Origin of the sequence: Streptomyces cacaoi (assembly GCF_006539165.1) — a bacterium.
GTDB classification, from domain to species: domain Bacteria; phylum Actinomycetota; class Actinomycetes; order Streptomycetales; family Streptomycetaceae; genus Streptomyces; species Streptomyces cacaoi.
The window spans coordinates 1-56,251 of record NZ_BJMM01000035.1; the positions used below are offsets into that span (position 1 = coordinate 1).

46 protein-coding genes, 1 tRNA gene and 2 pseudogenes (1 of these 49 cut by a window edge) are annotated in these 56,251 nt (G+C 71.8%); 18 read left to right on the top strand and 31 right to left on the bottom strand.

Features of this window, described 5'->3' with window-relative positions:
• Nucleotides 1-91: 91 nt before the first annotated feature.
• Entirely contained in the window at nt 92-709 is a 618-nt protein-coding gene (locus tag SCA03_RS25720; protein WP_086817795.1) for a TetR/AcrR family transcriptional regulator, read from the top strand.
• A 58-nt stretch (nt 710-767) separates the two neighbouring features.
• Here the strand turns inward: SCA03_RS25720 and SCA03_RS25725 are convergent, their stop codons facing one another.
• From SCA03_RS25725 to SCA03_RS25735, 3 genes are all read right to left on the bottom strand, one after another.
• Complete coding sequence (locus SCA03_RS25725) at nt 768-3,533, bottom strand: KGGVGR-motif variant AAA ATPase (RefSeq protein ID WP_086817796.1); 2,766 nt, start codon at nt 3,531-3,533, stop codon at nt 768-770.
• Between the two features lie 502 nt (nt 3,534-4,035).
• A complete protein-coding gene (locus SCA03_RS25730) occupies nt 4,036-4,311 on the bottom strand; it encodes a DUF3263 domain-containing protein (protein WP_030886772.1) in 276 nt (91 codons plus the stop codon).
• A gap of 62 nt (nt 4,312-4,373) precedes the next feature.
• A complete protein-coding gene (locus tag SCA03_RS25735) occupies nt 4,374-5,663 on the bottom strand; it encodes an extracellular solute-binding protein (protein WP_030886771.1) in 1,290 nt (429 codons plus the stop codon).
• A gap of 386 nt (nt 5,664-6,049) precedes the next feature.
• Here SCA03_RS25735 and SCA03_RS25740 point away from each other — a divergent pair, with 386 nt between their 5' ends.
• From SCA03_RS25740 to SCA03_RS25750, 3 genes are all read left to right on the top strand, one after another.
• A complete protein-coding gene (locus SCA03_RS25740) occupies nt 6,050-6,997 on the top strand; it encodes an ROK family protein (RefSeq protein ID WP_030890491.1) in 948 nt (315 codons plus the stop codon).
• Nucleotides 6,994-8,142, top strand: coding sequence for an N-acetylglucosamine-6-phosphate deacetylase (gene nagA, locus SCA03_RS25745; protein WP_030886767.1), 1,149 nt, complete (start codon nt 6,994-6,996; stop codon nt 8,140-8,142). Before SCA03_RS25740 ends, nagA begins: the two co-directional genes overlap by 4 nt.
• 124 nt (nt 8,143-8,266) lie before the next feature.
• Nucleotides 8,267-9,241 carry a 1-phosphofructokinase family hexose kinase gene (locus SCA03_RS25750; protein ID WP_086817797.1) on the top strand — a complete coding sequence of 325 codons (975 nt, stop codon included), beginning with the start codon at nt 8,267-8,269 and terminating at the stop codon, nt 9,239-9,241.
• 109 nt (nt 9,242-9,350) lie between these two features.
• On the opposite strand, the gene SCA03_RS25755 is transcribed toward SCA03_RS25750, so the two are convergent.
• Both SCA03_RS25755 and SCA03_RS25765 read right to left on the bottom strand, forming a co-directional pair.
• The gene (locus SCA03_RS25755; protein WP_086817798.1) at nt 9,351-10,343 is read right to left on the bottom strand and encodes a carbohydrate-binding protein; all 993 of its coding nucleotides are present in this window, start codon (nt 10,341-10,343) and stop codon (nt 9,351-9,353) included.
• 683 nt (nt 10,344-11,026) lie between these two features.
• The gene (locus tag SCA03_RS25765; RefSeq protein ID WP_030886759.1) at nt 11,027-12,883 is read right to left on the bottom strand and encodes a sensor domain-containing diguanylate cyclase; all 1,857 of its coding nucleotides are present in this window, start codon (nt 12,881-12,883) and stop codon (nt 11,027-11,029) included.
• Between the two features lie 491 nt (nt 12,884-13,374).
• Here SCA03_RS25765 and SCA03_RS25770 point away from each other — a divergent pair, with 491 nt between their 5' ends.
• On the top strand, nt 13,375-13,914 hold the full coding sequence (locus SCA03_RS25770) for a flavin reductase family protein (RefSeq protein ID WP_051846035.1): 540 nt from the start codon (nt 13,375-13,377) through the stop codon (nt 13,912-13,914).
• Nucleotides 13,915-14,023: 109 nt separating this feature from the next.
• On the opposite strand, the gene arfB is transcribed toward SCA03_RS25770, so the two are convergent.
• Nucleotides 14,024-14,464 (bottom strand): alternative ribosome rescue aminoacyl-tRNA hydrolase ArfB, encoded by a 441-nt coding sequence (gene arfB, locus SCA03_RS25775; protein ID WP_078874024.1) that lies wholly within the window; start codon nt 14,462-14,464, stop codon nt 14,024-14,026.
• A 320-nt stretch (nt 14,465-14,784) separates the two neighbouring features.
• On the opposite strand from arfB, the gene SCA03_RS25780 reads away from it, so the two are divergent.
• Together SCA03_RS25780 and SCA03_RS25785 are read left to right on the top strand one after the other, a co-directional pair.
• The gene (locus SCA03_RS25780) at nt 14,785-15,360 is read left to right on the top strand and encodes a TerD family protein (protein WP_030886747.1); all 576 of its coding nucleotides are present in this window, start codon (nt 14,785-14,787) and stop codon (nt 15,358-15,360) included.
• Nucleotides 15,361-15,519: 159 nt separating this feature from the next.
• Complete coding sequence (locus SCA03_RS25785; RefSeq protein WP_086817968.1) at nt 15,520-16,017, top strand: hypothetical protein; 498 nt, start codon at nt 15,520-15,522, stop codon at nt 16,015-16,017.
• Between the two features lie 25 nt (nt 16,018-16,042).
• Here the strand turns inward: SCA03_RS25785 and SCA03_RS25790 are convergent.
• Nucleotides 16,043-17,329: pseudogene (locus SCA03_RS25790) on the bottom strand (glycoside hydrolase family 27 protein); the annotation flags it as partial.
• A 340-nt stretch (nt 17,330-17,669) separates the two neighbouring features.
• On the bottom strand, nt 17,670-18,335 hold the full coding sequence (locus tag SCA03_RS25795; RefSeq protein WP_086817967.1) for a pentapeptide repeat-containing protein: 666 nt from the start codon (nt 18,333-18,335) through the stop codon (nt 17,670-17,672).
• A gap of 175 nt (nt 18,336-18,510) precedes the next feature.
• Here SCA03_RS25795 and mltG point away from each other — a divergent pair, with 175 nt between their 5' ends.
• The gene (mltG, locus tag SCA03_RS25800) at nt 18,511-19,290 is read left to right on the top strand and encodes an endolytic transglycosylase MltG (RefSeq protein ID WP_030886736.1); all 780 of its coding nucleotides are present in this window, start codon (nt 18,511-18,513) and stop codon (nt 19,288-19,290) included.
• A gap of 68 nt (nt 19,291-19,358) precedes the next feature.
• Here mltG and SCA03_RS25805 read toward each other — a convergent pair whose 3' ends face one another.
• Nucleotides 19,359-20,198: a hypothetical protein gene (locus SCA03_RS25805; RefSeq protein ID WP_141275687.1), complete on the bottom strand. Its 840-nt coding sequence runs from the start codon at nt 20,196-20,198 to the stop codon at nt 19,359-19,361.
• 962 nt (nt 20,199-21,160) lie between these two features.
• Here SCA03_RS25805 and SCA03_RS25810 point away from each other — a divergent pair.
• Together SCA03_RS25810 and SCA03_RS25820 are read left to right on the top strand one after the other, a co-directional pair.
• Complete coding sequence (locus SCA03_RS25810; protein ID WP_141275688.1) at nt 21,161-22,528, top strand: hypothetical protein; 1,368 nt, start codon at nt 21,161-21,163, stop codon at nt 22,526-22,528.
• 858 nt (nt 22,529-23,386) lie between these two features.
• A pseudogene (locus SCA03_RS25820) lies at nt 23,387-23,914 on the top strand (site-specific integrase); the annotation flags it as partial.
• 92 nt (nt 23,915-24,006) lie between these two features.
• Here SCA03_RS25820 and SCA03_RS25825 read toward each other — a convergent pair.
• Nucleotides 24,007-24,080: transfer RNA gene (locus tag SCA03_RS25825), tRNA-Thr, on the bottom strand.
• A 661-nt stretch (nt 24,081-24,741) separates the two neighbouring features.
• On the opposite strand from SCA03_RS25825, the gene SCA03_RS25830 reads away from it, so the two are divergent.
• The 3 genes from SCA03_RS25830 (at nt 24,742) to SCA03_RS25840 (ending at nt 27,372) form a co-directional block, all read left to right on the top strand.
• On the top strand, nt 24,742-25,869 hold the full coding sequence (locus tag SCA03_RS25830; RefSeq protein WP_030882899.1) for an ABC transporter ATP-binding protein: 1,128 nt from the start codon (nt 24,742-24,744) through the stop codon (nt 25,867-25,869).
• A gap of 337 nt (nt 25,870-26,206) precedes the next feature.
• Nucleotides 26,207-26,620, top strand: coding sequence for a hypothetical protein (locus SCA03_RS25835; protein WP_086817977.1), 414 nt, complete (start codon nt 26,207-26,209; stop codon nt 26,618-26,620).
• A 35-nt stretch (nt 26,621-26,655) separates the two neighbouring features.
• Nucleotides 26,656-27,372: a nucleotidyltransferase family protein gene (locus SCA03_RS25840; RefSeq protein WP_030882905.1), complete on the top strand. Its 717-nt coding sequence runs from the start codon at nt 26,656-26,658 to the stop codon at nt 27,370-27,372.
• Between the two features lie 555 nt (nt 27,373-27,927).
• Here SCA03_RS25840 and SCA03_RS25845 read toward each other — a convergent pair.
• The 11 genes from SCA03_RS25845 to SCA03_RS25895 form a co-directional block, all read right to left on the bottom strand.
• Nucleotides 27,928-29,709, bottom strand: a complete 1,782-nt coding sequence (locus SCA03_RS25845) for a DoxX family protein (RefSeq protein ID WP_086818118.1) — start codon at nt 29,707-29,709, stop codon at nt 27,928-27,930.
• A 99-nt stretch (nt 29,710-29,808) separates the two neighbouring features.
• The gene (gene rlmB / locus SCA03_RS25850) at nt 29,809-30,720 is read right to left on the bottom strand and encodes a 23S rRNA (guanosine(2251)-2'-O)-methyltransferase RlmB (protein WP_030882910.1); all 912 of its coding nucleotides are present in this window, start codon (nt 30,718-30,720) and stop codon (nt 29,809-29,811) included.
• A 197-nt stretch (nt 30,721-30,917) separates the two neighbouring features.
• Nucleotides 30,918-32,321, bottom strand: a complete 1,404-nt coding sequence (gene cysS / locus SCA03_RS25855) for a cysteine--tRNA ligase (protein WP_086818119.1) — start codon at nt 32,319-32,321, stop codon at nt 30,918-30,920.
• 90 nt (nt 32,322-32,411) lie between these two features.
• Nucleotides 32,412-32,813, bottom strand: coding sequence for a PPOX class F420-dependent oxidoreductase (locus tag SCA03_RS25860; protein WP_030882917.1), 402 nt, complete (start codon nt 32,811-32,813; stop codon nt 32,412-32,414).
• A 121-nt stretch (nt 32,814-32,934) separates the two neighbouring features.
• Nucleotides 32,935-34,488: an MFS transporter gene (locus SCA03_RS25865; RefSeq protein WP_086818120.1), complete on the bottom strand. Its 1,554-nt coding sequence runs from the start codon at nt 34,486-34,488 to the stop codon at nt 32,935-32,937.
• Entirely contained in the window at nt 34,485-36,422 is a 1,938-nt protein-coding gene (locus tag SCA03_RS25870; protein ID WP_371863989.1) for an ABC transporter permease subunit, read from the bottom strand. The genes SCA03_RS25865 and SCA03_RS25870 overlap by 4 nt, the downstream gene beginning before the upstream one ends.
• Nucleotides 36,419-37,930, bottom strand: a complete 1,512-nt coding sequence (locus SCA03_RS25875; protein ID WP_030882925.1) for an ABC transporter substrate-binding protein — start codon at nt 37,928-37,930, stop codon at nt 36,419-36,421. The genes SCA03_RS25870 and SCA03_RS25875 overlap by 4 nt, the downstream gene beginning before the upstream one ends.
• A 28-nt stretch (nt 37,931-37,958) precedes the next feature.
• Nucleotides 37,959-38,564 carry a GNAT family N-acetyltransferase gene (locus SCA03_RS25880; protein WP_051846034.1) on the bottom strand — a complete coding sequence of 202 codons (606 nt, stop codon included), beginning with the start codon at nt 38,562-38,564 and terminating at the stop codon, nt 37,959-37,961.
• Between the two features lie 70 nt (nt 38,565-38,634).
• Entirely contained in the window at nt 38,635-39,141 is a 507-nt protein-coding gene (gene ispF, locus SCA03_RS25885) for a 2-C-methyl-D-erythritol 2,4-cyclodiphosphate synthase (protein ID WP_030882930.1), read from the bottom strand.
• On the bottom strand, nt 39,141-39,956 hold the full coding sequence (gene ispD / locus SCA03_RS25890) for a 2-C-methyl-D-erythritol 4-phosphate cytidylyltransferase (RefSeq protein WP_030882932.1): 816 nt from the start codon (nt 39,954-39,956) through the stop codon (nt 39,141-39,143). Before ispD ends, ispF begins: the two co-directional genes overlap by 1 nt.
• A gap of 372 nt (nt 39,957-40,328) precedes the next feature.
• Complete coding sequence (locus tag SCA03_RS25895) at nt 40,329-40,811, bottom strand: CarD family transcriptional regulator (RefSeq protein ID WP_016472332.1); 483 nt, start codon at nt 40,809-40,811, stop codon at nt 40,329-40,331.
• 818 nt (nt 40,812-41,629) lie between these two features.
• Between SCA03_RS25895 and SCA03_RS25905 the strand changes: the two genes are divergently transcribed.
• Nucleotides 41,630-42,358 carry a DUF461 domain-containing protein gene (locus tag SCA03_RS25905; protein WP_141275689.1) on the top strand — a complete coding sequence of 243 codons (729 nt, stop codon included), beginning with the start codon at nt 41,630-41,632 and terminating at the stop codon, nt 42,356-42,358.
• A gap of 144 nt (nt 42,359-42,502) precedes the next feature.
• Here the strand turns inward: SCA03_RS25905 and phoP are convergent, their stop codons facing one another.
• Both phoP and phoR read right to left on the bottom strand, forming a co-directional pair.
• Nucleotides 42,503-43,174 (bottom strand): two-component system response regulator PhoP, encoded by a 672-nt coding sequence (gene phoP / locus SCA03_RS25910; RefSeq protein ID WP_483409890.1) that lies wholly within the window; start codon nt 43,172-43,174, stop codon nt 42,503-42,505.
• A gap of 5 nt (nt 43,175-43,179) precedes the next feature.
• The gene (gene phoR, locus SCA03_RS25915) at nt 43,180-44,499 is read right to left on the bottom strand and encodes a two-component system sensor histidine kinase PhoR (protein WP_030882940.1); all 1,320 of its coding nucleotides are present in this window, start codon (nt 44,497-44,499) and stop codon (nt 43,180-43,182) included.
• A 237-nt stretch (nt 44,500-44,736) separates the two neighbouring features.
• Here phoR and phoU point away from each other — a divergent pair, with 237 nt between their 5' ends.
• Complete coding sequence (gene phoU, locus SCA03_RS25920; protein WP_030882941.1) at nt 44,737-45,444, top strand: phosphate signaling complex protein PhoU; 708 nt, start codon at nt 44,737-44,739, stop codon at nt 45,442-45,444.
• A 689-nt stretch (nt 45,445-46,133) separates the two neighbouring features.
• Here the strand turns inward: phoU and SCA03_RS25925 are convergent.
• From SCA03_RS25925 to SCA03_RS25935, 3 genes are all read right to left on the bottom strand, one after another.
• Complete coding sequence (locus SCA03_RS25925) at nt 46,134-46,820, bottom strand: response regulator (protein WP_030882943.1); 687 nt, start codon at nt 46,818-46,820, stop codon at nt 46,134-46,136.
• Nucleotides 46,817-48,112, bottom strand: coding sequence for a sensor histidine kinase (locus tag SCA03_RS25930; protein WP_141275690.1), 1,296 nt, complete (start codon nt 48,110-48,112; stop codon nt 46,817-46,819). Before SCA03_RS25930 ends, SCA03_RS25925 begins: the two co-directional genes overlap by 4 nt.
• Before the next feature lie 229 nt (nt 48,113-48,341).
• Nucleotides 48,342-49,103 carry a phosphoglyceromutase gene (locus SCA03_RS25935; protein WP_030882949.1) on the bottom strand — a complete coding sequence of 254 codons (762 nt, stop codon included), beginning with the start codon at nt 49,101-49,103 and terminating at the stop codon, nt 48,342-48,344.
• A 323-nt stretch (nt 49,104-49,426) separates the two neighbouring features.
• On the opposite strand from SCA03_RS25935, the gene SCA03_RS25940 reads away from it, so the two are divergent.
• Nucleotides 49,427-50,800, top strand: coding sequence for an MDR family MFS transporter (locus SCA03_RS25940; RefSeq protein ID WP_170298010.1), 1,374 nt, complete (start codon nt 49,427-49,429; stop codon nt 50,798-50,800).
• On the opposite strand, the gene SCA03_RS25945 is transcribed toward SCA03_RS25940, so the two are convergent.
• Together SCA03_RS25945 and SCA03_RS25950 are read right to left on the bottom strand one after the other, a co-directional pair.
• Complete coding sequence (locus tag SCA03_RS25945; protein WP_086818305.1) at nt 50,753-50,956, bottom strand: DUF397 domain-containing protein; 204 nt, start codon at nt 50,954-50,956, stop codon at nt 50,753-50,755. The two genes, SCA03_RS25940 and SCA03_RS25945, sit on opposite strands and share 48 nt — an antisense overlap.
• Nucleotides 50,957-51,095: 139 nt before the next feature.
• Nucleotides 51,096-51,977 (bottom strand): class I SAM-dependent methyltransferase, encoded by an 882-nt coding sequence (locus tag SCA03_RS25950; protein ID WP_141275691.1) that lies wholly within the window; start codon nt 51,975-51,977, stop codon nt 51,096-51,098.
• A 128-nt stretch (nt 51,978-52,105) separates the two neighbouring features.
• Here SCA03_RS25950 and SCA03_RS25955 point away from each other — a divergent pair, with 128 nt between their 5' ends.
• Nucleotides 52,106-52,705: a TetR family transcriptional regulator gene (locus tag SCA03_RS25955; RefSeq protein ID WP_086818495.1), complete on the top strand. Its 600-nt coding sequence runs from the start codon at nt 52,106-52,108 to the stop codon at nt 52,703-52,705.
• Between the two features lie 119 nt (nt 52,706-52,824).
• Here SCA03_RS25955 and SCA03_RS25960 read toward each other — a convergent pair whose 3' ends face one another.
• Nucleotides 52,825-53,757: a DMT family transporter gene (locus SCA03_RS25960; protein WP_170223855.1), complete on the bottom strand. Its 933-nt coding sequence runs from the start codon at nt 53,755-53,757 to the stop codon at nt 52,825-52,827.
• On the opposite strand from SCA03_RS25960, the gene SCA03_RS25965 reads away from it, so the two are divergent.
• Nucleotides 53,756-55,171: an aminotransferase-like domain-containing protein gene (locus SCA03_RS25965; protein WP_086816091.1), complete on the top strand. Its 1,416-nt coding sequence runs from the start codon at nt 53,756-53,758 to the stop codon at nt 55,169-55,171. The genes SCA03_RS25960 and SCA03_RS25965 overlap by 2 nt on opposite strands.
• Nucleotides 55,172-55,228: 57 nt before the next feature.
• On the opposite strand, the gene SCA03_RS25970 is transcribed toward SCA03_RS25965, so the two are convergent.
• Both SCA03_RS25970 and SCA03_RS25975 read right to left on the bottom strand, forming a co-directional pair.
• The gene (locus SCA03_RS25970) at nt 55,229-55,423 is read right to left on the bottom strand and encodes a DUF397 domain-containing protein (RefSeq protein WP_078873340.1); all 195 of its coding nucleotides are present in this window, start codon (nt 55,421-55,423) and stop codon (nt 55,229-55,231) included.
• A protein-coding gene (locus SCA03_RS25975; RefSeq protein ID WP_030886694.1) for a helix-turn-helix domain-containing protein crosses the window boundary here: on the bottom strand, nt 55,420-56,251 show its 3' portion. Its footprint extends 44 nt past the window's final position; only the last 832 of its 876 coding nucleotides appear in the window; its start codon lies off the right edge, out of view; its stop codon occupies nt 55,420-55,422. The genes SCA03_RS25970 and SCA03_RS25975 overlap by 4 nt, the downstream gene beginning before the upstream one ends.

Below are 56,251 nucleotides of genomic sequence, written 5' to 3' on the forward strand. Positions count from 1 at the left end.
AGGAGACCCCCGCTCCCTGGTGCCCGGGTGCGCTTGTCGTGCCTCTTGTACTTGTGTTCCGTTTCGGAGTGGAACGGAATAGGGTGCCGCCATGTCTTCGGGTGGGGTGGGGCGGCCGCGGGATCCGCGGATCGATGAGGCCGTGCGGCGGGCCGCGCTGGAGGTTCTCGACGAGTGCGGCTACGGCGGGCTCACGATGGAGGGCGTCGCCGGGCGGGCCGGCACCAGCAAGCCCGCGCTGCGGCGGCGGTGGCCCTCGCGTCGTCATCTCGTCGTCGACGCCCTGGCGCGGACGGTCGGGACGGCGCCGACGCCCGACACCGGCTGCACCCACTGCGATCTGATCCGCGGGATCGAGACCCTCAGCGAGGCGTTCACCACGACTGTCGGCCGCCGTGCGCTGCCCGCGCTCGTCGCCGATCTCGCCCAGGACCCCGAGCTGGAGCGGGAGTTCCAGGAGAGCTTCTTCCGGCCGCGCCGCGCCAGCACGGCCGAGGCGCTGCGCCGGGGCATCGAGCGGGGCGACATCCGGCCGGACACCGATGTCGATCTGCTGCTCGACATGCTGGCCTCGACGACGTACTACCGCGTGCTGTTCGGGCACCGGCCGATCACGCCGGGGCTCGCGGAGTCGGTCGTCATGATGCTCATGTCCGGCGTCGGCTCCCCGGGCTGGCGCACCCGGCACACCGCCTCCGGGCTGCTGTGAAGGTACTCAGGAGTGTTGTTGTGACGCCCTCCCCCTCCCAGCACAAGGGGGCGAATCGTCAGCGCCGCCAAAGCACCTTTGCCCGCCGCTCACTTCCATACCCAAGACCGTGACGGTAAATCTCAGCCACCCAGTAGCGCCCGTCCTTCCCGCGAGCAAAAACGCCCGACTCGACCAGAAAATCCGCGTTCTCCACGGTGAGCCCTACCTCTTCGAGCTCAAACGGAACAGTGACCGGGTGTCGCACCTGCTGCAATTTTTCGAGAAGATCACCGACTTCCTGATTTTCATCCTGGATTGCGTCGATCTTATTCCTACTGCACTCCTTCAGGGCTTTCCTCATCGCACTCGGCACGAGAACCCGATCATCCCAACTTGTCTGAGGCACAGAGAGGGAAGCCGCCTCGGAAAGGAAAACTACAACGTCGCGCGCCTGCACTTGATCTCGGAAGTCCCCCAAAGCGGCAGGTACCCACAAATGGCACCGAGCCTCCTTGGACTTTTCCGTCCCCATCTTCCATCCCCAAAGAATTTTGAGCCAGTCAACCAATTGCTCCGGATTGAGTTCTGTAATCTCCCTGGCAGGAGGTGACGTGGGCAGAGCCTCCGCGCGTGCTGCAACCCAGAGCGCCAGCCGCAGAGCTTCATCCTTGTTCCACCGAAGCGCGTACGGGTCGTAGCGGTGCAACAATTGCCCGCTGTTCTGCTGAACAGCTCGTTTCACCAAATCTTGCCGCACAAAGATGACGAGCCCCAAAGGCCGCCCCCGTAGTGAACGCAACCAACCGAGCACGTCGGTCAGGAGCACACGGAGAGCGGTTCTTTTGACTTCGCTGTCAAGCGTCTGCAGCAAGTCTTCCAGGCCATCGATCACAAAGACAGCGCGAGCGCGCCTGCCGAGTTCGGCAAGCACCTCTTCTGCATTGCCGCCTTCTGCCGAGATCCTCAAGCCAGCCGCCTCCGCCAGACATTCCAGCCAAAGGTTCCGCCAGGAGATCTCGTCCGTTCCGGCGACCCGAGAAAGGGCGACCTGCAGCTTGCCCCTCAACTCCTGGGCAGACGCCGCAGCTTCACGCCCGTTGCCATACTCCCCCGCAAAATCATCCCGCAAATCCTGCGTCGTAAGGTCGGCGTATTCTAGGTTTCCGGACTCAAGCACAGGCACAATGGGAACATTCCCCATAACACCCGACACCTGAGACTGCTCCGCGAACCTGTCCCAAGTACGCGCCGCACATGCCTTGGCATAGAGGAAAGTCTTTCCAGCGCCCTTGGCTCCCACGACCAAAGACAGGGGAGGTTCGGTTCGGTGGTCACTGAGTAGGCGTCGAAGCGGATCTGTAACCAGGAAGCCGCTGGCGGACGACAGCCCTTGGCGCTCGGCGTAGATGAGGCCTTTGGCGACCTCTGCGAGGCGCTCTCGCAACTCAGTGTAAGAAACCGCTGTAGGCTCTGCTACATCGGGAACCTCTACAGAAGCGATTGTAGGCGGCATGATCGGGTCCAGGACTTCCGCCACGTCACATTTCGTCAAGACCCGGAGAACGGAATCCCACGCGGACGGTAGCGCCAGGAGATCCTCACGGAATTTACTATACACTGGCTGCGCAAGCAGGCCGGTATCGACTCCGTACGTACCGCTCTCTCCCGCCTCCTCTTCGGAATCCGAATGACTTTCATTGTCGGCGGCCAGCATCGCCATTAGTGCTGCACTCAAATCACTTTCCGCACGGGCAATTTGAGACTCGTGGACCTCCTCCCGATACTGCGTAATGATGACGGAGCTGGCCGGGTCGATCGACTGGAGCGTCGGAGCCCGGTGCCCCAATTGGCGCATCATTTTTTCGGTACCTGCGACAGACTGATGACTCAGTGTGGTGACAAAAATCCGCTGAACTCGCGGATCCAGAAGTACGGGCGCTGCAAGCTCCGTCGCTCCGGCCCGGAGGTCAATTACCACAGTGCCGGCGCCCACTCGCGATGCGAGCGCTGCAATAGCTTCGGTGAGAAAGTAAGGTGAGCGCACAGACGACAGCAGGTCCGCAGGTTCAATGCGTGGCGGGCTCAGGGAACGACGCCGACTGGCTGGGACAATTGTAATTGATCCACCATCCGGGTAATGTCCAGCCTGCTGGTTGGGCAAATAAGCGGCGGCGACTTCGACCGCGGACGACCAGTCCCCTTCGTCCGCTCCTTGCAGGAGTGCCAAAAAATCCTCATACGAGAAGTCGAACTGCCCGCCCTGCGCCTGATGCATCCAACTGATACCAGGCGCTTCCAGATCGGCATCGATCAGGAGTACCTGATCACCCCTTCTGGCCGCGGCATCAGCCATAGCAACAGCGTGCACCGTCCGCCCCACTCCTCCCTTGAAAGAGTGAAAGGCAAGCATTTGCACATCCGCAGGATAACTGGATTGTTCCGGCCGAGGAAGTGGGTCGCTCAGCGCAGCAGTGATCTGTTTTTCGCGAAGCCTAGGAAGGCGAGTGGGGTACTGCGGCCGACCTTCCATGTAATCCAGGGAAACAGGCAGCCCAGTGAACCCCTTATCCCTCGGGGAATCCAAAGCAAGTTCCAGCAGCCCTTCCCGCGCCTCCACCGACCCGGGGCCAAACACTTCATCAAGCCATGACCGTACATGCTGCCAGGAGGTGTTCTTAGCCACGGTCAATTGGAGTCCATCCCACCACCCATCAGCAGCAAGAAGCCAGGCTGGCCAGGCATCGGAAGCCGCCAGATCGGCCAAGTGCTCATCCACATCGACCCATGTGAACAAATGCTCTGGAGGCGCGAGTTCCCGGCCCAGAGTCCCTTCGATTGCCATTCTGCGCTCCTCAGAAGTCCTGTTCGCACCACGTCATCAAGGCACACAGAGCAGCGTGCGCCTCCTTTTCGTCCTCTTCCCGAAGTGTGGCGCCATACCGCCATGCCTCGTGCAGCTGCGCGATACCCACCGTCCCGGATCCGTGCCGTAGGCGACAGCTTCCAAGGTTCCTGAGCCGAACGCTCAAATGCCCCGGCACCATGAGCTCCTTGGCCAGAGACCTCAGGTCGTGCGTGCGGTCAAGTTGCCCAGTGTCTCGCTTGCCGCGTCGCCTGAGCGCACATTCCTTGAGCGCACACTCCACTGCGTAGAACAACAGTAGGCATGACACGCTACGGTGTCCTCTGGTCTCTTCCCGGCGCGCGGCCTCCTGCAGCCTGTCCCGGCTGGCACGTAATGCCTTGAGCCCCACTTCAACCGCCATAGCAGCATGTTGGCAGCTTCGCTCGCACGTCGTGCCGTTTTCGGCCGGTCGGCCGATGACCGACGCTCAATGTGCTTACTACCGCGTCCGCTCCCGCCGCTCCTCACGGGCGCGGCGCAGGCGGTTGACCGTGACCGGGTCGGTGCGGGCGGCGCGCGGGTCGTCCAGGAGGGCGTTGAGGAGCTGGTAGTAGCGGACGGGGGACATGCCGAGACGTTCCCTTATCGCGCGCTCCTTCGCGCCGGCCGAGGGCCAGCCGCGCGCGGCGAAGGCGAGGACGGCGCGGTCCGTCTCGCTCAGCCCGGTGGGGGCCGCCTCCCGCGCCTCGCCGGTGTCCTCGTGCTCGCCGCTCATGCCTCCACGCTACCCACGGCCGCCGACGGGCGCGTCCCCGCCCGTCGGCGGCCGTGGTCGCGTCAGCCTGCCGCGGGGGTGGACTTCTCCTCGGTCTCGGCCTTGCGCTGGATGGTGCCGAGGACGGTGGCGGGGTTGCCGTTGCGGGTGACGGCGCGGCCGATGGTGCGCTTGATCTCGGCGCTGGTGCCGGCCCAGGAGACCTTGCCCGCGGGGTAGAACTGGGCGCTGTCGAGCTGGTCGAGGAACGGCCACAGCTGCCGGTGCTTCTCGTCCTTGCGCATGCGCTTGGTCGCGGAGCTGGTCACCGGCATGAGGTCGTAGCGCGCGGCGAAGGCGTAGTGGTTGTTCTCGCGGTAGACGAAGTCGAGGAACTTCCCGGCCTCCTTGCGGTGGCCGCCCGCGCGGAAGGCCATCATCCAGTCGGCCACGCCCAGGTTGGCGTCGGAGACGCCGTCGCGGCCGGGGAGTTCGCCGGTGCCGTAGCGGATCCGGCCGCGCCGTGCCTGCTGCATCAGCGTGGGGTGGCCGTGCAGCATGCCGCACTCACCCTTGCTGAAGGCGTCGAACGCCTGCTGCCTGTCGGTGTTCCGGGGGTCGGTGCCGGTGAGGCCGGGCTTGACGAGGTGGTCGCGGATCCAGGTGAAGGTCTCGACGTTCTCGTCGGAGTCGATGATGTAGTTGCCGACGGTGTCGACGTAGTTCCCGCCGCCCTCCAACATCCACATCATGGTCTCGGCGGGGGCCTCCTCGGGGCCCAGCGGCAGGCCGAACGGCATCCGCACCCCGGCCTTCTTCAGGGCGCGGGCGGCGGAGGCGACCTCCTTCCAGCTGCGCGGCGGGGAGTCCGGGTCCAGCTCGGCCTTCTCGAAGAGGTCCTTGTTGTAGAAGAGCAGCCGGGTACTGGAGACGAACGGCAGCCCGTATTGCACGCGCTGCACCTCGCCGGCCTCGGCCAGGCCGGGCAGGAAGTCGGCCTGCACGGGGATCGTGAGCAGTTCGTTGACCTTGTAGAGCTTCCCGGAGGCCGCGTAGTCGGCATAGGCGCCGATCTGGGCGATGTCCGGCTCGTTGCCGGCCTTCACCATGTCGGCGACCTTCTTGTCGACCGTGTTCCAGCTGTACACGGAGACGTCGACGGAGATTCCCGGGTTCTTCCTGGTGAACTCCCGGGCCAGTTCGTCCCAGAACTTCTGGGAGCTGTTGTCGCCGCCGGGGTCCCCGTAGTCGGCGGCGACCATCTTCAGCGTCACGTCCCCACCCGAGCCGCTGCCGCATCCGGACAGCGCCGACATCCCTGCCGCTCCCGCCATCCCGGAGGCGGCCATGCCCAGAAAGCGCCGTCGTTCCATCATTTTTCGTACCCCTCAGAACTGATGCGGACCACCGCGCGGCCCCCCGCCCGAGGCCCCGCCCCTCCCTTTCCGGGCGGGAGTCTCCTCCTGGCGTTCTCCAAGGTCTACACCAGACGTCCGGAAGACCCGGAACCGGCCAGTCCTCTTCCGGTACACAAAGCGGGCCGGGCCCGGACAAAACCGCTCTCCGCGCGTAGACATCCCCGCCCCGGTCTCCGACGATCCTTGAAGTGGACTAGACCTATTCTGGCCTCTCGCGGGAGACTGGCCCGGTGAACAACCCTGACGAGCCCACGGCCCCCCGGCCCGACAGCGCCGGCACCCCCCTCGCCGGGTCCGCCCCGGCCGACGACGCGGACAGCCCGGCCGGGACCCGCTACGTCATCGCCCTCGACGTCGGGGGCACCGGCATGAAGGCCGCACTCATCGGCCCCGGCAACGAACTGCTGCACGAGACCCGGCGCCCGACCGGGCGCGAACAGGGCACCGACGCCGTCGTGGAGAACATCCTCGGCTTCGCCGACGATCTGCGCGCCCTCGGCCTGAGCCGCTACGGGAGAGAGCCCTCGGCCGCCGGCGTCGCCGTGCCCGGCGTCATCGACGACGCACACGGCATCGCCGTCTTCTCCGCCAACCTCGGCTGGCGCGACCTGCCGCTGCGGGCGCTGCTGCGCGAACGCCTCGGCCGCGGACGGCCTCAGGGCGCGCCGCCGCTGCCGGTCGCCCTCGGGCACGACGTGCGCACCGGCGGACTGGCCGAGGGCCGCATCGGCGCGGGCGAGGGCGTCGACCGCTATCTGTTCGTCCCATTGGGCACCGGTATCGCGGGCGCGATCGGCATCGGCTCCGCCGTCGAACCGGGCGCGCACGGCAGCGCCGGGGAGATCGGCCACATCGTCGTCCGGCCGGACGGGCCCCCGTGCGGCTGCGGTCAGCGCGGCTGTCTGGAGCGGCTGGCCTCGGCGTCCGCCGTCGGCGCCGCCTGGGCCGCGGCCTGCGGCGACCCGCAGGCGACGGCGGCCGACGCGGCCAAGGCCGTGGAGTCCGGCGACCCGCGGGCGCGCGCCGTCTGGCTGGACGCCGTCGACGCGCTCGCCACCGGCCTGGTCACCGGGCTCACGCTGCTCGACCCCCGCACACTGATCATCGGCGGCGGTCTCGCCGAGGCGGGCGACACCCTCTTCGTTCCGCTCCGGGAGGCGGTACGCGAAAAGGTCACTTTCCAGCCACTCCCGACAATCGTTCCTGCGGCTCTCGGGGATGCCGCAGGCTGCCTGGGCGCGGGTCTTCTCGCCTGGGATCTTCTCTCCGCGGAGGTTGCGAGCCGATGAGCAAACGAACGGTGCTGACCGGTGCCCGGGTGGTGCGGCCCGACGGGGTGCACGAGGGCGGCCGGCTGACGATCGAGGACCGCAGGATCGTGCAGGACGCCCGCGAGGAGCCGGGCACCCTCGATCTGACGGGCCACTGGATCGTCCCCGGCTTCGTCGACATGCACGTGCACGGCGGCGGCGGTGCCTCGTTCTCCGCCGGGACCGCCGAGGAGGCGCTCACCGCCGCCGAGACCCACCGGCGGCACGGCACCACCACGATGGTCGCCTCCACCGTCACCGGCGATCTGGACGACCTGGCCCGGCAGGCCGCGGTCCTGGGCGAACTGAGCGAGCAGGGCGAGCTGGCGGGCGTCCACTTCGAGGGCCCGTTCATCTCCTGCCAACGGCGCGGCGCGCACGACGAGTCGCTGCTGCGCGACCCCGACCCGGCCGATGTCCGCAAGCTGCTGGACGCGGCACGCGGCCAGGCCCGGATGGTGACGCTCGCGCCCGAGCGCCCCGGCGGGCTGGAGTCGGTACGGCTGCTCGCCGACAACGGCGTCATCGCCGCCGTCGGGCACACCGACACCGACTACGCGGGCACCCGTGAGGCCGTCGAGGCCGGGGCCACCGTCGCCACCCACCTGTTCAACGCCATGCCGCCGCTCGGCCACCGCGAGCCGGGGCCGGTCGTCGCGCTCCTGGAGGACGAGCGGGTCACCGTCGAACTCATCAACGACGGCACCCATCTGCACCCGGCGGCCCTCCAACTCGCCTACCGCAGCGCCGGACCGGAGCGGGTCGCGTTCATCACCGACGCCATGGGCGCGGCCGGCATGAGCGACGGCCGCTACCCGCTCGGCCCGATGGAGGTCGAGGTGCGCGACGGCGTGGCCCGGCTGGTGGAGAACGGCTCCATCGCCGGTTCGACGCTCACCCTGGACAAGGCGTTCCGCCGCGCGGTCACGGTCGACGGCATCGCGGTGCCCGACGCCGTCCGTGCGCTGTCCACCACCCCGGCCCGGCTGCTGGGCGTCGACGAGCGGACGGGTTCGCTGGAGCCGGGCAAGGACGCCGATCTGGTCGTCCTGGACGAGGAGTTCGGCCTCGCCGGCGTCATGCGGCACGGCTCCTGGGTGGTACCGCCCACGGCGGCGGCCTGACCTGGAGGTCCTGTCCTGATACGGGGGTCGCCCGGTGCGCCGTCGAATGGCATGATCGCTCCGCGTCGTCCGCAAGGAAAACGGGAGTTGGCCATGGTGGCGAAGTCCGGTGAGGGGTGAGTCGATGATTCTGACCGTCACGCTCAATGCCGCCCTCGACCTGACCTACCGCGTCCCCCGGCTCACCCCGCACGCGTCGCACCGCGTGCGGGACGTGAGCGAACGGCCCGGCGGCAAGGGGCTGAACGTCGCACGTGTGCTGGCGGCGCTCGGCCACCGCACCACCGTCACGGGCTTCGCCGGCGGCGACACCGGCCGGCAGCTGCGCGCACTCCTCGCCGGGGCCGCCGCCCCGGCGGGGGACGCGGAGGGGACGACGGAGCCGGAGCCGGGCCGGGTGACGGACGCGCTGGTGACGACGGCGGGGGCCACCCGCCGCACCGTCGGCGTCGTCGACGAGCACACCGGCGACACGACACAGCTGAACGAGCCAGGACCGCACATCGCCCCGGAGGAGTGGCAGGCCTTTCTGCGCACCTACACCGGGCTGCTGCGGCAAGGTACCGAGGCCGTCGCGCTGTGCGGCAGCCTGCCGCCCGGGCTGCCGGTGGGCGCGTACGCGACCCTCGTCAAGGAGGCCCGCACGGCCGGGGTCCCGGTGCTGCTGGACACCAGCGGCGAGCCGCTGCGCCGCGGGCTCGCGGCCCGTCCGGACCTGGTCAAGCCCAACGCCGAGGAACTGGCCGGGGTGACCGGCACCACCGAGCCGCTGCGCGCCGCCCGCGCGGCCCGGCGCCGGGGCGCACGCGCGGTCGTCGCCTCGCTCGGCTCCGACGGCATGCTGCTGGTCACGGCGGACGGCGCCTGGCGCGCGGCGGTACCGCAGCGGCTGGCGGGAAATCCCACGGGCGCCGGTGACTCGGCCGTCGCCGGGCTGCTCTCCGGCCTCGTCGAGGGGCTGCCCTGGCCGGACCGGCTCGCCCGCGCCGTCGCCCTCTCGGCGGCCACCGTCCTGGCGCCCGCGGCGGGCGAGTTCGACGCCGCCGCCTACGCGCGCCTCCTGCCGTCCGTCCCCGTCGAACAGACCGGTACGGGCTGACAGAACCGACAGGACCGGCAGAACCGGCAGGGCCGACAAGGCCGACGGGGCCGGGTGCCGCCGAGCGTTCCGGTGGGCGGCCTGCGCGCGGCGGGCCGCCCGGGAGGCGTCAGCCGCCCCAGCCCTTTTTCAGCCAGACCTGATCGAGGTTGGCCTCGCACGAGTTGCCGTCCTCGCAGGAGATCTTGATGGCGTTCCGGCCCTTCTTGAGGGTGACGTTGGCCCAGGTCTTCGACCAGCCCTTGGCCCAGTCGCCCTCCTTGGCCCCGGACCAGTTCTTCATCCGCAGCGGCCGGTTCTGCTTCTCGCCGTTCACCGTCAGCGTGGCGTCCGCGTCCTTGCCGGGCACCCCGTAGCGCAGATACAGGCTGTACTGGCCCGGCGGGACGTCCTTCAGCTCCCAGGTCGCCGAGGCGCCCGGCTTGTTGAAGCCCGCCACATAAGTACCGCCACGGGACTGGGCGTTGGGCACGTCCTTCGCCGGCGCCGCGCCACCCGCGAGAGTGAGGCTGGCGGCGTCCTCCTTGGGCATCTGCGCCGGCTTGTCCTTCTTGTCGTCCTTCTCGTCCCCGGCCGGCCGGTCGTCCGTGTCGTTCTCCTGCGGCTTCCCGGCGTCCTCGGAACTGCCCGCCTGCGGCGTGCTCTTGCTGTCGTCCTTGTTGAAGACGATCGCCGCACCGATCCCGGCCACCACGGCGGCGACCACGGCTATGGCACCCACCAGCAGTCCGGTGCGGTTGCGTCCGCCCCGGCCGCCGCCCGCCGGTCCGCCGGCCTGCTGACGGCGGGCCGCGGCGCGCCCGCCCGGCATCGTCTCCGGCGCGGCGTAGTGCGGGCTCGGCTGCCCGGCCGGCGGCGCCGGCTGCTGCTGTTGCTGCTGCTGCGGGTAGCCGTAGCCGTACTGCCGCTCGCCGACCGCCCGCACCTGGTTGTACGAGCGACGGGGGACGCCGGGCTGCTGGGGCGCCGCACCGGCGGCGGAGGACTGCGCGCCACCCTCCTGCCGGTAGAGATAGGCGAACGGGTCGTCCTCGCCCTCCTGGGCCTGCGACCGGGAGGCATCCCCGGGCACGTTGCCCGCGCCGTTGTTCTCGGCGGTCATCCCCTTCACTCCCTACTGCGTCAGGTATCCGGGCGAGCCTACCTCTCCCGGGCGAACGGCAGTCTTCGGTCGCGGAGCGATCATTCCGCGCCCTCCGAGGCTCCGTTCACCTGGGGCAGCGAGCCCGTACCAGCCCTGCACAACCCCGGTACCAGCCCTGCACAACCCCGGGGTACCGCGCCTTCGCCGGCACCCGGCGGAGCCCGGTCCCGGCGGCCTCGCGTACCCGGGACCGTCCGGCCCATGTACCGGCCACGGAATGGACCGGCTCACACCGGTACACACCGCCCAGCGCCGCTCGGCACCCTCCGGCACTGCCCACTGCTGCCCACTGCTGCCCACTGCTGCTCAGCACTGCTCACTGCTGCCCAGCGCTGCCCAGCGGGCCGCCCGGTGCCGCTCAGGCGCCGGCTCGGCACCGGCCCGGCCCCGGCGGCACCGGCCCGCACAGCCCGTGCTCGTCCGATCCGTAGCCGTCGGGTCGGTGGCCGTCGGGTCCGTGGCCGTCCGGCCCGTGACCGTCGGGTCCGGCCGCACCGGTCCGCGCCCGAGACAGCGGGTCGCTTCGGGTCGCTCCGGGTGACACGTCCTCGTACTGCCCCACACGTCACACTTCCTGAAGCTGTGACCCCTGAAGACCCGTATCCGGTTCCCGGCAGCGGCCCCGCACCTGACCGCGGGGCTCAGCCGGCCCTGCGGTGGCCCTTCGCGCGGGAGCGCTTCTCGACGTACATGCGCTGGTCGGCGGATTGCAGGATCTCCTCGGCCGTCAGGCCGCAGGCCGCCCAGCCGATGCCGAAGCTGGCCCCCACCTGCACCGACCGGGCGCCCTCGATGGCGATCGGCGGGATGATCGCGTTGCGCAGCCGCACCGCGAGGTCCTCCGCCTCGGAGCGGCCGAGCCCGTCGGCGAGGACGACGAACTCGTCCCCGCCGAGCCGGGCGACGGTGTCGTCGTCCCGCACCCCGGCCGAGAGCCGCCGGGCGACCTCGACGAGGACGGCGTCGCCCGCGTTGTGCCCGTAGTGGTCGTTGATGGACTTGAACCCGTCCAAGTCGCAGAAGAGGACGGCGAGCCCCTTCTCGCCGGGCCCGTCGCCCTCGGGTGGGAACGTGTGGACGTGGTGAGCGCCGCCCTGGCCGGCCCCGTGCCCGCCGGGTACCGGAACGGCGGGGAAGCCGGGCAGACCGTTGCCCGGCGGAGCGGCCTGCCGGCCGTCGGGCGCCACGGCGGACAGCCCGGAGAACGACTCGGTGAACGGCTCTGTGAACGGCTCGGGGTACGGCTCGACGGCCTCGGTACCGGGGCCACCGGGTATGCCCCTCGCGTCGAAGTCCCCGAACTCCGCGGCGCCCGCGCCGGGTTCGGCACCGAAGCCGAATCCGTCACCGAACCGCTCGGCGCCCTCGTCGAAGGCCCCTTCGGCACCGACGGCACCACCGGGCACACCCGCGCCCGCGCGCCCCAGATCGCACAGCCGGGCCCCGAGCCGGGTCCGCAGCTCGGCGGCGTTCGGCAGGCCCGTCAGCGAGTCGTGGCTGGCGCGGTGGGCGAGCTGGAGCTCGTGCCGCTTGCGCTCCTCGATGTCCTCGACGTGCGTGAGCAGATAGCGCGGGCCGTCGGCCGCGTCGGCCACGACCGAGTTGCGCAGCGAGACCCACACATAGCTGCCGTCCCGCCGCGCGAGCCGCAGCTCGGCCCGGCCGCCCGCCGCCGAGGTGCGCAGCAGGGTCCCGATGTCGTCGGGGTGCACCAGGTCGGAGAAGGAGTAGCGGCGCATCGCGGCGGCCGGTCTGCCCAGCAGGCGGCACAGCGCGTCGTTGCTGCGCAGCAGCCGTCCGTGCTGGTCACCGCCCATCTCGGCGACGGCCATCCCGCTGGGCGCGTACTCGAACGCCTGCCGGAAGCTCTCCTCGCTCGCGCGCAGCGCCTGCTGTTCGCGCTCCAGCCGCACCAGGGCCCGCTGCATGTTCGAGCGCAGCCGTGCGTTGCTGATCGCGATCGCGGCCTGTGACGCGTACATCTGGAGGGCCTCGCAGCCCCAGGCGCCCGGCCGCCGCCCGTTGCGGGGCTTGTCCACAGAGAGCACGCCGAGCAGTTCGCCGTCGGAGGCGTGCAGGGGCGCGAAGAGCCGGTCCATCGGGTGCCAGGCGTCCGGCCGGTCGGCGATCACCGACGGGGTGTGCCACTGCGGAACGTCGTCCTCGTCGAGCACCCAGCCCTCGGTGTACGGGATGAAGCGGAGCGATCCCCACTGCTCGCCCATGGTCAGCCGACGCTCCCAGGAGGCGCGGGAGCCGACGCGGCCCGCCATCATGGCCTCGGCGGCCGGGGATCCCGCGAGGGCGGCGACGACGAGGTCACCGTCGGCGCGCACCAGGTTGACGGCGGCTATCTCGAAGCCGAGCCCCTCGACGACGCCGTCGGCCACGGTCTGGAGAGTGTCGGCGAGACTGCGGGCCGTGTTGAGCCCGGCGACGACATGGTGCAACTGGCGCAGACTGGCGAGGCGGACATACGGCTCCGACTCGGTTTCCATAGCCCTCCCCCTGAGCCTTTTACGTCAACTCCAAGGTGTTCTCGGGACTCCACCGGTCTCGCTGACTTCGCGATCCAACTGCCTCCGGCCACTGAATCACAGCGAGCTGTTCACCCGGTACACAGGGTCAACAATTCCTGCCCTCTGTGACTCAAGTCACAACAGTGTGCGACGAGTTGACTCCGCCGCGTACGCCCCACCCACCTCGCGGGCCGCACGGAACACACACCTTCCCGCGCCCGCCGGAAAGCCTCCGCCCCTCCCCCACCGGCTCCCGCGGGCCTCCCCGCCCCGTCCGCCGCGCGACTTCCCGCACCCCTCGGCGCGGACCGGCGGACCGGCTGTGACCTGTGCCTCTTCCGGCCCGGCCGGACGGCTGTGACACTGGGACGGGGCCCTCGGGTCCTAGTCCCCGCCTGGTCCCGGAGGCCGATGCGGCCCCTCCGGCCGATCGTTAGCGTATACACGTGTCCCACGCAGCGCAGCAGCAGATGACCCACGCCACCACGCCGGTACCCCATCCTGAAGGGGTGAGCGAGGAAGAGTTCCGCGCGGCCATGGCGCGGCTGGCGGCCGGAGTCGTGCTCGTCACCGCGCACGACCCCGAGGAGGGCGCACGCGGCGAGGACGTCGGCATGACGGCCACCGCGTTCATGTCCGTCTCCCTCGACCCGCCGCTCGTGCTCATCAGCCTGCGCGACGGATCCCGCATGGACGAACTCCTCGAACGCCAGGAGCTGTGGGCCGTCTCCGTCCTGACCGAGGGACAACGCCAGACCGCCGGTCGTTTCGCCATGAAGGGGCGGCTCAGCGACCGGCTCCTCTTCCAGGAACTCCCGCACACGCACGGCACATCGACGGGAGCCCCCCTGGTCGACGGCGCGCTCGCCGCCGTCGAGTGCCGCACCGAGCAGCGGATCGCCGCGGGGGACCACACCCTCCTCGTCGGCCGGGTGCTCGCCACCCGGCTCGGCGCGTCCGAGGGCGGTCCCCTGCTCTACCACAGCGGGCGCTACCGGTCCCTCGGCTGAACCCCGGTGCCGCCGACGCCTGTCGGGCACGTCGAGCCGTCACCGGACCCGGCGTTCCGGCTCCCGTCGGGGCGCACCCCGGACGATCCCGCGCGGCCTGCGGCGCCGCTCACTGCCAACCGCGCCCCGAGCGCCCCTTCTTGATCTCGCTGCGCTGCTTCTTCTGCCGCAGCCGCCGCTCGTTGACCCCGCGCGGCACCTTCTTGCGGCGGCGCTGCGGGGGCGGCGGAGCCGTCGCCTCCGCCAGCAGCGAGGCCATGCGCACCAGCGCCGTCTCCCGGTTGCGCCACTGCGAGCGGTGCTCGGCGGCCCGGACGACCAGGACGCCGCCGTCCACCAGCCGCCCCGCCAGCCGTTCCAGCGCGCGCTGCTTCCACACCTCGGGCAGCGCCTCCGTGCGCGCCAGGTCGAAGCGCAGCTCGGCCTGGCTGTCGCTGGTGTTCACATGCTGCCCGCCGGGCCCCGAGGACCGCGAGAAACGCCAGGTCAGCTCGGACTCCGGCAGGGAGACCGAGCCGCGGATGACATAGGGACCGGACATACGTTCCATGGTCCGTCGTGAACGCGCCGGCGTCATCCGGATTCGGCACTCCGGGGCACCGCGGCGGCGCGGGGCGGCACCGGGGACGGGGCCGGGCAGCGCCGGAGACGGGGCCGGGAACCGGGCCCGGAGCGGCGACCGACGGCACCCGGCGGCCTCCGAGGCGGGGCTCGGAATCGGCGCCGGAACCCCGGCGTAGGTAAAGAAAGCAAAGAACCTGGAACCCGCCCGTCCCCCGGCTGCGTTGTGGTGATTGTGAGGTCCCGACCTCGCGCCGGTCTCCCGGAGACCTCCTGCCAGCGCAGTTCACGAACAGAAGGGCATCCCCAATGGCTGTAAGCCTGTCCAAGGGCGGCAATGTTTCGCTGACCAAGGAGGCACCGGGCCTGAGCGCCGTCACGGTCGGCCTCGGCTGGGACGTCCGTACCACGACCGGCACCGACTTCGACCTGGACGCCAGCGCCATCGCGGTCAACCAGGAGGGCAAGGTCTACTCGGACCAGCACTTCATCTTCTTCAACAACAAGGCCACCCCGGACCAGTCCATCGTCCACACCGGCGACAACGTCACCGGCGAGGGCGAGGGCGACGACGAGCAGATCAACGTCAACCTGGCCGCGCTCCCGGCCGACATCGACAAGATCGTCTTCCCGGTCTCCATCTACGACGCGGAGAGCCGCAGCCAGAACTTCGGCCAGGTCCGGAACGCGTTCATCCGCATCGTCAACCAGGCCGACAGCAGCGAGATCGCCCGCTACGACCTGAGCGAGGACGCCGCCACCGAGACGGCCATGGTCTTCGGCGAGCTGTACCGCAACGGCGCCGAGTGGAAGTTCCGCGCCGTGGGCCAGGGTTACGCCTCCGGCCTGGTCGGTATCGCCCAGGACTTCGGCGTCAACGTCTGAGTTCCGGCACCGCGGCGCTGCCGCGCCGTACCGCCGGCAGGGGGCGGGGCGCCCGCCCCGCCCCCTGCGCACGCCTGCCCCCGCGCGCCCTCGCGCCCGGGCACGCCTGCCGCCGCCCGCCCCGAAAGCACCGGGCACGCCCCGTGGGACGATCGCCCCGTGCTCGACATCGGCTACTCCCTCTCCCACCGCTTCCCCGACCCGCCGCAGACGGACTACGCGACGGCGGACATCCACGCGCTGCGGCACGATCTGTTCTGCGGTGACGTCCACCTCGCCGACACCGCCGCCGACCGCGAACTGTCCACAGCCTGGGGATGGGTGCCCGTCCTGGACTTCGCCTGGGCACTGTGCGACATCACCGAACGGCTCGACCGCGACCCCCTCGGCAACAGGTCTCCCGGCCCCCAGCGCGCCGAACTGGACTTCACCGAGTCGACGGACGCGCTCCGGTTCACCCGTCGCTTCGGCTGGGTCGAGATCACCGCCGACTGGACCCCGGACGGCGAGGAACCGCTGACGTTCTCGCACACCGAACTCCGCCGCGAGGCCCGGGACTTCCTGCACGACCTGCTCGCGGACCTCACCGAACTGCACGAGGGCCTGGACGCCAATCCGGCCCTGTGGACCCTCGGCGCCCGCTACCCCCGCGTCTGACCCGCGCCCGGCCCGCTCAGCCGGCGGCCGCCACCCGCAGCAGCACCGTCCCGTGGGCGGGGACGGTCGCCGACAGCTCGCCCTCGGACGTCCCGTCCTCGTGGCTCCACAGATCCCGGACGGCGTAGGAGTCCGCCTCCGGCAGGCCCACCTCGGCCGCGTCCGTGGTGATCTCCTGCTCCTGCCCCGTCTCGTTGAAGAGCGCGACGGTCCGGCTGCCGTCGGACATCTCCTTGCTGACGACCCAGCGCCCGTCCTGCCGGGAGACGACCTCGCCCTGCCTGCCCAGCGGATCCTGGTCGACGGCGATGACCTCCTCGTTGCCGAGGATCTCCATCGTCGCGTCGTCCGCCGTCCGCAGATCCGTGCCGATGAGCAGGGGCGCGGCCATCACCGCCCACAGGGAGAAGTGGGTGCGGTACTCGGTGTCGGTCATCCCGCCGTTGCCGACCTCCAGCATGTCCGGGTCGTTCCACCCGCCCGGGCCCGCGTACGCGGCCAGTGCGAGGTTCTTCTTCGCGATGCCGAGCATGCTGTCCCAGTTGTCCGCGATGTCCCCGGTGGTACGCCACAGCTGCCCCAGCTCACCGGCCCAGGTCCACGGCTCGTTCTCGCCCCACTCGCAGATGCTGTAGACGATGTCGCGGCCGGTCGCGTCCAGCGCCTCCCGCATCGTGGTGTAGCGCTCCTGCGCGGGCACGCCCTGGTTGTTGCAGTTGTCGTACTTGAGGTAGTCGACGCCCCAGTCGGCGAACTGCTGTGCGTCGCTCTTCTCGTGGCCGAGCGCGCCCGGCATGCCCGGACTGTCGTTGCAGGTGTGGGTGCCGGCGCTGGTGTAGATGCCGAGCTTCAGCCCCTTGGCGTGCACATAGTCGGCGACGGCCTTGATCCCGTCCGGGAACCGCTCCTTGTGCGGGACGAGCTTGCCGTCGGCGGAACGCTCCGGCTCGGCCCAGCAGTCGTCCAGGTTGATGTACTCGTAGCCCGCGTCCCTGAGCCCCTTCTCCACGAAGAGATCGGCCGTCTCCTTGACCATCTCCTCGTTGAAATCGGCCCCGCAGTGCGTGGCGTTCCAGTTGTTGAAGCCCATGGGCGGGGTCAGCGCGAGCCCGTCGTCCGGGGCCGCGGGGGTGGCGGCCGCCGGTGCGGCCGTCGCGCCGGTGCTCGCGGAACCGGCACTCGCCGGGGCCGCGCCCGCCGGGGACATCAGGGCACCGCCGCACAGCAGTACGGCGGTGACGGTTCCGGCCGGCACGGTTCTCCGGGACCGGTGCGGCTTGCGGGTGGTACGGCCTGGCACGGTGGGGGTCATGCGGCGGTCCTCCTCGCACGTCATCGCGTGTCCTCACACGTGCGTCACGTGCCAGGGAAGACCGGCCGCGCCGACCCGCACCGGCCCGCTTCGGCGCGGGCCGACACACAGCAGCGCGCACGCCCTCGCACGCTTCTCGCACGTTCGTCGCACACCGTTCGCCGTCGCTCGCCGCCGCGCCCACGGGCACCGCCCGGGCACGCGCCGACGACTCAACTCGCCCACCGTAGAGTCCTGTTCGGGCATGTTGGAAGACCGCTGACAAATGTTGATTTCCGTGCGGCTTCTGTACACCCCTGCCGCACACCGGCCGACGCCCGCGCACTCACCGCCCCACGCCTCAGAACTCCACCCGCACCCCCAGATGCGCCGCGAACGCCGGTGCCAGATCCATGAGTTGACCCGTACTGATGACGGCGCCCGACAGATGCTCCACACCCGTGACGATGTCCAACTCCGTGGCGCCCCGCAGATCCACCTCCTTCATCCGCACCTGGTTCAGCTCCGCACGGCGCAGCGCACAGTCCCGGAAGGCCACCCGCTCCAGCGCCGCCCCCGAGAGATCCGGCTCCACCAGCACACACCCCTCGAACACCACGTCCGCCAGCCGCGCCTGACGCAGGTTCAGGTAATCGAACTTCCCGCCGCGCACCAGCACCCGGTTGAGCCGCGCCCCGTGCAGCTGCGTACCGCCCAGCCGCGCGTCCCGCAGCTCCACATCGCGCAGCTGCGCCCCGGCGAGCCGCACACCGACACCCCGCACCCCCTCCAGCACCGAGTCGAACAACCGGGCGCTGCCCAGCGACGCCTCGTCCAGCGTGCAGCGCCGGATGCCGCAGTCCATGAACGTCGCCCCGCTCGCCTGCGTACCGGCCAGATCCGCGTCCTCGATCAACAGCCCGTCGTAGTCCCCGTCGGGCTCCAGCCCCTGCCCGTCGTACGGCCGCAGCTCCGGCAAGGTCACCCTCGGCAACTGCGCCTCACGCACCGTGTCTCGCTTCACCATCCCCCCATGGTGCCCGTCCGCAACGACGCCCCCGCCCACCCGAACCGCACGGTTGACGCCCCACCCGCGACGCCTCGCGCGCATGCGCTCCGACGCACCGCCGGAAATATCGCCCCGTCCCGTGATGTGGCTCCCACCCGCCCACGAGGCCACCCAGAGGCTCTAGCGTTCTCGTATGACCACGAAGCGGACGCGAGGACTGATCGGCACAGCCCTGGGCTGCGTGCTCGCGGTGGCGGCAGCCGCCGTGCTCATCGTGCTGAGCCGGCAGGAAAGCAGGCCCGCGCCCCTGACCATCCACGAGGGCTGGCGCGCCGGCCAGGTCTACGCCGCGGTCGACGACGCGCTCTCCGTCCCGCGGGGCACCACCCGGAAGGCCGCCGAAAAAGCCGGGCGCAAGGGCCGCCTGAAGCTCCCGGACGCCGCCCACGGCAACCCGGAAGGGTTCTTCTACCCGGGCACCTATCCCCTCGACAACGACACCACCCCGGCCCAGCTCGTCGCCACCATGACCCGCACCGCCCACAAACGCCTCCCCCGCACCGGCGGCGACGACTACCCGACGCTCACCATCGCCAGCATCGTCCAGGCCGAGGCGGACACCCCGGAGAACATGGCCAAGGTCGCCCGCGTCATAAAGAACCGCATGGCCAAGGACATGCCGCTCCAAATGGACTCCACCCTCAACTACGCCCTCGACCGCTCCACCCTCAACACCACCTACGCCGACACCCGCATCGAATCCCCCTACAACACCTACCGCCACAAGGGCCTGCCCCCGACCCCCATCAACAGCCCCGGCCCCGACGCCCTCCACGCCACCAAGAACCCCGCCGACGGCGACTGGCTCTACTTCGTCACCGTCAAACCGGGCGATACGCGCTTCACCCACGACTACGCGCAGCACGAGAAGTGGGTCGAGGAATTCAACAAGGAACAGAAGAAGAGGAGCTGAGGGGCCGGCAAAAGGGCGGTGCTCGGGCTCCAGGAATTCCGACACACACATCGAAGGCGCCGGAACCGTCAGCTCTCCTCATCACCGGCACGCTCCTGCCCCGGCGTGAGCACCGACCTCAGCAAATCCTCGGCAGCACCCAGGCGTGCACGCAGCTCCGAGACCACCACGTCGCTTTCCCGCCGACCGCTTTCCGCCTCGCGACGCCGGCTCTCCTCCTCACGCGCCCAGGCGAAATACAGCTCCACTCGACGGGTGTGGAGCCCGTTCAGCCTCTCCAACAGCGAGAACCGCTCCTCCCGAACCGCCCGCAACTCGTCCTGAAGCCGCTCGATACGCCGGCTGTGTTCCTGCCGCTCGGCCTCCAAAGCGGCCAGCCGCCGCTGTAGTTCCTCGTTACGGCCCCGCTCCCGCCCCAGCTGTTCGAGCAGCTCGGCAAGCCGGTCGGCGAGATCGGCCCGCACCTCCAGCGCGAGCAACAATTCCTTACGCGTCTCCCCCTCGCGACGACTGCGCTCGGCGGCCCAACCGTTCAGATCCTCCTCAGCGGCGTCGAGATCCGGCAGGGTCAACTCCGCTGCCGACGACGGCGCCTCCTCCCCCTCGTCCTCCCCGGCACCGGGAGTGGGCAGCTCCAACGGCGACGCCTCGTCGCGGACGGCGACCCACAGCTGACGGAACTCGTCCAGCTGACCGCCCAGAGCCTCCACGACCAACTCCAGCGGCCCCCAGCCGGGCGGCTTCTCGCAGCGCAGCACGCTCCCCACCGTCGTATGGCTGATCGCCTTCCCGGTGCGCTGGGCGACGACCCGGAAACTCGGCTCGCCCGCCTGCCGGTGCAGCAGCTGAACCCGGTACCTGAGCCGCCCCAGCACCGCCCCCGCCGCACTCTCCTCCGCTCCCGGCACCCCCACTCCCCTCCACACGCCACGAAGCCGCCCCGCCAACCCCGGATCCCGAGCCCCTGCCCCGTCAACTCCCGTCAGCCTGCGGCCGGAAGCGTCACATCATGGCGGCCGGCGTACGAGTCCGGTAGTGCGCGTCCAGCCCCGTACACCCCGCAGAACGACGCCCGAGACTGGAGGAACCAACCACCACCCGACCCCAGGAGCCCCACATGACCCCCTACGCCCTCCTCCCCCTGACCACCCCGCCGGCCCTCACCTACCCCTGGCCCAACAACCCCACCCGCCACACCCGAGCCCGGCAAGCCCTCCACGCTGCGCTGCACACCATCGAACGTGGACGCCCGCGAAGGTGACACCTCAACCACTCCTCGCTTGCACAAACAACTGCCACACGTGAAGAGCCGTAGCCACCCGTAGCGATCCCCCGGTTGCGGCTCCGCCGCCACACAGCACGAAAAGGCCCCGTCCCACACCCGGGACGGGGCCACTCACCTGCGGAAACCCCTGGGCTGCCTGTTGGATTCGAACCGATGACCTTTTGTTTACAAGCTGTGGAGGGGTGGGGCGGTGACGGTCATACCGGCCGCCAGGGAGTGTGAGGCAGTCAGCGTCAGGCGGCGCCGGTTGCTGGGGTTGCTGTACTTCGTTGCTGTATACCAACCCGGGCCGTGCCGTCTGCTGGCCCTGTGTCCTGGCTGTGCTGCCCGTGTCCTACAGGGCACCTCACCGATGGCCTGTCGCGTGAGTGATCCTCTGCTGCTGCGCGTGGGAGTCATCACGCAGTGATACACGGACCCCGGAGGCCTGATCGTGATCGCCCCTCAGAGGGTCTTCGACAGGTAGCAGGCACACCCTGTGCCCCGAGAGGCAGCCAGTACCGGCCATGGTGCGGAAGGGGGACACCTACTCTGTACTGAGCAGGAGGAGTTGGACTCTGACGACCAATCACCGTGGGAGCGTTGATGGTGTACGTGATCACCCTGACTGATGCCGACCAGGAAGAGCTCCGCGGAAAGCTAACTGGTCCACAGGCATTCACATGGAATATTCCAGGGAGAACTCGTCGCACTTTCGAAAACTCTGACCCAAACTTGGCATTTATCTTCGTGGCCGACGAAGGGTGGAAACCATCCTCGAAGGATGGAAAATACAGAGAGAAGGTTTCCCTTCGCTGGATTGGCGCGACCTTGACTCCACTTCACCAAAAATCAACCTCTCTAGATTACCGCGCACACATCAAACTCGTCCGCCCGGTGACCCGCCCCGTAACACTCGCTGATATGTCAGCAGTACTTCGCAGGCACGAAGGCGATCACCTAGAGGCAGCCGTTACTGAATATCCCGGGGTTCATCAACTCGGCGTAGATCTCAAAAATGCAGCAATCGGAGCCCTAAATTACCTGCGTCCGGAATTGCAGGAACTTCTTCAATTCCTGGAAGTCGCCGTCGATGCGGACACATTGGATAGTGACGCTCCCGAGGATCAAGCATGGCGTGAAGAGCGAGATGCTATGCGAACAATCCTACGCATCGGACAGTTTCCAACCGCCCTGGCTGGCGTATGGCGTAGGCCCCGTGATCGCCATGATCCATACCTGGCTGGCCTCATGCGCGACCCTACAGAAGCTTCACTGATGGAACATGATACGCGCTTTTTCGGAGACTGGATGGCAGGAGACCGCCCGCAGAGAAGGTGCGACATCCAAGTGTTTACGGATGGTAGGCGCAGGCTTGAAGTAGCTAATGTGAACGCCACGCGGGTAGAGGGGAGACTAGGTACTGACTTGATCTACTACCACCACGGTACGCACAGTTTCACACTTGTTCAGTACAAAAAGCTGGGGCCACGAAAAAATCCTCTTTACGTTGGCCCAAATGATCGACTTCATAGTCAGCTGGATCGTCTTGATGTTGTTTCAGGGATAAGCCTGACCCCGGAAGCTGCACGCGATTGGCGACTGTCGAGTGATCATTGCTTTATAAAGCTGGCCCATTGGGCAGAAGATGACTTCGCGGGCGATGGCGCCCCCACATCGGGGATGATCTTGCCTGTTCCTTATGTGCGTCTACTTCTCCAAGACCCCGCGACTGCCACTTCCGGAAGGGGCCGGCTTCTCGGCTATCAACAGGTTGAACGCTATCTGACCAACACTCAGTTCATTCAACTTGTCCAGGATGGTTTTGTTGGAAGCGTCGGTGTCGACATTGAAACACTGAGAGATATTGTGGACGAAAGAGTAGAGCAGGGGAATGGTGTAATGCTGGCTGCTGAGGATAGCCGTGAAACCCCTGCGGAAAGAAGACGCAGAAACCATTCGCGCGGCGCATAGGCCAGCGAAGCGACCGGGCTGAGTTGTATCGTCGCGAGAGAAGAGAATAGTCACTCGTTTAGCGGTGACTGCTCTTCTTCCTCACTTTCCCACACCGGCCGAGGGCTTCGCGATTCCAAGACAGCCCTTGCCGACAGCAAGGAAAGTCAGCCACGACGGCGAGACAGTCGCCTGAGCACCTGAACGTGCGTTCCCCAGCCCCCACCGGCATCAACACGCCTCCTGGTCTTTGCCCCGCAGACGCCTCCGCGAAGCCTCGGCTGGCCACTCGCGGATGGCGGGACCGGACAGCTGACCGCGACGAGACCGGGTGCCGCGGCACGAGCCCTGTCGGCCTCGTGTGCTTGGCCTTGCTCGTGTTGACGGCGTCGGTGAGCAAGCCGTGTATGACGGGGCGGTTCGAACTTCTGCGACGGGGAGATGGGGCGCTGGGTCGGGTTGCGCGCTGAGCGGCCCGGGGCGGCGCGAGCGTGGCGGAGACAGAAGTGGGCGGCGACCACGGGGCACTGGCGCGGGCTCGCGTCAGCGGGCCGCCTTGAAGTCGTAGAGAAAGTTGTTAGGCACGCGGCCCGTGGACTGGTGGTGGCGTGTGTGGATGCAGGAGTAGGTAGATGACCGGCCTTGCCATCCAAGTGACGGTCATCGTGCGCTGGTTGAGCGTGAGAGTGATGGGCCGGCCCTCGGTCAAGGTGCGGGAGGCCTGGTCCCTGGTCGAGCCAGGTGCGGGCCATGCGGTGAGGCTCTTCGTCCAGACACGCCGCGACCACCGTGAGGCTGACATTGATCCAGCGCAAGACCTCATGAGGGCTGTAAGCGTCGAAGAGCGCGAGGCAGAGTTCGTTGAGGTGGCACTCACAGCAGTCCATCGACTTCGACGCCGGAGAGCTGTACATCGATCACCAGCTCCAGCGCGCGGGCCGTGAGGTCCTGCACCGGGAGACGAAGACGGAGGGCCCGGAGGACTTCCCCCCCCCTGCCGGAACTCTGCCTCGCAGCGCTGCGGCAGCGTCGCCAGCAGCAACAAGAGGACCGGGAAGCGGCCGAAGAGCTCTGGCAGGACGTGCATGGGCTCATCTTCACCACTCGCTACGGACACCGATCGAGCCCGGCAATCTCACCCGGGCCTTCGCCGTCCGCATCCGTCAGGCCGGCGTCCGCGCGATCCCGCTCCGGAGCACCCGGCACACCACCGGTTCCCTCCTCGTCGCGATGAAGGGGCACCCCCAGGTGGCGCAGCGGATCTTGCGGCACTCCAAGTTCACGATGACCTCCGACGTGTACTCGGAGGCGAGTGACGAGGAGATCCGCGAAGCACTGCAACGCCTCTCCCGCGGCTTCGGCCAGAGCCCGCCGGACGACCCCGAGGAGTCCGACGAGGACTCGTAGCGGTCCGTAGCGATCACCACGGTTGCTGTACTCCGCTGCTGTACGGCAAAGAGGCCCCGCACCGATCCCGGTACGGGGACTCTGACCTGCGGAGCCGCCTGTCGGATTCGAACCGACGACCTTCTGTTTACAAGACAGATGCTCTAACCAGCTGAGCTAAGGCGGCCTGCGCGCGGGCGCGTCTGAGCAGTGTACCCATCGGGGCGGCAGGGCGGGGACGAGGTTTCGGTCCGGCCGTGGGGTGTGGGCGGCGGTGGGCGTCCGGCAGGTCCTGCTCGGGGGCACAGGGGCAGAGCGGGAACAGGGTTTCGGGTTCGTAGGCGAGGTGGGGCACGTCGTCCGAGGCGAAGTGTGGAGGGTGTACCGGTTGGAGCAGAAGTCGGGGGCGGAAGGGGCGGTCGGCCGGGGTGGGTGCCGGGGGCAGGAGGCCGTCGGCGGGGAGCAGTGAGGCGTGTGTGCGAGAGGGGTGGAGCAGGTTCCGTCCGGCTGAACGGCTTGCGGGGGCAGCGCCATCGGGCATCGAGGCGCCGCGGGCCGGAAGGTGCAAGGTGCGGGCGGGGGCGCAGGAGGCGCGGGCGGAGTGGTGGGGGGGCGGCGCTGTCGGGGTGGGAGGAAGGGGGCGGTGTCCGGGATGTCCTGGTCGGGGGTGTAGGGGTGGGGCGGTGGCCTGGAGTTGATACCGGACCGTCATCTGTCGAGGTGCTGACAAACGCGGGGGGCCGGGCTAGCGTCACGGCAAGTTCGCCGGTGGAGTGGTCCATCGGTGGGCACACCTCCCTTTACGACGGATCGTCCGGCACGTACCTGCCGGTGAAGGAGAAACGAACATGGCCACGGTCACCTATGACAAGGCGACCCGGGTGTACCCGGGTGGCGACAAGCCGGCCGTCGACAAGCTCGACATCGAGATCGCGGACGGCGAGTTCCTCGTCCTCGTCGGCCCGTCCGGGTGCGGGAAGTCCACCTCGCTGCGGATGCTCGCGGGGCTGGAGGACGTCAACGAGGGCAGTATCCGTATCGGTGACCGGGACGTCACGCATCTGCCGCCGAAGGACCGGGACATCGCGATGGTGTTCCAGAACTACGCGCTGTACCCGCACATGACCGTGGCCGACAACATGGGCTTCGCGCTGAAGATCGCGGGTGTGCCGAAGGCGGAGATCCGCAAGAAGGTCGAGGACGCGGCGAAGATCCTGGACCTCACCGAGTTCCTGAGCCGTAAGCCGAAGGCGCTCTCGGGTGGTCAGCGGCAGCGTGTGGCGATGGGCCGGGCGATCGTCCGGGAGCCGCAGGTGTTCCTGATGGACGAGCCGCTGTCGAACCTGGACGCGAAGCTGCGTGTCCAGACGCGTACGCAGATAGCCGGGTTGCAGCGCCGGCTGGGCATCACGACCGTCTACGTCACCCACGACCAGGTCGAGGCCATGACGATGGGCGACCGGGTCGCGGTGCTCAAGGACGGTCTGCTGCAACAGGTCGACAGCCCGCGCAACATGTACGACAGGCCGGCGAACCTCTTCGTGGCGGGCTTCATCGGCTCTCCGGCGATGAACCTCGTCGAGGTCCCGATCACCGACGGCGGTGTGAAGTTCGGCAACAGCGTGGTGCCGGTCGAGCGGGACGCGCTCAAGGCCGCGGCCGACAAGGGCGACAGCACCGTCACGGTGGGTGTCCGCCCCGAGCACTTCGATCTCGTGAACGGCGACGGCGACGAGTCGAAGAAGCTGGCCAAGGGCGAGAGTGCGGGCGTCGCGGTGACGGTGAACGTCGTCGAGGAGCTGGGCGCCGACGGCTACATCTACGGGACGGCGGACCTCGGCGGGGAGACGCGTGACCTGGTCGTCCGGGTCTCGGGCCGCAACGTGCCGGAGAAGGGCTCGACGGTGCACATCGTGCCGCGCGGCGGCGAGACCCACGTCTTCTCGACGTCCTCCGGCGAGCGCCTCAGCGACTGACGTCGTACTCGCCTCGTGCCGGCTGCCGTGACCGTACGGCAGCCGGCACGCGTGTGTGCGGGGCGAGCGGCGTACGCCGCACCCGCGCGGGGCGGGCGCGCGCGTCCGTGCGGCAACCGGCGTGCGCAGCTGTACGGCGGCCGGGTGGAGCAGGGGCCAAGTCCTCGACTCCGACCGGCCGTTGCGTGTAGAGAGTGTGCGGAGGCGACAGCGGTCGGCCGGGGCGCCGCTCGCGTGCGGGGCCGGACCGGGAGCCTTCTCGAACAGGCCGGGACACCGTCGCTCGTTGTGGTGACAAAATGTCGCCAAATCACTACAGGTCGCTACCATCGCGAGCGTGAACCACGCAGCCCGCCGAATCGGCCGATCCCTCGCCCTTGTTCTCCCGGTCGTCCTCGTCCTCTCCGGGACGCTCGCCGTCGCCCGCGTGCCGTGGGCCACACCGGCGGAGTCCCAAGTGGTCACCGCCTCCGCGGAGAAGGCGTCGACGCAGGCGAAGTCCCGCGCCCCGCAGGACGTTCTCCGCGAACGACTCGTCGCCGAACTCCAGGAGAAGGACCCGGGAGTCGCCCTGACGAGTCTCCAGCGCGAGATCACCCGCAAGCCCTCGCTCGCCCGCCACTGCATGGCCATCGCCCGGGCGCTCGGCAAGGCGGCCGTACGGAAGTACGGCTCCCCGCAGCGGGCCCACCGCTTCGCGCGGCCCGTCTGCGACACCTCCTTCGCCTACGGCATCGGCCAGATGAGCTGAACGGGCCCCGCTCCGGGCCGCATAGGCTGCGGTCCATGACCCAGCATCCGACCCAGGCCGTGATCCTCGCCGGTGGCCAGGGATCACGGCTCCGGCCGTACACCGACGACCGGCCCAAGCCGATGGTGGAGATCCCCGGCACGGGCGTCCCGATCATCGGGCACCAACTGGCCTGGCTGGCCGCCGAGGGCGTCACGGACGCCGTCGTCTCCTGCGGGCACCTCGCCGAGGTGCTGGAGGACTGGCTCCGTACGGCCGAACTCCCCTGCCGGGTCACGACGGTGGTGGAGCCGGAGCCGCTGGGGCGCGGCGGCGGGCTCAGATTCGCGGCGCGGGCGCTGCCCCGGCCCGACGAGCCGTGGTACGCGACCAACGGCGACATCTGGACCCGCTTCTCGCTCCGCGACATGGCCGGCTTCCACACCGAGCGCGATGCGACCGCCACCCTGGCGCTGGCCAGGCCGCGCATCCCGTGGGGCGCCGTGGAGACGGACGAGTTCGGGCACGTGCTCGACTTCATCGAGGCCCCGCCGTCGCCGTATCTGATCAACGCCGGGGTGTACGTCTTCTCCGCGGCCTTCACCGCGCTCCTGCCGGAACGCGGCGACCACGAGCGGACCACCTTCCCCCGGCTCGCCCGCGAGCGCAGCCTCGCGGGCTTTCCGCTGCCGCACGGCGCGTACTGGCGGGCCATCGACACCGCCAAGGACCTCACGGAGGCCGCCAAGGAACTGGCCTCGGGATCCGGTTAGCCCCCCGCCCCGGCCCCAGCCCCCTCCATTCCACATCCGGCTCCGCAGCTTTCCGGCTCGCATCCGGCTCCGCGGATTTCCGGCTCCGCATCGGCTCCGCGAACTTCCCCTCGGCTCCCGGCTGCGGTTCCAGTTCCGCGGGCTTCCGGCTCCGCAAGCGCTCCGGTTCCGCTGGGCTTCCGACTGCGCGAGCGCTCCGGTTCCGGTTCCGCGGGCGCTCCGGTTCCGCATCCGGTTCCGCTCCCGGGCCTCTCCCGGTTCCGCCTCCGGTTCGACTTCCCGCTCCGCGGACTCCCGGCTCCGCGCGCCCCCGGCTCCGCGGGCCCCCGGCTCCGCGGAGACCGCCGAACGCGGGGTTCCGGCCGCCGAGGGGAGCAGGCCACGCGGAGGCGTGCCAGCGGGCGGCCGGTGTGCGGGGCCGTCCCCGTGCGCGGCGGGGCCGTCCCGTGCGCGGAGGAAACCCGTCCCGTGCGCAGAAGAAAGCCGCCGGGCCCCCTCATGGGCGGGGCCCGGCGGCCGGCCCGTCCCGGAGGGGGACGGGCGGGGGCGGTGGGGTCAGCGGCCGAGGAGGCCGCCCAGGGCGCCGCCGCCACCGCCGCCGGAGGAGGAGCCGTCGCCGGAGGACGAGCCGCCGTCGCCGTCGTCCGCGGCGGACGACGAGCGGGCGCCGCTGTCCTGCGGGCCGGCGCTGCCGCTGGAGCTGGTCTGCGGCTCCTGCGGGGTCCGCTGCTGCTGGGGCGGCGCCGACTGCTGCTGCGCGGCCCCGGGCCCGCTCTGCTGCCCGCCCTGCGACTGCCCCTGACTGGGGGCGCTGCTCTCGGGACCGGCCGGGGACCGCTGTTCGCCGGGGCGGGTCTCGGCGGCTGAGGGGCGGCGCCGGTCGTGCCGGGCGTCGTCCTCGTCCTTGCCGCCGGGGGTGCGGGCGCCCGGCCCCTGGGTGCTGCCGCCGGGGCCGCTCTTCTCGCCGGGCACGCTCGGCATGGGGGAGCCGGGGAGCCGGTTGACGGGCACGTCGCCCTGGCGGGGGGTCGCGGGGGACTGCGAGGAGCGGACGGCGCTGCCGAGCAACGAGCCGATGAGCAGGGCGAGTCCGACGATGACGGTGGCCATGACGGCGCCCCGGCGCAGCACCCGGCGGCGCAGGTCCCGGACCTCGACGCGCGGGCCGAGCTTGCGCCAGGCGTCGCCGGCGAGCCGGCCGTCGGCGGAGTAGACGGGGGCGCCCGCGATGATCAGCGGGCTCCAGGCGGCGAGGTAGATGATGTCGGGCGCCTCGTAGGCGGGCACCGAGCTCCAGCTGACGGTCATCAGCAGGGCGACCGACAGGAGCGCGCCGACGGCGGCGGCGAGCCGCTGCCACAGTCCGAACATCGTCAGCACACCGACGATGACCTGGAGGAACGCGACGGTGAGCCCGGCACCGACGGGGTGTGCGAGGGCGAAGTCGTGCAGCGGGGAGGCGATCGTCCACGGGTGGAGGCCGCGCAGCCAGGTGACGAGGGAGCCGCGCTCGCCGCCGTCGAAGTAGACGGGGTCGCACAGTTTGCCCATGCCGGCGTAGACGGTGATGAAGCCGAGGAAGATGCGCAGCGGGAGCAGGACGACGCCGAGGTTCATGCGCCGGCCGGGGTAGTAGGCGTGCCGGACGCTGTCGCGGCGGCGCTGCTCCTCGGTGTCGCCGGGCTCGGGCCCGTCGACGGTGCCGACGGTCTCCAGCTCGCCGGTGTCCGGCTCGTCGAAGGCGCCGCGCGCCGGGCGCACGCCCTTGAGGAGGGGCTCGGCCTCGGAGGGCTGCGGGCTGCGGGGCGGGCCGACGGTGGAGGCGGGCCCGGGCCTGCCTCCGGGGCCGCCGACGCGGGGGACGGCCCGGGTGGCGTGGGGGTCGCCGCCGGGCACGGTGCGGGTGTCGGTGTCCCCCGCGGTGCGGACGGCCTGGAGCAGCTTGGTCGCTCCGGTGTCCTCGGGGCCGGCCTGGCCGGTCCAGACGAGCGGGGCGCGGCGCCGGCCACTCGCTGTGCCGGCCGCGGAGGAGGCGGCGGCGACGGCCGGGATCGGCTCGGTGTCCTCGAACGCCGGGCCCGGGACGGGCCGGTGGGCGGCGGGCCGCAGCGCGGCGGGGCCGGTCGGGGCGAGTGCCGTTGCGGACGGGGCGGCGGCGGACGCCGATCCGAGCCGCACCCGGAAGCTCGCGTGGTTGACGACCACCTCTGCGGGGTCGGACGGGACCTTGACCGTGCTCAGCACCGGCTCGTCGTCGAAGAAACCGCGGCTTCCCCCCGAGCCGGCCCCAGAGCTTCGGCCGCCGGATGTGCGGGGTGTTCTGGTGTCCACACTCATCTAACCGAGTGACGGACGCTTAGGACACTGCCTTGACCGCCCCGAACTGTCCGAGACCCGTCAAGATCGTCGGGCCGTGCGGGGCGGCCGGCGGCGTGCTCAGGAACGCCTGCGGGACGCCTCGTAGAGGACGACGCCGGCGGCCACCCCGGCGTTGAGGGACTCGGCGCCGCCGGGCATCGGGATGCGGACCCGCAGGTCGCACGCTTCACCGACGAGGCGCGAGAGGCCCTTGCCCTCGCTGCCGACGACCACGACGAGAGGCCCGTCCAGCGCCGCCACGTCCTGGAGTTCGACATCGCCGTCGGCGGCCAGCCCGATCACCATGAGGCCCGCCTTCTGGTAGGACTCCAGCGCGCGGGTGAGGTTGGTGGCGCGCGCGACGGGCGTGCGCGCCGCCGTGCCCGCCGAGGTCTTCCACGCGCCGGCCGTCATCCCGGCCGCCCGCCGCTCCGGCACGACGACGCCGTGCCCGCCGAAGGCGGAGACGGAGCGGACGACGGCGCCGAGGTTGCGCGGGTCGGTGACCCCGTCGAGCGCGACGATCAGCGGGTCCTCGCCCTTGTCGAAGGCGGCGGCCGAGAGGTCCTCGGGGTGCGCGTAGTCGTACGGCGGGACCTGGAGGACGACGCCCTGGTGGTTGAGGCCGTTCGTCATCCGGTCCAGCTCGGCCTTGGGCGCCTCGACCAGCCGGATGCCGCCGCGCTCACCCGCGACACGGACCGCCTCGCGGACCCGGTCGTCGTTGTCGATGAACTGCTGCACATAGAAGGCGTTCGCCGGCACGCCCTCGCGCAGCGCCTCGACGACCGAGTTGCGCCCGACGACCAGCTCCGAGGTGCCACCCCGGCGCTGCGGGCGGCCCTGCGCCCGGCGGGCCTTGGCGAGCGCAGCCCGCTGCTTGGCGTGCCCCTTGCGCATCTCGGCGGGCGGGGTCGGGCCCTTGCCCTCCAGGCCGCGCCGGCGCTGGCCGCCGCTGCCGACCTGCGGGCCCTTCTTCTTCCCTGCCATCGGGGCACCTACCTGTTTCCTGCTCCGGTGGGCCGGCGCGCGGATGCCCGGCCCGTCTTCGTGTTCGCGTCCCTCCGCGTGCGTGCGTCCTGCTCGCTCGCGGGTTCGTATGTCCGTACGCCCGACAACGGTACCGGCCGCGCACGGGGAGAGCCGGTGCCGAGCCCGTCGGCTGCCCGGCCGTCCCCGGCCCGTGCTCAGTTGCCGCTCAGCTCCCAGCGGGGCCCGGCGGGGGTGTCCTCCACCGCGAGGCCGGCCCGGCCCAGCTCGTCCCGGATGGCGTCCGCCGTCGCGTAGTCCTTGCGTGCCCGGGCCGCCTGTCGCTGCTCCAGGACGAGGCCCACCAGGGCGTCGACGACGGACTCCAGCCCGGCGCCCGCGGCCCCGCCGGCCTGCGCCGACCACATCTCGTCCCGCGGATCCAGGCCGAGCACGCCGAGCATGCCCCGGACCTCGGCCAGCGCCGCGGCGACGGCCGGCTTGTCGCCCTCGCCCAGTGCCGCGTTGCCCTGCCGGACACGGGTGTGCACATGGGCCAGCGCCTGCGGGACGGAGAAGTCGTCGTCCATCGCCTCGGCGAAGGGCTGCGGCATCTCCCCCGCGGGGGCCGTCTCGCCGACCAGTTCCGTGGCCCGCTGCACGAAGCCCTCGATCCTGCCGAACGCGGCCTCCGCCTCGGCGAGGGACTCCGGGCTGTACTCGATCGTGGAGCGGTAGTGCGGCCCGGCGAGGTAGTAGCGCAGGACGACGGGCCGCCAGCGCTTGACCATCTCCGCGACGAGCACCGAGTTGCCGAGCGACTTGCTCATCTTCTCGCCGCTCATCGTCACCCAGGCGTTGTGCACCCAGTAGCGGGCGAACTCGTCCCCGTACGCCTGGGACTGGGCGATCTCGTTCTCGTGGTGCGGGAAGACCAGGTCGACGCCGCCGCCGTGGATGTCGAAGGCCCGGCCGAGGTACTTGTGGGCCATGGCCGAGCACTCCAGGTGCCAGCCGGGGCGGCCCGGGCCGAACGGAGTCTCCCAGGCCGGCTCCCCGGGCTTGGCCGCCTTCCACATGGCGAAGTCCCGGGGGTCGCGCTTGCCCGTCTCGCCCTCGCCGGAGGGCTGGAGCAGGCTGTCCAGCTCCTGGTTGGACAGCGAGAGGTAGGCGGGGAACGAGCGGACGTCGAAGTAGACGTTGCCGTCGGCGGCGTAGGCGTGACCGCGGTCGATCAGCGTGCGCATCATCTCGGTCATCTCCGGGATGTGGCCGGTCGCCCGCGGCTCGTACGTCGGCGGGAGGCAGCCGAGCGCCTCGTACGCGGCGTTGAACGCGCGCTCGTTCTCGTAGCCGATCGCCCACCACGGGCGGCCCTGCTCCGCCGACTTCGCGATGATCTTGTCGTCGATGTCCGTGACGTTGCGGACGAACGTCACCTCGTAGCCGCGGTGCGCGAACCAGCGGCGCATCACATCGAAGTTCAGCCCCGAACGGATGTGCCCGATGTGCGGGGCGGCCTGCACCGTCGCGCCACACAGGTAGATCGAGACACAACCCCGCACGAGCGGGCTGAAGTCACGGATCTGCCGGGCGCTGGTGTCGTACAGGCGAAGAGTCACCCGCCCAAGGGTAGTAGGCCCCGGGCCGCCGCCGTGCCGTGGCGTCCGCGCCGGAGGCAGGCCCGGCGACCGCCCCCGACGCGTCCGGCGTCAGACGCCGCCGACGACCTTGCGGACGACGACGCGCACGACGAGCCGCTCCGCGTCCTCCCCCGCCCTCGGGTTCCAGGTGGCGTAGTCGGTGCCGACGTACTTGTGCGCCAGCTCGTCGATCAGCTCCTGCGCGCCGTCGGTGGACAGGACGACGCTGCCGCGCAGCTCCGCGTACGTGTAGGGGGCGTCGGAGGGGTGGACGAGCACGCTCACCCGCGGGTCGCGGCGCATGTTGCGTGCCTTGCGGCGGTCGACGGTGGTGGAGAGCAGCAGGTCGTCGCCGTCCCGCTTGACCCAGACCGGGGAGACCTGGGGGCTGCCGTCGGGCTGGATGGTCGCCAGGGCGATGAAGGTCTTGCCGTCCAGTACCTGCTTGAGGCTGTCGGGGAGCTGTGCCACGGGAACGTCCTCTCTGCGCGCCGGGGCCGCCGGCGCCCGTCCGGCGTGTGCGGGTGCGTCGGCTCACCAGGTACCTCGCGGCGCGGGCGGTGACACCTCGCATCCGGCCGGGTGCGCGGCCTCAGTCCACCGGCCCGGCGTCGGCCCGCGCCGGGCGGGGCGGCCGGACGGTGCGGCCCAGCGCGGCGCCCAGCAGCGGGACGCAGGCCAGCAGGGCCCACACCGCTGCGGGGGCGGCGCCGCTGCCGAACAGGGCGCCCGTCGCCGCGCTGCCGCCGAGCACGACCAGCCCCGAGACGGACGAGAGAGCCCCCATCGAGAAGCCCAGCCGGTGCTCGGCGACCAGCTCGGTGACGAGCGCACGCGTGGCGGGCACGGCCAGCATCTGGCCGAACGTCAGCAGCAGGACGTGGAGCGCGGCGGGCACCGTCCCCACCGGCCCCCTCAGGCCGAGCGGCGCCGCTGCCGCCACGACGGCGAAGCCGAGCGCGACCACGCCGAGCCCCAGACACAGCGCCGTCCGGTGCCGCAGCCGCTCGCCCACCGCCCGGGTCACCGGCAGCTGGGCCACCACGACGAGCAGCGAGGAGAGCGCGAACAGCCAGCCCAGCGCGGACTGCGAGCCGGTCGCGCGCACCACCTCCTGCGGGAGGGCGAGATAGAGCTGGTTGTAGGCGACCAGATAGGTGCCGTAGGCGAGGCACAGCAGGAGAAAGGGGCCGTTGCACAGGGTCGCGCGCACCACGCCCCCGGTGGCGTCCGTGGCCCCCGTGGCCTCTGTGGTCCCCGTGCCCTCTGTGGCCTTCGCGTCCGCCGTGCGCTGCGTGACCGACGTGCCCGTCGCCCTCTCCGCGGCCTTCGCTCCCTCAGCGCCCTCACCGTCGTCGGCGCCCTCACCGTCGTCGGCGCCCTCACCGTCGTCGGCGCCCCCGGCGCTTCCGGTTCCCGGGCGGGGCGTGCTGCCGCCCGGCCGTCCCGCGGGCATCCGGCGCCAGTGCGCCACCAGCACCCCGACGAACACCAGCGCCCCCGCCCAGCAGGCCGTCCGGAAGTCGGCGAGCAGCAACAGCGTGCCCAGCAGCGGCCCGAGGAAGGCGCCCGCCTGGCCCGCGGCGGAGAAGACGGCGAGCGTACGGGCGCGCGGATGGCCGCCCGCCGCCTCGAACCGGACGGCCTGGCGCGCCGTCTCGGACTCCACCGCCGGCGAGAACAGCGCCGCCGCGAAGCCCACGCAGACGACGGCCGCGATCACCTGCACCGTGTCCCGCGCGTACCCGAGCCAGACGAACCCGGCGATCCGCAGCACGCACCCGGCGAGCACCACGGGACGCGGGCCGAACCGGTCGGTGAGCGCACCGCCCACCACGAACAGGCCCTGCTGGCTGAACGTCCGCAGCCCCAGCACCAGCCCGACGAGCCAGCCGCCCATGCCCAGGGCTCCGCCGAGGTGTTCGGCGAGGTACGGCAGCACGGCGAAGAACCCGATGTTGAACGCCAGTTGCGTCCACGCGAGCAGCCGCACGAACGGGGGCAGCCCCCGCACATCACCCAGGGACCGCCCGAACCTCCCGATCCCCCCGCGCCGGGGCGGCGCCTCCGCCCCGCGCTCACTCGACGCCTCCGCCCCGCGCCCCACGGAGGACGAGCGCGGCCTCCCACAGAGCCGTGGGCTCATGGTGTGCCCCCGACCCGGCGCCCCGACCGCTCAGCCCGCGAGAGGGACCGCTCGCCCCGCGAGCCGGACCCGGAACCCGACGAGACGGACCCGGCGCCCGACGAGACGGCACGCGCACCCCGCGCGACGGACCGCTCGCCCCGCGCGACGGACCGCGCACCCCGCGAGACGGACCCGGAACCCCGCGAGCCGGACGCCAGTGCGCCGAGCACGACGGCCAGCACGCCCACCAGGCCCAGCGCCGCGGCGGGCCCCAGCACGGCCCACGGCGCGCGCTCCGCGTACGGCATGTTCTCCGAGAGCATCCGCCCCCACTCCGGCGCGGGCGCCCCCACGCCGAGCCCGAGGAAGCCGAGCGAGGCCAGCGCGAGCGCCAGTGCCGGGATCCGCAGCACCGCATGGCGTACGACGGGCGGCAGCACACCGGGCAGCACGTGCCGCCGCAGCAGGTGCCACCGTCCTGCGCCGAGCGCGACGGCGCCGCGCAGATGTGCCGAGGCCCGTTCCTGCTCGAACAGCGCGGCGGTGTGTGCGGCCAAGGGCGCCCAGCCGACGACGGCGACAGCGAACGCGGCACCGAGCGCGCCCGGCCCGGCGATTCCGGCGACGACGAGCCCGGAGAGGATGGGCGGCAGCGCGTTGACGACCTCCCGCAGCCCCTCCGTCCACCGGGTGAGCACGCCGAGGAGGACGCCCACGACGAGGGTGACGGCGGCGACGGCGACGGCGGTGAGCACGGTGCGCGCGGCCCCGTGTCCGAGCCGGGCGAGGACGTCGCGGCCGAGCGCGTCGGTGCCCAGCGGATGGGCCCCGCTCGGTGCGGCGAGGCGGGCGGCGGTGTCGACGTGCAGCGGGTCGCGCAGCAGCCCGGCGACGAGGACGACCGCGAGCAGCACCGCGAGCGCGAGGGCCCAGCCCAGCAGGCCGCGCGTCCGGCGGGCGGCGGGCGCGGACGGCGCCGGCAGGGCGTGGGCGTCGAGCGCGGGCCCGAGGCACAGGCGGCGCAGGGCGCGTACCGCGAGGCCGGCGGCGAGGCCGAGCAGGAGCAGCAGCAGGACGCTCGCCTGGAGGACGGGCAGGTCCTGGGCGAGGGCGGCGTCGAGCGCGGTGCCGCCGAGCCCCGGGACGGAGAAGAGCGTCTCGACGGCGACGGCCCCGCCGGTGAGGCCGACCACCACGAAGCCGCACTGCGGCAGCAGCGAGGGCAGGACACGGCGCAGCGCGTGCCGGGCGATGCGGCGGGGCGGCAGTCCGCGGGCGGCGGCGGTGCGGACCCACGGTTCGGCGAAGGCGCCGGGCAGCGCGTCGTCGAGGAGGCGGCCGAGCAGGGCGCCGGCGGGGACGCCCATGGCGAGCCCGGGCAGCACGGCGTCGGCGGGCGCGCCCCAGCCCATGGCGGGGAACCAGCCGAGCTGGACGGCGAGGACGGTCGCGAGGACGGCGGCCAGCAGGAACTCGGGGAGCGCGGCGAGCAGGGCGCCGACGAGCATGCTGCCGGTCCGCCCGGAGCGTGCGAGCGTGCCCCGGGCGCCGGCCCGCAGGGTGCGTGCGCCGAGGGCGGCGGCGAGCAGCAGGGCGACGGCGAGCGAGACGCCCATCAGCGTCAGCGAGACGCCGAGCGCCGGGAGCACCCGCGGGCCGACGGCCTCGCCGGAGACCCAGGAGGTGCCGAAGTCGCCCCGTACGAGGCCGGAGAGCCAGCGCCCGAGCAGCTGCCAGGGCCCGTCGTCGAGCCCGGTCTGCGCGCGGATGGCGGCGAGCGCCGAGGGCGTGGGCTCCCGGTCGGCGTAGCGGGCGTGCAGGATCGTCCGGGCCGGGTCGGTCCTGGTGAGCCAGGGCAGCAGCCCGACGACGAGCAGGACCCCGGCGGCGGCGAGCACCCGCCCGGCGGCGCCGGCACCGGGCCGCGCCGCCGTCCGCGTGCGGGCGCTCACCCGCGTCGGGTGTCGGCGGTGACGAGGGTGCGCTCCATCGGGTCGAGGGAGACGCCTTCGACGCCGTCGGCGACGCCCTGGATGAAGCGCTCGTGCAGCAGCGGCACGACGGCGTCGGTGCGCAACACCTCGGCCTCGGCCTTCATCTCGGCCTGCTGCCGCTTTGCGGTCGACTCGGTGCCGGCGGCGTCGGCGACGGCCCTGTCGACGTCCTCGTCGCACAGCTGCGACATGTTGAACGAGCCCTTGCAGGTGAAGTCGGACTCCAGATAGGAGACCGGATCGCCGGTGTCCAGCAGGGTGTTGCGGGCCTGGACGAAGATGTCGTACTTGCCGGCGAGCGCGTCGGCCTCCATGCGCGCGTAGTCGCGCACGACCTGCTTGACGGTGAACCCGGCCTTCTCGAACTGCTGCTGGAGCGCGGTGACGGCCTCGGGCAGCTCGGGCCGGTTGGTGTAGGTGGCCAGGGTGATCGTCTTCGTCTTCTTCACCTCGGCCTTCGAGGCGGGCTCGGCACGCCCCTCGACCGGCTGCCGCTTGTCGGCCGCCCACTTCACGCCGGGCCCGAACAGCCCCTCGGGCTCGTCCGCGTGGCCCTCGTAGACGCTCTTGATCAGCGCCTTGCTGTCGATGGCCTTCCGGGCGGCGGCCCGCAGCGAGGGATCCTTGAAGACGCCCTTCCGGGTGTTCATGTAGAGGCTGTTGGTGCGCGCGGTCGGCACCTCGCGGAGCTGCTTCTCGTCCAGCACGGACGCCTGCGAGACGGGCACGTACTCGGCGATGTCCGTCTCGCCGGAGCGCAGCGCGTTGGCGCGGGTGGTGCCGTTCGCGGAGAAGGTGACGTCGACGCCGGGCGCCTTCGCCCTGCCGCCCCAGTAGCGGTCGTTGCGGTCGAGCGTCGCGCTGCTGGTGCCGTCCAGCTTCGTCAGGGTGAACGGCCCGGTGGCGTGCCCGGCGACCTTCACCTTGCCGCTCTTGGTGTAGGCCGCGCCGGAGAGCACGGCCAGCGACGGGTTGGCCAGCCGCTGCGGCAGCAGCGCGTCCGGCTCGCTGCTGGTGACGCGCACCTTCCCGGAGCCGACGGCCCGCGCGGTGAGCTTCCCGGCGTCGCTGAGGACCCGGGGCTGCGGGGACGCCTTCGCGGCGTGCTCCAGGGAGCGGACGACGGCCTCGGGCGTGACGCGGGTGCCGTCCTGGAAGCGGGCCTTGCGCAGCGTGAACGTCCAGCTGCGGTCACCGTCGGAGGGCTTCCAGGAGGCGGCCAGCGCCGGCTTGGCGACGCCCGAGGCGTCGAGCCTGGTCAGCCCCTCGATGACGGAGAGCCGGCTGAGGGTGACCGCGTCGTCCCCGTACGGGCTCATGGCCTGCGCGGGCGGGAACGCCATGGAGACGCGCAGCCGGCCGTCGGAGCCGCCGGAGTCCTGCCCGGCGCAGGCGGTCAGCGCGCCCGCCGACAGCAGCGCGACGGCGGCGAGGGCGGGAATCCGGACACGGCGTATGGAAGACATGGGGAGGGACACTACCTGGAAATCGTTCTCAACAGCTGGCCGTGCCGACCGTCGTCGCGCTGGTCACGGCCCCCGCACCCGCCGGACGCGGCACCCCGGCGGGCACCGGGACGGGCAGTTCGAAGTGGACGATGCCCTGCCCGCCGCCCGGCAGCGTCCGCTCGTCGCACACCTCGGTCGCCAGCGCGCGCCAGAACGGCTCGGCGCCCGGCACGGCCGGATCGGTGTGCAGATAGACCGCCTCGTAGCCGCCGGCCTCCGCGACGAAGGCACACAGTTCACGCACCATCGCGCGGGCGATGCCGAGCCTGCGGTACGCGGGGCGCACATAGATCCGGCACAGTTGCGCGGTGCTGCCCGAGGGGAAGCGCTCGGCGATCCACGGCGGGTTGGGCGGCGCCTGCGGGCCCTGGTCGCGCACGGCACCGGTGCCGACGACCGCGCCGCTCGCCTCGTCCACCGCGACCAGCAGCGTGCGCCGCGCCGGGCGCAGATAGGTGCCCTCGATGTCGATGATGTCCCGGTGCCAGCGCGGCACATAGCCCGACCGCAGATCGCCGTAGACGGTGTCGAGCATGACGCTGCGGGCGGCGTCGGCGTCGGCGGAAGCGGCCGTGCGCAGGAGGTACGACATCCCCTCCAGCGTAACTGCGACTCATCCGCAACAACCGGGCAGCCGCCGTTGCGCAGCCCCCGCCCGGGGCCTACCGGCCGGCGACCGGCGGCAGGACGAGCGCCGTGGCGAGCGCCGCCAGGCCCTCGCCGCGCCCGGTCAGACCGAGCCCGTCCGTCGTCGTCCCGGACACCGAGACCGGGGCGCCGACCGCCTCCGAGAGCACCTTCGCCGCCTCGTCCCGCCGCTTGCCGATCTTCGGCCGGACGCCGATGACCTGGATGGCGACATTGCCGACGCCGAAGCCCGCCGCGCGCACGATCCGCGCGGCCTCGGTGAGCAAGCTCACCCCGGACGCACCCGCCCACTCCGGGCGTCCGGTACCGAAGTGGGCACCCAGATCGCCCAGTCCGGCCGCCGAGAACAGCGCGTCACAGGCGGCGTGCGCGGCGACGTCCCCGTCGGAGTGCCCGGCCAGCCCGTACCGCTCGCCCTCCCACAGCAGCCCGGCACACCACAGCTCGCGCCCCTCCTCGAACGCGTGCACATCGGTACCGATGCCGACCAGCGGCAGCACGGCGGAGTGTTCGGCACTCATCAGCGTTCCTCCCTGCGGGCGAGCACGGCCTCGGCCAGTACGAGATCGAGCGGACGAGTCACCTTGAACGCCTCCTCGTGCCCGGGCACCAGGACGACCTCGACGCCGAGCCGCTCCACCATGCCCGCGTCGTCGGTCGCGCCCGCGCCGCCGGCGCCCTCGGTCCCCTCCGCCGCGAACCGGTCGTGCGCGGCGACCAGCACCTCGCGCGCGAAACCCTGCGGCGTCTGCACGGCCCGCAGCCGCGCCCGGTCGGGCGTCCCGGTCACCGGCTCCGGCCCGTCCCCGCGCGGCTCGACCTCCTTGACGGTGTCGGTCACCGGCAGCGCCGGCACGACGGCCGGCGCACCACCCCGGACGGCGGCGGCCACGGCGTCCACCGTCGCGGCCGGCACCAGCGGACGGGCGGCGTCGTGCACCAGCACGGTGTCGACCCACGGCGGCAGCGCCTTCAGCCCGAGCCGCACCGACTCCTGCCGCGTCCCGCCACCGGGGACGACGCTCAACTCCACGCCGGAGCCCGGGCCGTGCGCGTCCAGCAGCTCCCGCACGCCCTCGGCCCCGTCCGGCGGCGCCACCACGACGACCAGCGCGACCTCACGCGCCCGGGCCGTCGCCCGCACGGCGTGCACGAACATCGGCAGCCCGCCCAGCTCCCGCAGCGCCTTGGGCGCGCCGGGGCCCAGGCGCAGCCCCTTGCCTGCCGCGGGGATCACCACGGCGGTACGGGCCGCCGGCGCGGCCGTCTGCCGGGAGCCCCCGGCCTCGTCGGAAGGCCCCCCGGAAGGGGCGGAGCCGGTGGTATCGATTGACATCGGTAGCGCGTCCAGGGTTTGTGCCGTCAGCCGAAATGGGTATGGCAGGGGATACCCCCGGCCGTAGGTTGGGGGTGTGCCGGGCGCGACCGCATCGATCGGGCCCTTCCGTGATCACCGGTCGAGCGAGCAGCCCGGGCCCGGCACATCACAGCTCGGCGACGCCGCGGACGGTACGACCTCCGCAGCAGCCGCCGCCACCCCGCACCGATCGAGGCGCCGGTGGCGTGCGCCCGCAGCCTTGTACGCGCGGGCCACGCGCGAGACGCCCCCGGTACGGAGCTGCCGGGGACGGGAAATGCGCCGGGATACGGAACATGCCGCGGCGCCCGGGCGACAGCAGCTGTCCACCGGGCACCGCGGCACGGTGTCTCAGGAGGCGAGCACCTCGTCGAGCAGGGCCTCGGCCTTGTCCTCGTTGGTGTTCTCGGCGAGCGCCAGCTCGCTGACCAGGATCTGGCGGGCTTTCGCCAGCATCCTCTTCTCACCGGCGGACAGGCCGCGCTCGCGCTCACGACGCCACAGGTCGCGGACGACTTCCGCCACCTTGATCACATCACCGGATGCGAGTTTTTCGAGATTCGCCTTGTAGCGACGGGACCAGTTGGTCGGCTCCTCGGCATACGGCGCGCGGAGCACCTCGAAGACCCTGTCCAGCCCGTCGGAACCGACGACGTCGCGCACGCCCACGAACTCCGCATTGTCCGCTGGCACACGAACAGTCAAGTCGCCCTGCGCAACCTTCAGAACCAAGTAGGTCTTGTCCACGCCTTTGATCTGGCGAGTTTCGATAGCCTCGATCAGCGCGGCCCCGTGATGGGGATAGACCACGGTGTCGCCAACCTTGAACGTCATGTGTCAGGTACCCCTTCCGTGGCTATCCAGGGTAACACGGGAGAGCCCTCTTCTGAATGGCGTTTTCGCAGGTCAGGGCATATCTCGGGGCTTGACAAGCGGCACCGCGTCGTGCTGCGGACGTCCTTTGTGACCAGGTATTCGCAGGTGGGAGCCGGTCTGCGTGCGCTCCGAAACGCGCCCGGGATGCCCCCGGGAGCCCCCTCGGACACGGCCGCGCCGGGCGCCTGCTGACCGATTTGTCCCGCTGTAGGGAGCGCTCTCTTCGGCGAGTCTTCACCGCTCTTCCAAGAATTGATCAATGGCTGTGCAACACCCCATTGATCAATGGTGATCAATTCTCCGCGCCCGGCCCGCATTCCACGGAATCGCCCGTACGGAGGTACTGCGCGGGCACTCCCGGGGTGTGCGGCCGAGTACCGCGACACCTCTCTCCCCGTACCAGTGAGCGGTAAGCGCGGTACACCGTGGCGGCCGCCCTCGGGCGCTTCTGACGCGAACATGCAGACGTATCGGCCGGTGCGGGAAGACCGGTTACGGCAAAGCCGACGGAAAAACCCCTCGGCAGGGCCGGGACACGGCGGGACGCAGGCGGGAACGGCGGCAGGGACAGGCAGGGACAGGGCAGGGGCAAAGGGCGGCGCGGGGCGGAAACAGAAGGGGCCGCGGGGGTCGGCGGGGGCGGCCGGAGGGTCGGGTGCGGGTCGTCCACAGGCTGTCGGTAACCTGAGCCCGCACGTGAATTGACCGTCCGTCGCGACCGGCACGCGCTCGCGAGCGTGCCTGCCGCCATAGCTCGCCTAGGAGTTGCCGCCGCCGTGAGCAGCAGCCTTCGACGCGGCACCCTCGCCGCCTCCACCCTCGCGCTCGCCGTCGCCACGCTGACCGCATGCGGTGCGGGTAACGACGCCCAGACGCTGGAGATCAAGCCGGACAACGCCGCCGCACACGTCGGCGACATCAAGATCCAGAACGTCAACGTCGTCACCGGGACCAAGGGCGGGGACGCGGCGACCGTCACCGCACGGGTCTTCAACGAGGGGAAGAAGGACCAGACCCTCGAAGCCGTCACCCTCAAGGGCACCCGGGCGAAGCTGAGCCCGGCCAAGGGGGAGAAGAAGCTGGTCGTCCCGGCCGGCGGCTCGCTGATGCTCGGCGGGAAGAACAACGCCGCCGCGCTGCTGGAGGACGCCAAGGCCGCCGGGGTCAAGGACGGCAACGCGCAGCCGGTCACCTTCGACCTCAGCAGCACCGGGGCGGTCAAGCTCCGCGCGACCGTCGTCCCGGCCACGCACGCCTACGAGAGCGTCGGCCCGACGAGCAAGCCCTCCCAGTCGCCCTCGGGCAGCCCGGACGAGTCGGCCTCGCCGGGCGAGGGACAGTCGGAGAGCCCGGGCGCGAACGGCGGCGGTGAGAACGCCGATCGCGCCGACGACGCAAACAACGCGGACAAGCCCGGGCGTGGGCAGGAGGCACAGGGCGCCGAGGGCGGCGCGGGCGCCTCCTCGGACGCGGGTGACGCCAGCGGGGCGCACGCCGGTCACTGAGTTCCGCGGCCCCGCGCGCCGGGGCCGCCCGCACGCACGGAGGCCGTGCCCCACCCCCGGGGCACGGCCTCCTTTTCTCGTCTTTTCCTCGTCTTTTCCTCGTCCTTTTTCTTCGCGTCCTTCTTGCTGTTCCGGCCGGCCGGTCTACGGCTCGAACTTGTAGCCGAGGCCGCGGACCGTCACCAGGTAGCGGGGGGCGCCCGGGTCCGGTTCGATCTTGGCGCGCAGGCGTTTGACGTGGACGTCGAGGGTCTTGGTGTCGCCGACGTAGTCAGCGCCCCAGACGCGGTCGATCAGCTGCATCCGGGTCAGCACCCGGCCCGCGTTCCGCAGCAGCATCTCCAGCAGGTCGAACTCCTTGAGCGGCAGGTCGATCTTGCCTCCGCCGACGGTCACCACGTGCCGGTCCACATCCATCCGGACCGGGCCCGCCTCCAGCGCCGCGGGGGCCGCCTCCTCCGGCTCGCCGCGGCGGCGCAGCACCGCGCGGACCCGGGCGACCAGCTCCCGCGAGGAGAACGGCTTGGTCACATAGTCGTCGGCCCCTATCTCCAGGCCGACGACCTTGTCGATCTCGCTGTCCTTCGCCGTCACCATGATCACGGGGACGTTGGACCTGCCCCGCAGCTGACGGCAGACCTCCGTGCCGGGCAGACCCGGCAGCATCAGGTCGAGCAGTACCAGGTCGGCACCGTTGCGTTCGAACTCATCGAGCCCCTCGGGACCCGTGGCCGCCACGGCGACCTCGAAGCCTTCCTTTCGGAGCATGTACGACAGTGCGTCGCTGAACGATTCCTCGTCCTCGACGACGAGCACTCGGGTCACGGGAGGACCTCCGGGGCGGAAAGTTGTTCATCGGCCTGGTCGACATAGGGCCGCTCCTCCTCGTCGAAGGCGGCCGGTTCCTGTAGTGCGCCTGACAGGCGGTTCCGGCTGCGCCGGTCCGCCTCGGCCTTCTCCCGGGCGCTGCCCGCTTCGGGCAGCCGGAGGGTGAACGTGGAGCCCTGTCCCTCGGCGCTCCACACCGTGACCTCCCCGCCGTGCGAGGCGGCCACGTGCTTGACGATGGAGAGCCCGAGGCCCGTGCCGCCCGTGGCGCGGGAGCGGGCGGGGTCCACACGGTAGAAACGTTCGAAGACGCGGTCCTTGTCCCGCTCGGAGATGCCGATGCCCTGGTCGGTGACGGCGATCTCGATGAGGTCGCCGCCCGGGGCCGGGACGCGGCGCCCGGTGACCTTGACCTGGGTGCGGGCCGGCGAGTAGTTGACGGCGTTCTCCACGAGGTTGCCGAGCGCCGCGGCGAGCTGGCCGCGGTTGCCCCACACGTGCAGATCCTCCGGCTCGGCGCCGCCCTCGGGACGGGAGGTGACCCCCGCGTTCAGGGTGATCTGCTTGCTGTCGGCGCGCTGTCTGCTGCGTTCGATGGCCTCGTTGACCAGTTCCTGCACCCGGACCGGCTCGGAGTCCTCCAGCGGATCGTCGTTCTGCACCCGCGAGAGGTCGATCAGCTCCTGGACGAGGTTGCTCAGCCGCGTCGCCTCGTTCTGCATCCGGCCCGCGAAGCGCTGCACCGCCTCCGGGTCGTCCGCCGCGTCCAGCACCGCCTCCGACAGCAGGGAGAGGGCGCCCACCGGTGTCTTCAGTTCGTGGCTGACGTTGGCCACGAAGTCGCGGCGTACGGCCTCGATCCTGCGGGCCTCCGTCAGGTCCTCCACCAGCAGCAGCACCAGCCGGGAGCCCAGCGGGGCGACGCGGGCGGAGACCGCGAGGGCATCGCCCCGCCCCGTGCCGCGCCGGGGGAGGTCGAGTTCGACCTGGCGTATCTCCCCGTCGCGGCGGGTGTCCCTGGCCATCTGGAGCATCGGCTCCACCGCGAGCCGGCCGCCGCGCACCAGCCCCAGCGCATACGCCGCCGAGCTGGCCTTCACGACCGCGTCGCTCTCGTCCAGGACCACGGCCGAGGAGCGGAGGACCGACAGGACCGTGTCCACGCCGGGCGGGAGGACGGGGTCGGTGTGCAGCGACGTCCGCGACGGGCGGGACTGCTCGCGCTCGCTCCACCGGAACGCCAGCATCGCGATGACGCCGGTGCACACACCGGCGATCGCTGCTGCCGCGGCGACCGCCGCGTTCACGTCCATACGTCCAGGTTATGCGGACGCCCGGAACGGCCCCCAGCCTCGTCCACCTGCCCGCAAGAGCGTTCGCCCAGTGTTCACCCGGGGTGAGCCGCCGGTTCACCGAAGGAGGCGGAACCCGTCGCGTTCCGGGCACACCGTGGGAGCGTGGGGGCACCACCCCCCGTGCAAGACCGTGCAGAACGGTGCACGTCATCTGCGACACGCTTGAGACACGACCCACGCGAGGGAAGGACAGCCATGCGGGACGCGTACCACGAGGAGCTGGACTCGATCGGGGACAGCCTGGTCGAGATGGCCAGGCTCGTCGGCTCCGCCATCGGGCGCGCCACCACGGCGATGCTGGACGCCGATCTGAAGCTCGCCGAGAGCGTCATCGCCGCCGACGAGAAGGTCGACGATCTCCAGCGCGATCTGGAGACCCGCGCGATACAGCTGCTCGCCCGGCAGCAGCCGGTCGCCACCGACCTGCGGATCGTCGTCACCTCGCTGCGGATGAGCGCCGACCTGGAGCGCTCCGGCGACCTCGCGCAGCACGTCGCCAAGGTGGCCCGGCTGCGGTTCCCCGAGTCGCCGGTGCCGCGCGACCTCCAGGCGACGCTGCTGGAGATGGGCCAGCTCGCCCAGCGGCTGATGGCCAAGGCCGCCGAGGTCATCATCACCAAGGACATCGACCTGGCCATGCAGCTCGAACAGGACGACGACGCGATGGACCTGCTCCACCGCACCCTCTTCCAGCACCTCATGGACGACCGCTGGAAGCACGGCATCGAGACGGCCGTGGACGTCACCCTGCTCGGCCGCTACTACGAGCGGTTCGCCGACCACGCGGTGTCGGTGGCCCGTCGCGTCGTCTACCTCGTCACCGGGGACTACGCCGACGAGATCGATCCGGCCGTCGCCGCCGCGGCGGACAAGGACGGCACCGCGCCGGTCGAGGGCCGCTGAGCGGCGCGGCGGACCCCTCGCGGGAGCGCGGCGGACCTCTCACGGGAGGGCGTGCGTGCGGGCGTGTGTGCGTCCCGGCTCGGGTTCCGGTCGGCTCCGCCCCGGCTCGGCGGCCCCGGTCCGACTCGGACTCCGACTCGGACTCCGGCCCGGCTCCGGCGTGGGCGGGCGGGGCGTGCGCGGGCGGGGGAACCGCGCGGCGCATGTGCCCCGGGGGTATGGGCCGGGACCTCGTGTGCCGTGTGCCTCTGCGCGCCCTTGATGCGCCCGTGGTCACAGCCCGTGCAATTGAGGCACGAGCTTGTCCTTGCCGAGGAGGGAAACATGGCCGACTCCCGGAAACAGCGCGAGACCCGTGAGCAGTCGCCGAGCACCCCGCGCGAGACGCGGCAGCTGCCCCTGCTGGGGGCGTGCGGCTGCGGACCCGGGTGCGGGTGCGGATGCCAGTCGGGCGGCCCCTGCCAGTGCGGAGGCTCCTGCGGCTGACCGGCGCGTACGGTGCGGGGCCCTGACCGGTTCGACGGGTCAGGGCCCCGTCCCGCGTCCGTCCATCCACCCGGCCGCCGGGCCGCTCGTCCGCCGGGCCACCCGACCGCCGGGCCGCCCGACCGCCGGGCCGCCCGGCCGCTGAGCCGCTCGCTGCGTTCGGCTCCGGGTGTCCGGGGGCGCGGGCGTCCGGCCCCGGGTGTTCAGGCGCGGGCGTCGTGGGCGAGCAGGGCCAGTTGGATGCGGTTGTCGAGCCGCAGCTTCGTCAGGGCGCTGGAGAGATGCGCCTTCACGCTGCCCACGGACAGATGCAGCCGGCGGGCGATCTCCGCGTTGGCGAGCCCGTCGGCCACCGCCGCCGCCACCTCGCGTTCCCGCTCCGAGAGCACCGCGAGCCGGGTGCGGGCCGTCTCGGCGCGGTCCGCCGGGCCGCCGCCCGCCGCGTGCTGCATGAGGGTGCGGGCCACCGAGGGCGAGAGCACCGGCTCGCCCCGGGCCGCGCGCCGCACCGCGTCGACGATCTCCTCCGGGTCGGTGTGCTTGAGCAGATAGCCGGCGGCGCCCGCCCGGACCGCCTCCAGCACCTCGGTGTCCGAGTCGAACGTGGTCAGCACGATGACGTGCGGGCCCCGGCCGCCGGCCCGGGTCAGCTCCCGGGTGGCGGCGATGCCGTCCGTGCCCGGCATCCGCAGATCCATCAGCACGACATCCGGCCGGGCCTCCCGTACCCGGGCCGGTACCTGCGCCCCGTCCGCCGCCTCGCCGACGACCTCCACACCCGCGGCGCCCCGCAGCATCATGCGCAGCCCCGCGCGGACCAGCGGATCGTCGTCCGCGAGCAGCACACGGACCGGAGGGTCCTGCGGACCGGGGGAATCTGGCGACGTCATACGGGCCACGGTAGCCAAGCCAGCAGGGTGAACACGCCCTCCTGCGGCCCGTATCGGAGCCGGCCGCCCTCGATCTCCAGCCGCTCCGACAGGCCCGTCAGACCGGCCCCGGCGCCCGGTATCGCCGACGCGGCGGCCCGGCCCGGCAGCGGCGTCGTCACCCGGACCGTCACGCCGTCACCGGGTCCGCCGCCGAGCCGGATCCGCACCGGCCGGCCCGCGGCGTGCTTGCGCGCGTTCGTCAGCCCCTCCTGGACGACGCGGTAGACGCTGCGCTGGAGCTGGGGGCGCAGCGGCGGCTCGGGGTCCGGCGGCAGCGCGTCGTCCAGGACGATCTCCTGGCCGGCCGCGCGGGCCTCCGCCACCAGCTCCCCGATCCGTTCGAGATCCGGCTGCGGGCGGGCGATACCGCCCGGCACCGCGGAAGCCGAAGGCCCCTCGCCGCCCTCCGGGCTCTCCTCCCCCTCGTCCTCGCGCAGCACGTGCAGCACCTCGCGCAGCTCCTCCAGCGCCTGGTGCGCGTTGTCCCGGATGACGGTCGCGCTCTGCGCGATCTCCTCCTCGTCCAGTGCCGCGCCCCGGCCCGCCACCGACTGCCGGGTGCGGTAGGCGAGCGCGCCCGCGTGCACCGAGAGCAGGGACACCCGGTGGGCGAGGACGTCGTGCATCTCCCGCGCGATGGCCCGGCGTTCGGCCCGGCGCACATCCGTCAGCCGGCGCTCGTGGTCGGCCCGCGCCCGCACCGCGTCCTCCCGCAGGCGCACCACGAGCTGACGCCGGGCCCGCGCGGCGCTGCCCCAGGCGAAGAAGCCCAGGTAGAGCGCCAGGAAGGTGATCGTGACGGCGCGGCCGTCGTCGTCCGGCACGACGTACAGCACCAGCAGCGGGACCGCGACGGCGATGTGCAGCGCCAGCATCAGCAGCGCCAGCCGCCACGGCAGACGCAGCGCGATGTTGAAGACGATGACGATCAGCGCCCCGATCGCCGTGTCGCTGAGCGCCGCGGCCGGCAGCGCCGCGATCGCCACCCCCAGCGGGTGGCGGCGCCGCAGCCACAGCGACAGACAGGCGGCCACGCCCAGCGGGGTGTCCAGCTCCCGCAGCCAGTCCGGGCGCAGCTCGTCCTCCGCGCCCAGGACGGCGAGCAGGAGCAGCAGGCTGCATCCGAACAGCAGCACGTCCACGCACCAGTCCCGCACCGTGCGGCGCGCCCGTGTGCGGGTGCCCGCGGTGGTCAGCTCGCCCGGCAGGAGGTGGCGGCGCAACGGGAGGAGGGGCTGGTCGGGGGGCATGCCCCGAGCGTAGGCAGCACGGCGGCCCCCCGCCTCGGCCGACCGGCCACACCCGGAAGGCCGACCGGCCACCCGTCCGGCTCCGGGCCGAAGAACCGGGAGGCCGGGGGGCCAGGGGCCGGGGGCCGGGGCGCGGCCGCGGCGGATCCGGGCGCCCGGCACGAGCGAACCCCCCGCCCGGGTACGGGCAGGGGGCTCGGCCGAGGCGGTGCGGGCGGGCGGGCGGGGGTTACTTCTTCTTGCCCTGGTTGGCGACTGCCTCGATGGCTGCCTTGGCGGCCTCCGGGTCGAGGTAGGTGCCGCCCTTGTTGACCGGGTGGAAGTCGGCGTCCAGGTCGTAGACGAGCGGGATGCCGGTGGGGATGTTGAGGCCGGAGATGTCGGCGTCGGAGATGCCGTCCAGGTGCTTGACCAGGGCGCGCAGGGAGTTGCCGTGGGCGGCGACCAGGACCGTGCGGCCGGCCAGCAGGTCCGGGATGATCCCGTCGAACCAGTACGGGAGCATGCGCTGGACGACGTCCTTGAGGCACTCGGTGCGGGGGCGCAGCTCGCTGGGGACGCCGGCGTAGCGCGGGTCGTCGCTCTGGGAGAACTCCGAGCCGTCCGGCAGCTCCGGCGGCGGGGTGTCGTAGGAGCGGCGCCAGAGCATGAACTGCTCCTCGCCGAACTCCTCGCGGATCTGCGCCTTGTCCTTGCCCTGGAGGGCGCCGTAGTGGCGCTCGTTGAGCCGCCAGGAGCGGTGGACGGGGATCCACAGCCGGTCGGCCGCCTCCAGGGCGAGCTGCGCCGTGCGAATGGCGCGCTTCTGCACCGAGGTGTGCAGCACGTCCGGGAGCAGGCCGGCCTCCTTGAGCAGCTCGCCGCCGCGGACCGCCTCCTTCTCGCCCTTCTCGGTGAGGTTGACGTCCACCCAGCCGGTGAACAGGTTCTTCGCGTTCCACTCGCTCTCGCCGTGGCGGAGCAGGATGAGCTTGTACGGTGCGTCGGCCATGCTTCCGAGCGTACTGCGTACGGTCGTGGGGGCTGTCGCGGCCACCGGCTGTGGCTCACGGACGCGTACGGCTGTCGCTCACCGACGCGCGCGGCTCGTGAGCCCGTGAGCTTGGGAGCCCGTGGGCCCGCGAGCCCGTGGGGCTGTGAACTTTGAACCTGTGAGCCCTGGGTCCGTGACCCGGTGCAGGTGTGCGAGGCGCCGGGGCGTCGGCGCGGGCGGCCGGAACCTCGCGGTCGCGGTCAATTCGCTGGCACTCCGTTCGCCCGGACGGGTAACTTGCGCTCGTCGGAGAGCCTCTTACACCTCCGGGGGGAGCAGCAATGGTCGGTGGGTCCGTCGGCAGGTCCGCCGGTGCGCTGGCGCGCGGTGTCTCGGAGAGCGTCGGCGGGCTGCCCCGCGCCTTCTGGTGGCTGTGGACGAGCACGCTCATCAACCGCCTCGGCTCCTTCGTGACGACGTTCCTCGCGCTCTACCTCACGGTCGACCGCGGCTACTCCGCCTCGTACGCCGGGCTGGTGGGCTCGCTGTACGGGGCGGGCGGCGTGGTGGCCTCGATCGGCGGCGGGGTGCTGACCGACCGGCTCGGCAGGCGGCCCACGCTGCTGCTGTCACAGCTGTCGACGGCCGCGTCCGTGGCGGCGCTCAGCCTGGTGACGCATCCGGTGGCGATCGCCGCCGTCGCGGGCGTGGTCGGGATGGCGACGAACGCGTCCCGGCCGGCCGTGCAGGCGATGATCGCCGACATCGTCGCCCCGCAGGACCGCGTCCGCGCGCTGGCGCTCAACTTCTGGGCGGTGAACCTCGGTTTCGCCGTCTCCTCGGCGGCGGCCGGCTTCATCGCGCAGTTCAGCTACCACGTGCTGTTCTTCTCCGAGGCGGCGATGGTGCTGGTCTGTGCGATCGTCGTGTTCGTCAAGCTGCCGGAGTCCCGGCCCGAGCGTCCCGCGCCCGGGCGCCCGGACGCGCGGCGGCGGCCGGAGGACGCCGACGAGCGGCCCGTCTCGCTGGGGACGGTGCTGCGCGACGGCCGGTTCATGGCGGTCGTCGGGCTGAGCCTGCTGGTGGCCGTGCTCATCCAGCAGGCGTTCGTCGCGATGCCCATCACCATGGGTGAACAGGGCTTCTCCAGCTCGGACTTCGGGACGGCCATCGCGGTCAACGGGCTGCTGATCGTGCTGATCCAGCTGCCGGTGACCCGCTTCGTGGAACGGCGCGATCCGCTCCGTGCGCTGGTCTGCTCCTCGGTGCTGATCGGCGCCGGCTTCGGCCTCAACGCCTTCGCCGGCTCCGTCCCGTTCTTCGCGTTCGCCGTGGTGGTGTGGACCGTCGGCGAAGTGATCAACACCCCGACGCAGATGGGGCTCGTGGTGCGGCTCTCGCCCGTCCACGGACGCGGGCGCTACCAGGGCATGTTCAGCATGTCCTGGGCGGCGGCGAACCTGGCGGCGCCGCTCGTCGCCGGCTGGATCATCGACCGGTTCGGCTCCGCGACGCTCTGGTCGGCCAGCGCGGTACTCGGCGCCGTCGCCGCCACCGGCTACGCCCTGCTGCGCCGTGCGACGGGCGACGCCCTCAGCGCACCCACGGCCCGCGGCCTCCCGGACGGCGCCGCACGCGCCGCCGCCGACCCGGGCCCGGCCCAGGACTCACCCGCGCTGCACACCGCCGACGAAGGCCGCCCGAGCACCAGTTGAGAACCCGAGCGTCCCCCGCCCCCGATCCTTGCCGTCACGCACGCAAACCGCACCCACGACAGACACGAGCCCCGGGGCCCACTCGACGCACTGACCGCCGGCTGAGTCGCTGTAGCTCGACCTGACCCACGCTGTCGCGCGCTGCTGCTCGAACATGCTCGCCCCTTCCGATGCAGAGAGGATCCGCTGGCTCGTCCGGCCCCGGTGGTCACCTGCTCACAAGTGGCCCGAACACCGCACGCGTTCGCGGCCGTGCACCTGTTCCTGTACGGGCGTCTCCCCTGGCACCTTCCGCTTACACGCCTGTCCGGTGGGTCGTGAGGGCTGTGGTGGTGTACGGGATCGGGAAGGGGTCGGGTAGGGGGTCGAGGGCGGTGGTGGCCTCGGTGCGGGCCTCTGCCATGAGGTGTGGGGGGAGTCGGGTGAAGAGGCCGAAGGTGGGCATCTGGTCCAGCCAGGCGGTCTTGGTGCAGGACATCTCCCAGGTGAAGGCGAGCCGTTGGGGTTCGTCGAATCCGCCGGCGTTCCTGATGCCGTCGGCGGCCCGGTCGAGGTGGGCCCGGGACGCCTCGGCTGCGGGCTTCGTCAGTGCCGCACGGGTGTCGAACGGGGCCTCGGGGAGCAGGCGTTCGCAGAGCGCGGCCACCGCCTCGGCGAGCGGTGCGGGGAGTTGGAAGGCGTGCCAGAACGGGGCGAGCAGGCCGCCGGGCCGCAGGACGTGCGCGGCGTGCCGGGCGCCGGCGACGGGGTCGATCCAGTGCCAGGCCGTGCCGGCGACGACGGCGTCGAAGGTGCGGCCGTCCGGGTCCCAGTCCTCGAAGCGGGCCACGTCGACGGGGAGGTCCGACCGCCGCGCCCGCTCGGCCATGCGTGCGTCGGGCTCGACGCCGTGCACACGGCAGCCCGCGGCGCGGAACTGCCGGGCCGCGATGCCGGTGCCGCAGCCGACGTCGAGCACGTCGGGTCCGGGGCTCGCCTCGATCAGGGCGGCCACCAGCGCTTCGGGGTAGGGCGGGCGGGTCCGGTCGTAGCGGTCGGCGTCCGCGCCGAACGACTCGGCGACGGTTCTGACCTGCGCGGATCCGGTCGGTGTCGGCTGTTCCCCGCCGGGTGCCGGTACGTCGTGACGGGACTCGGGCACGGCGGGGCCCGGGGCCCCGGAAGGTAGAGTGGGCATGCGGCCACTATGAGTGGGCGCGTGCCCACTCGTCAACGGACGGCGCGGACGACCGCCACCCGTCGCCGCCGTCCCGGCCCGCCGGAGGCCCGGCGCGGCCGGCAGCACACCGGAAGGGAGACGGCGCCATGCCGACCGGGGTAGCCCTGCGCGACGCCCGCCAACAGCTCTTCGCCGCCGCCGAACGCGTCCTGCTCAGGGACGGGGCGAACGCGCTCACCAGCCGCTCCGTCACCACCGAGGCGGGCTGCGCCAAGGGCGTACTGCACCGGCACTTCGCCGACTTCGACGCCTTCCTCACCGAACTCGTGCTGGACCGCGTCGAGATGATCGAGCGGGAGGGCGAGGCGCTGCGTGGCTCCGCCGGCTCCGGCGAGATCACCGACCGTGTCACCGACGCGCTCACGGAGCTGTTCGGCTCGGTGGCCGTGGCGATCGTCGGCCTCGTCACGGCCCGCGACGCGCTGCGCGCCCGGCTGCGGGAGGCCACCGGCGGGACGGGCGTGCCGCTCCTGACCCAGGCGGCGGCCGCGCTCGCCGCCTACCTCACCGCCGAACGCGAACTCGGCCGCCTCGCCCCGGACTCCGACGTCGACACCCTCGCCCTGACCCTGATCGGCAGCGGGCACCTGCTGTTCGCCGGGCGGGACGGGGGTCCGCCGCCGCGTGCGGAGGTCGAGCGGGTCGTGGCGGGTGCCCTGGGCGGGGCCGTGCGCCGGCCGGCGTGACGGACCCGTCCCCTTCGCATCCCCTTCGGCTCCCCTTCGAAGCCCCCTCGACGCCCCCTCGACGCCCCTCGAAGCTCGCCCCGGTTCTCCGGCACCCCGGCCGCCCGGCGCCCGGGCCGCTACCGCCTGCCGCCGCCGAGCCGGGTGCGGACGGCGCCCGCCGCGCTGGCGAGTACGGCGAGGCCGCCGAGGGCGAGCGGCCAGGTGAGCCGTTCGTTCAGGAACAGCGCGGCCCAGGCGAGGCCGAGGACGGGCTGGGCGAGCTGTATCTGGGAGACCTGGGAGATGGGGCCGAGGGCGAGGCCGCGGTACCAGGCGAAGTAGCCGAGGAACATGCTGACCACGGCGAGATAGCCGAAGGCGGCCCATTCGGTGGGGGTTCCGGTGGGCGGGTGCCCGGCCACGGCGTAACCGGTGAGGGCGGTCATCGGCGGGGCGGCGAGCACGAGGGCCCAGGAGATGGTCTGCCAGGCGCCGAGTTCGCGGGCGAGGAGTCCGCCTTCCGCGTAGCCGATCCCGGCGGCGGCGACGGCGCCGAGCAGCAGCAGATCGGACCAGTGCAGTCCGCCGAGGCCGCCGCCCTGGAGCGCGGCGAAGCCGAGCGTGACGACGGCGCCGACGGCGGCCATGCACCAGAAGGACCTCGGCGGGCGTTCGTGGCCGCGGAGCACGGCGGCGACCGCGGTGACGGCGGGCAGCAGGGCGATCACGACGGCGCTGTGCCCGGCCGAGGCGGTGGTGAGCGCGAAGGAGGTGAGCACGGGGAAGCCGACGACGACGCCCCCGGCGACGACCCCGAGCCGGGCCCACTGGATACCGCGGGGCAGCCGCTGCCTGGTGCACACCAGGGCGAGGGCGGCGAGGACGGCGGCGACCACGGCCCGGCCGCAGCCGGCGAACAGCGGGGTCATACCGGAGTCCGCGACGGCGACGCGGGTGAACGGCACGGTGAACGAGAACGAGGTGACGCCGAGGAGGCCCCACCACAGGCCCGCGCGGGAGGGCGATAGCACCGAGGGGTTGTCGACAGTAGCGCTACTGTTGTTCGTCATGAACAACAGTAGCAGCGTGGACCGGCTCGTCTCCGGGCTCCAGGAGTGGCTGGCGACGGCGCTACCGGGCGCGAAACTGCCGGCCACCCGGGCGCTGGTGGCGCAGTACGGGGCGAGCCCGGTCACGGTGCAGAAGGCGCTGCGGGTCCTCGCCGCACAGGGGAAGGTCGAGAGCCGGCCCGGCGTGGGCACCTTCGTCCGGGCCGAGCGCACCGCACGCGCGCCCGACCACGGGTGGCAGACGGCGGCGCTCGGTACGCCCCGGCACCGCTCCCGGCAGCTGTCGGCCGCGCTGCGGACCGTCCCGAACGAGGTGATCGCGCTGCACGCCGGCTACCCGGACCGCGAACTGTTGCCCGAGCGCCTGGTCCGGGCCGCGTTCGCCCGCGCCGCCCGCGGTGACGCCGCCGTCGGACGGCCCCCGGCCGCCGGACTGCCCGAACTCCAGGCGTGGTTCGCGACGGAGCTGGGCGACGCGATGCCGCCGGGGCTCGCACCGCCGGCACCGAACGACGTCGTCGTCTTCCCCGGCAGCCAGAGCGGGTTGAGCACCGTCTTCCGCGCCCTGGTCGGCGCGGGCCGCCCGCTGGTCGTGGAGTCGCCGACCTACTGGGGCGCGATCCTCGCCGCCGAGCAGGTGGGGGTGCGGCTCGTGCCGGTGCCCAGCGGCCCGGCCGGACCCGATCCGGACGAGCTGGCACGCGCCGTCGAGCAGAGCGGCGCCCGGGCGTTCTACGCACAGCCGAACTTCGCCAACCCGACCGGCGCCCGGTGGCCGGACCGGTCCGCCGAGCGGGTGCTCGACCTCGTCCGCGCACACGGCGCCTTCCTCATCGAGGACGACTGGGCACACGACTTCGGCATCTCCGCCACACCGTTCCCGCTGGCCGCCCGGGACGACAGCGGGCACGTCGTCCATCTGCGCTCGCTGACCAAGAGCGTCTCCCCCGCCGTGCGGGTCGCCGGGGTCGTCGCGCGCGGCCCGGCCCGCGCCCGGATCCTGGCCGCCGCCCAGGCCGAGTCCCTGTACGTCAGCGGGCTCCTCCAGGCCGTCGCGCTGGACGTCGTCACCCAGCCCGCCTGGCGCACCCATCTGCGCGGCCTGCGCCGGCAGCTCGCCGCCCGCCGGGACCTCCTCGTCGACGCGCTGCGCGCCCACGCGCCGGGCGCACAGCTGGACGCCGTGCCGGAGGGCGGGCTGAACCTGTGGGTGCGGCTGCCGGACACCACCGACCTGGACCGGCTCGTCCAGGACTGCGAGACGGAGGGCGTGGTCGTCGCGCCCGGCACCGAGTGGTTCCCCGCCGAACCCGCCGGGGCCCATCTGCGCCTCAACTACTCGGGCCCCGGCCCCGGCGCCTTCCCCGAGGGCGCCCGCGCACTCGGCCGGGCCCTCGCGCGGCAGCCGGGGTAGCGATGCGGTCCCGCCGGCCCGGAACGTCGAGGCCCTCACCCCGGCCGACGCACCGCCTCAGCTCTTCAGCCCCCGCGTGAACGCCTGCCATGCGACGGAGCCGAAGTAGGCGGTGCCGCCCCGCGGTTGCTTGCTGTCCCGTACGGCGCGGCCTCCGGCTCGGGTCTGTGCGACCTCTACGCATTCGTTCGAATCGCCTCCCCCCGAGTAGGACGACTTGCGGAATGCCGTGGTGGTTCCTCTGCTTCTCATGTCGGTTCGTCCTCCCTGGGGAGCTGTTCCAGCAGGTCCCGGATGAACTGGCGGGTCCGCTCCGGTGTCAACGCGGTGGAGCGCAGCGCGTCGAAGCTGTGCGCGTAGGGGGCCGTCAGGTGTTCGTCCTCCAGGACCACGCTCTCCTCGTGGGTGTCCTGCACCACCGCGGAAGCTGCCCAGTCGCCGTCGAAAGCGAGCATGACGAAGGGCGGGGACCTGGTGGCTGAGGCCCACTCGCCCAGCGGGAGAACCTGGAGGCTGACCAGCGGCTGCTGTTCGAACCACAGGAGGTCGTGCAGCTGGGCACGGTGTGTTTCCGTGTCCGCGACGTTCGAGGTGAGCGCCGGTTCCCAGATCACCGCTGCGAGGCGCGCTCCCGACTCCAGGAACTTCCTGCGGCGCTCCTGCCGGATGCTGACGAGGCGCTCGATACGCTCCTCGTCCTTGTGCGCCCGCTTCGCGGTGGCGAGTGCGCGCGTGTACTCCGCTGTTTGCAGAAGCCCGGGCAGCAGTGCCGTCTGCCACGTGCGGATGAAGGTGGCGTCCTCTTCCAGAGCCAGGTAGTCGCCCAACTTGCCCGGCACGGGCACCGGGTGGTCGAGCCACCAGCCGCGTTTGCCGGCGGCGCGTGCGACCCGCTCCAACTGGTCCCGCGTGCGCCGGTCTTCCACCTCGTACAGGTCCAGCAGATAGCGGACCTCCGCGACGCGAGCACTGTTCATCCCCGATTCGATACGGCTGATCTTCGCGGTGGAACAGCCAAGCGCTTCGGCCGCGTGCTCCTGGTCCAACTTCGCTGCCAGCCGGTAGTGCCGCAGGGCTGCT

Excerpts from the sequence above, each read along its gene's own strand:
- SCA03_RS25720 (WP_086817795.1), top strand. The coding sequence starts at position 92 with ATGTCTTCGGGTGGGGTGGGGCGGCCGCGGGATCCGCGGATCGATGAG.
- SCA03_RS25725 (WP_086817796.1), bottom strand. The coding sequence starts at position 3,533 with ATGGCAATCGAAGGGACTCTGGGCCGGGAACTCGCGCCTCCAGAGCAT.
- SCA03_RS25730 (WP_030886772.1), bottom strand. The coding sequence starts at position 4,311 with ATGAGCGGCGAGCACGAGGACACCGGCGAGGCGCGGGAGGCGGCCCCC.
- SCA03_RS25735 (WP_030886771.1), bottom strand. The coding sequence starts at position 5,663 with ATGGAACGACGGCGCTTTCTGGGCATGGCCGCCTCCGGGATGGCGGGA.
- nagA (WP_030886767.1), top strand. The coding sequence starts at position 6,994 with ATGAGCAAACGAACGGTGCTGACCGGTGCCCGGGTGGTGCGGCCCGAC.
- SCA03_RS25750 (WP_086817797.1), top strand. The coding sequence starts at position 8,267 with ATGATTCTGACCGTCACGCTCAATGCCGCCCTCGACCTGACCTACCGC.
- SCA03_RS25755 (WP_086817798.1), bottom strand. The coding sequence starts at position 10,343 with ATGACCGCCGAGAACAACGGCGCGGGCAACGTGCCCGGGGATGCCTCC.
- SCA03_RS25765 (WP_030886759.1), bottom strand. The coding sequence starts at position 12,883 with ATGGAAACCGAGTCGGAGCCGTATGTCCGCCTCGCCAGTCTGCGCCAG.
- SCA03_RS25770 (WP_051846035.1), top strand. The coding sequence starts at position 13,375 with ATGACCCACGCCACCACGCCGGTACCCCATCCTGAAGGGGTGAGCGAG.
- arfB (WP_078874024.1), bottom strand. The coding sequence starts at position 14,464 with ATGGAACGTATGTCCGGTCCCTATGTCATCCGCGGCTCGGTCTCCCTG.
- SCA03_RS25780 (WP_030886747.1), top strand. The coding sequence starts at position 14,785 with ATGGCTGTAAGCCTGTCCAAGGGCGGCAATGTTTCGCTGACCAAGGAG.
- SCA03_RS25795 (WP_086817967.1), bottom strand. The coding sequence starts at position 18,335 with ATGGTGAAGCGAGACACGGTGCGTGAGGCGCAGTTGCCGAGGGTGACC.
- mltG (WP_030886736.1), top strand. The coding sequence starts at position 18,511 with ATGACCACGAAGCGGACGCGAGGACTGATCGGCACAGCCCTGGGCTGC.
- SCA03_RS25810 (WP_141275688.1), top strand. The coding sequence starts at position 21,161 with ATGGTGTACGTGATCACCCTGACTGATGCCGACCAGGAAGAGCTCCGC.
- SCA03_RS25830 (WP_030882899.1), top strand. The coding sequence starts at position 24,742 with ATGGCCACGGTCACCTATGACAAGGCGACCCGGGTGTACCCGGGTGGC.
- SCA03_RS25840 (WP_030882905.1), top strand. The coding sequence starts at position 26,656 with ATGACCCAGCATCCGACCCAGGCCGTGATCCTCGCCGGTGGCCAGGGA.
- SCA03_RS25845 (WP_086818118.1), bottom strand. The coding sequence starts at position 29,709 with ATGAGTGTGGACACCAGAACACCCCGCACATCCGGCGGCCGAAGCTCT.
- rlmB (WP_030882910.1), bottom strand. The coding sequence starts at position 30,720 with ATGGCAGGGAAGAAGAAGGGCCCGCAGGTCGGCAGCGGCGGCCAGCGC.
- SCA03_RS25865 (WP_086818120.1), bottom strand. The coding sequence starts at position 34,488 with ATGAGCCCACGGCTCTGTGGGAGGCCGCGCTCGTCCTCCGTGGGGCGC.
- SCA03_RS25875 (WP_030882925.1), bottom strand. The coding sequence starts at position 37,930 with ATGTCTTCCATACGCCGTGTCCGGATTCCCGCCCTCGCCGCCGTCGCG.
- SCA03_RS25880 (WP_051846034.1), bottom strand. The coding sequence starts at position 38,564 with ATGTCGTACCTCCTGCGCACGGCCGCTTCCGCCGACGCCGACGCCGCC.
- ispF (WP_030882930.1), bottom strand. The coding sequence starts at position 39,141 with ATGAGTGCCGAACACTCCGCCGTGCTGCCGCTGGTCGGCATCGGTACC.
- ispD (WP_030882932.1), bottom strand. The coding sequence starts at position 39,956 with ATGTCAATCGATACCACCGGCTCCGCCCCTTCCGGGGGGCCTTCCGAC.
- SCA03_RS25895 (WP_016472332.1), bottom strand. The coding sequence starts at position 40,811 with ATGACGTTCAAGGTTGGCGACACCGTGGTCTATCCCCATCACGGGGCC.
- phoR (WP_030882940.1), bottom strand. The coding sequence starts at position 44,499 with ATGGACGTGAACGCGGCGGTCGCCGCGGCAGCAGCGATCGCCGGTGTG.
- phoU (WP_030882941.1), top strand. The coding sequence starts at position 44,737 with ATGCGGGACGCGTACCACGAGGAGCTGGACTCGATCGGGGACAGCCTG.
- SCA03_RS25925 (WP_030882943.1), bottom strand. The coding sequence starts at position 46,820 with ATGACGTCGCCAGATTCCCCCGGTCCGCAGGACCCTCCGGTCCGTGTG.
- SCA03_RS25930 (WP_141275690.1), bottom strand. The coding sequence starts at position 48,112 with ATGCCCCCCGACCAGCCCCTCCTCCCGTTGCGCCGCCACCTCCTGCCG.
- SCA03_RS25935 (WP_030882949.1), bottom strand. The coding sequence starts at position 49,103 with ATGGCCGACGCACCGTACAAGCTCATCCTGCTCCGCCACGGCGAGAGC.
- SCA03_RS25940 (WP_170298010.1), top strand. The coding sequence starts at position 49,427 with ATGGTCGGTGGGTCCGTCGGCAGGTCCGCCGGTGCGCTGGCGCGCGGT.
- SCA03_RS25945 (WP_086818305.1), bottom strand. The coding sequence starts at position 50,956 with ATGTTCGAGCAGCAGCGCGCGACAGCGTGGGTCAGGTCGAGCTACAGC.
- SCA03_RS25950 (WP_141275691.1), bottom strand. The coding sequence starts at position 51,977 with ATGCCCACTCTACCTTCCGGGGCCCCGGGCCCCGCCGTGCCCGAGTCC.
- SCA03_RS25955 (WP_086818495.1), top strand. The coding sequence starts at position 52,106 with ATGCCGACCGGGGTAGCCCTGCGCGACGCCCGCCAACAGCTCTTCGCC.
- SCA03_RS25965 (WP_086816091.1), top strand. The coding sequence starts at position 53,756 with ATGAACAACAGTAGCAGCGTGGACCGGCTCGTCTCCGGGCTCCAGGAG.
- SCA03_RS25960 (WP_170223855.1), bottom strand. The coding sequence starts at position 53,757 with ATGACGAACAACAGTAGCGCTACTGTCGACAACCCCTCGGTGCTATCG.
- SCA03_RS25970 (WP_078873340.1), bottom strand. The coding sequence starts at position 55,423 with ATGAGAAGCAGAGGAACCACCACGGCATTCCGCAAGTCGTCCTACTCG.